The following is a 57,671-nucleotide window of genomic DNA, read 5'->3' on the forward strand; positions in this document are numbered from 1 at the left end:
TGCGTGGCCTGGTCCTGCGTGGCCTGGTCCTGCGTGGCCTGGTCCTGCGTGGCCTGGTCCTGCGTGGCCTGGTCCTGCGTGGCCTGGTCCTGCGTGGCCTGGTCCTGCGTGGCCTGGTCCTGCGTGGCCTGGTCCTGCGTGGCCTGATTCTGCGTGGCCTGATTCTGCGTGGCCTGATTCTGCGCGGCCTGATTCTGCGCGGCCCGCTCCTGCCGCCCCCACGACAACCGCCGCTCGAACTCGCGCCACGGGATCGGCGGGTTACTCCAGCCCACGCCGTCCGCCCCGCTCACTCGTACACGGCCTCCACATGCCAGCGCCCCCCTTCCACCGCCAGCAGGTAGGCGTGCCCCTCCGCCGTGACAACCTGGAACCGGGCCCGGCGCCGCGCGCGCTCGGGGTCCCACCAGTACTCGGCCACCGGCCAGGGCCCCGCCCACGCCGTCACCCGCTCGGCCCTGCCGCCCGCCACGGCGACGTGCGCGGGCGGCGCCGACACCGCACACCGCGCCGATACCCCCACCGTCTCCCCGGAGGCGTCCGTGACCGCCGCGGACCGCGGCGCCGGAGGAACCACCGCCGGAGCCGGGCCTTCGATCCGCCCCGGCCACGGACCGTCCGGAACCCCCGCCGGAGGCAGGTCGCCGACCGGCACCCGCGCCACCTGCTCGCCCGGACCCCGCCCGCCGGTCACCACCGGCCGGGTGACACCGCGGTGGCCGAGCAGCGCCTGGATCCGGTCCACCGCCCGCGCGATGCGCTCGGTCACCGTGGACCGGCCCCACAGCGCCTGCTGTCCGCCCTCGTCCGGGACGAGCTGGTCCGGAGCCAGCTCCAACCACGCCACGCCGCCCCACACGGCGTCTGCGGCCTCCTCGGGGGCCCGCCACGCCGACAGCTGCCAGCGGACCCGCTCGGCCACCGCCAGCGCCGACAGCGCCCCCTCGTGCCGCCACAGCCGGCGCAGAACACCGCCGTCGGCGAAACCGGCGGTCACCTCCAGCCGCACGCAGGTCAGCCCGCCCGCGGCCATCCCCTCGTGCAGCTCGGCGGCCAGCCGCTTGGCCGCGAACACCACCTGCTCGGCATGCGCGGCGGGCGGATCGAACTCCTCCCGCACCGACAGGTCGGCGGCCGCGGGAGCGGGCGCCACCGGCCGCGGCTCCTCGCCCCGCGCCAGCCGGTGCGCCAGCGCCCCGTCCGCCCCGAACCGCCCCGCCACGTGCCCGGACGGCAGCGCCGCGAACGCCCCCAGCGTCCGGATGCCCAGCCGCTGCAGCAGGTCGGCCAGCTCCGGCCGGTCCAGCACCGACAGCGGATACGGCGCCAGGAACGCCGCCGCCCCGCCTGCGGGCACCACGATCCCGCCCCCGCCGGAACGCGCGGCCAGCTCCGCGGCGAACAACCCGTCCGCTATGCCCGCCCCGCAGTCGAACCCCGCCTCCACCACGGCGTCCTGAACCAGCACCCGCAGCGACTCCTCACCGCCGTAGAAGCGGGCGGCGCCGCGCGCCGGGACGGCGCACAGCCCCGGGCGCACCACCTCCACCTTGGGCACGAGCGCGGCCACCGCCTCGACCACCCTCTCGAACCGCCGCCCTTCGGCGTCGCCGTCGCGGTCCCGCACCACGAGATCCGGGCAGCGCCGCTGCGCGTCCCGGACCCGCTGCCCCCGCCGCACGCCCGCGGCCCGCGCGGCGGAACTGCACGCCGCCACCCGGCCGTCCGCCACCACGGCGCCCGGCGTCGCGGCGTCGACGCCCACCGCGGTGACCGGCCAGTCCGGACACCACACCGCCAGCACCCGGCTCATCCCACGACCTCCAGGGCGGGCCGCGCGGCCGCCGCGGCGGTGACCGTCCCGTCCGGGCCGGGCAGCCACACCCAGGCGCTGCGCCCGCCCCCGCGCCCCTCGGCCACCACCCGGGCGAGACGCCCGCTCAGCAGGCCGTGCCCGTCACCCACGCCCGCCCATTCCGCCTCGGCCACGCGCAACCTCAACTGCACTCCCGGCCACTGGCGCCCGTACGGTCCCGACAGCGCCAGCACACACCCGTGCTTGCGGACCAGCGCCGACAGCCTCCGCACGGCCGCCCCCGCAGGAGCCGCCGGGGGACGCAGCAGCACCAGGTCAACGGACTCGACGAGCGCCGCCACCACATCCGGCCACCGCTCACCGGGCTCGTCCACCAGAAGCAGGCGTTCGGGCTCCGCGCCCATCCCCGCGGCCGCCAGCACACCGAAGTCAGGCATGCCGACCACGCCGCACCAACCGCCCTGCCTCTCGACGCCCCCGTGCCTGGACACCCCCGCGACCAGCGCGACACCCAGGGACGCGGATCCGTCCACCTCCACAACGGACCCTGCCCGCAGGGCACCGCCGGGAACGACATCGCGCAACCCGGGCAGCACAGGAACGGTCTCCGCTGACACCGCCGACCCGGGCCGCACCCCCGCGTGGGCCAGCGCCGCCCCCGGCCGCCCGAAGGCGCTCCGCAGGACCCCCACCGAGGAAGCCCCCGGATCCGCCCGGAGCCCGTCCCGCGACGGCGCGCCCCCCGCCGCCGGGGACCCGACGGCCCCGGACCGCACCGACGCCGACTCCGCCACGGTCCCTCCCGCCCACGATCACGCGCCCCCGGATCACGGCCACCAATGTCGAACACAGGTTCGATATGTGTCAAGTTATCGCAGGTCACACCGCATCCCCGCGCCGCCCGGCCCGCAACGCGCAACCCCTTGCGCCATAGGCCTTCCCGCGGTCGCACCCCCGCCTGAGAATTGCCGGACGCGTGCAAGACCACCGCGGCGCGCGGGCGCACGACCGGCTCGCCCAAGGGGTGCGGGAAGACGGCGATCGCATCCCCGCTCCCGGGGTTCGTATGCTGCGGTCATGGCGCATGACGTGCGGGCCGTCGAGTGGACGGGGCAGGGGCTGCGGCTGATCGACCAGACGGTGCTGCCCCACCGGCTGGAACACCTCGACGTCAGGGACGTCGACACCCTCGTCGCCGCGATCCGCAACCTGGCCGTGCGCGGCGCCCCGGCCCTGGGAGTGGCGGGCGCGTTCGGCGTCGCCATCGCCATCCGCCAGGCCGAACGGGAGCACTGGGACGACGCCACCCGCGACGCCGCCATCCAACGGATCCGGGACGCCCGCCCCACCGCCGTCAACCTCGCCGCCGGCGTGGACAGGGTCCGGCCCCTCGTGCCCAAGGGACTCGACGCCGTCGTGGCCGAAGCGCAGGCCCTGTTGGACGAGGACGTGCGCGGCAACCGCGCCATAGGGCGGCACGGCGCGGACTGGATTCTCGCCCGGACCCCCGACCGCCCCCTGCGCATCCTCACCCACTGCAACACGGGAGCCCTCGCCACGGCAGGCTGGGGCACGGCCCTGGGAGTCGTCCGCGAACTGCACACCCGCGCACGCGTCGAGGTCGTCTACGCCGACGAGACGCGCCCCCTGCTGCAGGGCTCGCGCCTCACCGCCTGGGAACTGGATCAGGCGGGCATCCCCTGCCTGATCCAGGCCGACGGCGCGGCGCCCGCCACCATCCTGCGCGGGCTGGTCGACGTCGCCGTCGTCGGCGCCGACCGGATCGCCGCCAACGGCGACACCGCCAACAAGGTCGGCACCGTGAGCGTGGCCCTGGCCTGCGCCGAGGCGGGCATACCGTTCGTCGTCGCCGCCCCCTGGAGCACCGTCGACCTGAACACGCCCTCGGGACGCGACATCCCCATCGAGGAACGCGCCCCCGAGGAGATTCTCGCCTGGAACGGCGCGCACGCCGCCCCCGAAGGCGCCCGCGCCCACAACCCGGCGTTCGACGTCACCCCGGCGAAGCTCGTCAGCGCCCTGGTGACCGAGACGGGCGTGCTGGAGGTCTCCTCGGGCGCGACGCCCCGACGCGCGTCCTCCCGCTGACGGCCGTCACACCCACGGCAACGCGGAACGCTCGGCCCAGTACCGCTCCGGCGGTACGGCCGAACCCAGGACCTGCGCCAGCTCCTCTTCCCCGAGCGACACCGTGACGGCCGCCAGGTTCGACTTCAACTGCGCCGGGCTCACCGCCCCCAGCAGCACGGTTCCGGCCCACTCCTGCGCCAGCACCGCCGCAAGGGCGACCGCGTCCGGCCCCACCCCGTGCCGGGCCGCCACCTCACGCACCGCCTCCGGGGGCCGGACGGCGAGCCTGCCGTTGGCCATGGCCTCCTTCACCAGCACGTGAGCCCCGGCCTCGTGGGCCTCCCGCAGCGCGTCGCCCACGGACGGCTCCAAAAGATTCCACGTCGACTGCACCGTGTCGAACAGCCGCCGCCCCGAAACCTGAAGCTCCATCGCCTTGCGCACGGTCTCGCCCTGGCGGGGCCCGGACGTGGAGAACCCGACCCTGACGCCCTCCTCCGCCGCCTCCGCCAGCGCGGCCTGCAGGGCCGCGTCGCCGAACAGCGGGCTGTCATGGGTCAGCGAGTGCACCTGGTAGACGCTCACCCTCGTGCCCAGAAGGCCGCGGGTCTCGGCGTACTGGGCCCGATAGCGGTCCAGGCTGTGCTCCTTGACCTCGTGGACGTCGGCGTCCATGCGCCACCCGCCGACGTAGGCGTACCCCCACTTGCTCGACACGACGACGTCGTCATGCCCCCGCGCGTCGAGCCACCCGCCGAGGAACTCCTCGGCCAGCCCGTACGACCGCGCGGCGTCCACCCACCGGATCCCGGCCTCGTACGCGGCGTCCAGCACATCCCACGTGGCCGCGCGCATCTCCTCGACGCCGCGCCCGTCCGGCAACTGGTCACCGCGCCCCACGTTGATGTACGCGGGCCGTCCCAACGCCGCCAGCCCCAGACCGAGCCTTCGCATCACGCCTCCACCCTCGCATCGATCACCACCGAAAACTTATCCACAGAACGGCGTTCTACTGTTTTCCGTGCTCTCCGCGTCCAACCATGTACTCACGGCAACGAAAGGAGCCCCGATGAGTCCCGAAGCCCCTCGCACCCACTACGCCTTCCGCCAGTTCGCCGCCCTGCTGGGCATCACCGCCTGGCAACTGCGCCTGGCCCGCGAGCACGGCCTGCTCCCCGAACCCGACGTCGACGGGCGCCGCTGGTCCGCCGAACTGGCCGAGCGCTGCACCGACCGCAGGCCGCAGATCCTGTCCGCCTTCGGCGAGCAGCCGCCGATCGGCGCCGCCAAGGCTGCGGCCCGGCTGGCCCCGCGGGTCGGCCTCGACGTCGACCGGGCCGACATCGAGATCCTCGTCGCCCGCGGCGACCTCTGTGTGATCAGCCGCTACCAGGGCAACCCGGTCTACCTGCTGCGCGACCTGGACGCCCTCGCCCCCGAGACGATCACCTCTGTCGTCGCCGCCCGCAAGGGCCCGCTCCTCGACACCGTCGACGCCCGCGGCGCCGCCGTGATCCTCGACTGGCCCAAGGACGTCTTCGCACGCATCGCCGCCGAGCGCCGCCTCGGCACCGACCAGCTGGGCCGCTACTCCATCGACGACGTCCGCGCCCTGTCCGCCGACCGCGACGTCGCCGAGCGCGTCCGCCACGAGCGGCGCCGCGCCGCCCAGCTGAGGGCCCGCCGCAACCAGGCCCGCTGCGAGAACACCCTCCGCGACTGGCTGCGGCACTGCACCGCCTACCTCGAAGGCGCGACCACCGCCCCGCCCAAGCTGGCCGAGGCCGGTCGCGCCCTGCGCGCCCTGGCCACCGCCAGAGCCACCACCCAACCCGAGAAATCCGCCGCCTAAGGCGGCGGACACGGCCCGGCTGTCCTGTCGTGACGGGCTGGCGACGCGGCCGGCGGTGGGGCCGCCGAGTCCGCTGTGGCCGCGGTGCTGGAAGCAGGCGTGCAGACAAGCGCGCAAGCGCGGCGCGGCGTTCGGTCGCTGGGGACGGGGGAAGCCCGTCGTCCAGCCGGAGGCGGTGGCGGCCCTCGTCCCTGCTGCCGGTCTGCGGCCGGAAGCGGCGTGAAGACACACGGAAGCCTCAAGTCGTGGTCTCGTGGTGTCGAATGGCAGTCGTTCGATCTGCGCTCTGTCGGCCTGACGGGGCGAGCTGACCGACCGCCCGTACGCCTGCGCCGTCCGAGCCGACCGAGGAACTGATCGGCTGGGGCGTTCTCGACCCGGAGGCCCGGCGCGCCGTGGCGGCGTTCCGACCACCTGACCGAAGCCCCCGACCTGGCGTCCGGATCCTGGTCTGCGGGACGGTCCCCCTCGACCGTCTGCGGAGTGTGCGGCCGCTTCATTGCAGCGGACGGCGGTGATCTGGGCGGTCGGCCCTTGCCGGTGCGGCCGTGTGATCAGGTGCGCTTCGAGTGGCGCGAGCCGCGTCGCCGCTTCTTTTGGGTCTCGCTCCGGACGACGGCGTACAGGCGGTCGCGGGCCTCGGTACGGGACATGGCGGGAAGGCGTTCGGGGAGCGCACCGGCCACGCCGGAGGGCGCGTCGATCCGCCCGTCGTCGTCCACCGCGACCCGGTCGCCGGGCCAGTCGCCCAGCAGCACGGCGGACACGTCGCCGGGATGGCGCGCGAGGAGCTGCGAGACCCGGTCGGCCTCCTTCTCGCAGTCGGCCACCAGCAGCAGACGGCGTGTGTGCGGGGAGGTCGTCTCCCTGCGCATGGCCAGTTCCGTCTCCAGGTAGGCCAGGGCGGCGTCGAGGTTGCCCGGGATGAACAGCCCGTCCGAGGAATCGTCGAGCAGGTCGTCCTCGGCCAGGCCGAACAGCATCGTGGCGTCGGAGCGGGGGATCACCACCAGGGCGCTGTCCCGGTACCCCTCCAGGGCGGCCAGCGCCATGACCCGCGCGCTCGCGGCGGCGCCCTCGCCCGTCAGGCAGAGCGCGGGGAGCGCGAACGGATCGATGGCCGGCCGATAGGTGAAGGAAACGGCGGGCTCCTGCTCGACAGGCGGGGCGCCCGCCGGCAGCGCCGCTGCGGCAGCCGCGAGAATGCGATGGCGCAGCGGATAGCCGATGGCCGCCATGGCGGGCAGGAGCAGCCCGAGCAGCAGCAGCGGTTGCAGGGATCGGGCGTCGCCCTGCTGCTCGTCGACCTGGGCGCGAGGAGACGGCCGCGCGGGGGTCGGCGTCGAGGTGGCGCTCGGCACCGTGGTCTTGGACACCGATGGTGAAGGACTGACGCGGGAAGGAGACGGCTTGGGCGGACGAGGGGACGCGGCCGTGGGACGGGGCCGCGCCTTGGGCGCCCGCTCCCGCCCCTCCGGGGTGGCCCGCCGAGAGGGAGTCCGGCGCGGACGAGGCCTTTCCGCCCATGCCCGCCGCCGCATCGCCTCCCACATGTCCTTGCAGAGCCGGGCGGTGTACCAGTCGAAGTACGGGGCCTGGCGGCACGGCACGGGCCGGGCGTAGCGCCCGTCGGGCTCGGGCCTGGCCGCGGCGTGCGCCGCCCCGGGCGTCGCGAGCGAGAGGACGCCCGCGATGGCCGCGCTGCCCAGCAGCCCGTACACGCACCGCACGGCCGCTTTCCGAACCCGGCCGACGCGCCTGAGATCTGGCAGAAGGTGCTTCATACTCCGCCCCGGGGGGATCGCCGCGGACATCTCCGGCTGACGATCGTAGTCAACTTGACTACACAGCGTTGAGGATTGCTCACACTCCAGGTTTCGCCCACGATGAACACCCGCCGCAAACGCCACTTACCGGAGCAGATCCACCCTGCGCTACGTGTCAAAGTCCACGGTGCGGTTCACCGTTGACGGTGGTGGATGGCCGTGATGTCTGCCGACATTGGTGGGGATGTCGGGGCTGCCGCGTTGGTTGGCATCGCCCTGCAGTGGTCGATTGCCGGGGCGGAGCCGCTCCGTGATGTGTGTCAGAGTCCGCGGTGCGAGCCACCGCTGATGATGGCGGGTCATGATGTCTGCCGACACCGGCAGGGGCGCCGAGGCCGCCGCATTCGTTGGCATCGCCCTGCACTGGCCGATTCCGGTAGGTGTGCTGGTGGTGTCCTGTCTGAGCGGCGCCGTCACCGGCGGCGGGGGCGGCAGGTGCGTGCGACATCGTCCACTTCATCGAGGCCCTTACGCGTGTTGACGTGTGGGGCTCCCGTGGGGCGGTCGGCACGCCGACGGACGCGGTGGGCGTGTGATCGGCTGCGGGTTACATCGACATGGGGTGTGCAGGGGAGTGGGGCGGTGTGAGCGTTTCGGCCTGCTGGTCGGGGTGGTCGCGGTCGGGTTGCGAAGCACAGTGCCACACCCAGCAGCCGTCGGGAGGATGGTCGCGGTCGGGGTGCGGAGGGGTTGTTGGAGCGCTGGTCGTCGGGGAGGGGCGGCAGGGGCGAAAAGTGTGCTCGCCGTCCGGCCGGGGGTCGGGGTGACCAGCGCGGCCGGACGGCGAGACGGGGGTGTGAGTGTCAGGTGTCGGGGTGGTCGGTGTGGGTGCGCAGGCGCAGGAGGGCGGCGACCAGGCCGCCCCACACGATGACGATGGCGATGATCATCATGATGATGGCGCCGGTGGACATCAGCGCGCTCCCTTCTCGACGGCGCCGGGCGCGGGCGCCGGGTCCGCCTCGTCGGTGGTGGCGCGGCGCCGCAGCAGCAGCGCCAGGACGACTCCGACGACGATCACGGCGCCCGCCACGCCCCAGCCGGCGGCGTTCAGGAACCAGGTCGGGTAGCCCTCGTAGTTCTCGGCGAACTCCCCGCGCAGGCTGTCCCACATCATCCAGCCCAGCATCAGCGGGGTGACCACCCCCAGGCAGATCCGCCACCACGTCCCCACCCGGACCGCCGAGGCCGTGTTGACGTGCTCCTGCATGGCGGGCAGGCGGCGCAGGGCCCAGGCCACCACGACCAGCACCACCAGGGCGGCCAGCACGATGCCGTACTGGTTGATGAAGTGGTCCACCACGTCCAGCAGGTACAGGCCCTGGTCGGTGGGGAACACTGCGATCGACACGACCGCCACCGCGCCGCCGACGCCGAGCACCGAGGTGAGGCGGCCCAGGCCGAAGCGGTCCTGCACGGCCGACACCACCACCTGGACGATGCTGATCAGCGAGGTCATTCCGGCGATCACCAGGGAGCCGAAGAACAGCACCCCGAACACGTCGCCGCCCGGCATGGACGAGATGATCTTCGGGAAGGCGATGAAGGCCAGCCCGATCCCGGACGCGGCGACCTCGCCGACCGGCACGCCGCTCGCGGACGCCATGAAGCCCAGCGCGGCGAACACGCCGATGCCCGCCAGCAGCTCGAACGAGCTGTTGGCGAACCCCGCCACCAGCGCCGACCCGCTGAGGTCGGACCGCCGGGGCAGATACGACGCATAGGTGATCATGATGCCGAAGCCGACGGACAGCGAGAAGAAGATCTGCCCGTAGGCCGCGACCCACACGCCGCCCTTGGTGATCTTCGACCAGTCGGGGGAGAACAGCGCGTCCAGGCCGGTGGCGGCGCCGTCCAGGAACAGGGCCCGCACCACCAGGATGCCGAACAGCACCACCAGCAGCGGGATGAAGATCTTGTTGGCCCGTTCGATGCCGCCCGCGATGCCGAGCGCCAGCACCCCCAGCGTGACGACCCACACCGCGATCAGGGGCCAGGCCACGCCCGCGACGTAGGTGGAGATGCCGCCGGGCGCGTCCGCCGCCTGCAGGAACTTGGCGCTCAGGAACTTCTCGGGGTCGTCCCCCCACTGCTGCCCGAAGGAGAAGCCGACGTACCGCACCGCCCACGCCATGATGACGGCGTAGTACACCGCCACCACGAAGCAGATCGCGACCTGCCACCACCCGATCGCCTCGGTGGGCCGCGACAGCCGCCGGAACGCCGCGGGCGGCGCCCCGCGGAACCGGTGCCCGATCGCGTACTCCAGGATGAGCAGCGGGATCCCGGCGGTGAGCAGCGCCACCAGGTAGGGGATGAGGAACGCCCCGCCGCCGTTGTCGTAGGCGACGTAGGGGAACCGCCAGATGTTCCCCAGGCCGATCGCCGATCCGATCGCCGCGAACAGGAAGCCTGCGCGGCTGGTCCACTGTTCGCGTCGCTGGTCAGGCACTACCCGACCCTCCCATCTCTCGCTCGTCCCCGCTCCCGGCAGCACGGCCGCCGACGCAGCCCCCCATTATCGGACGCCCGATTAGGGGCTTTTGTATCGCAGCCAAGAGTAACCCCTTCGTGACGCATTCAATCCATCGCCAGGTCCCCACGTCACCGCGACCGGCAAAGAACTCTCCCCCGACGCGGCCCATCGACGCGATCACGTCCACCCGCGCGCCGGCAACCGCAGCGCGTGCAGGTCGCAGCTTCTCGCCGCAACACGCACGGTGGTGCAGCCGGCGAACGCCGCGCATGGACCCCGCCGACTACGGTTCCTCTTCACCTCGTTGATCAGGAGGCGTGATCAAAGGTCAGTGCTCGCCAGAATCCGCGATCACCGCGTAGTGCGTCCAGCCCCAGGCGTTCTTGGGGTATGCGGCGCCGCCGGGCGAACAGATCGCGGACGGCGGACCTGTGCGGCTCGGGAATCCAGCGCAGGAGCTCGTCATGACGTGTGCCCGCACCTCGGTTGCTGGGGTCCGGCATCGCCCACTCCTCCCGCCTGGCGAGGAGGTAGGCGTAGCAGGGGACGGCCGGACGAAGCCGCGGCAGGCCGTGCTCGGCGGCCGCGGCCGCGGCGCCGACGGCCGTCTGGAGACCGAGGACGTCGATGTCTCCGAAGTAGTGCATCGTCCGCGGTTCGGGGTGGAGAAACGGCACGCTGAGAACGCTGCGGACGAAGCCGTTGCCGCTGCCCCAGCCGATGTGGAGATCGGGCCGGTCGGCTGCGGGCATCGAACGCAGGGCGGTGAGAAAGGAGGTGTACGTGGCGAGGTTCTCCAGCACCAGGAGTCCGGTCGGTCCTCTTCCTGGCACGTGCTGTGAGGCGAAGGGCAGCGGCGGTTGGTAGCAGGCGAGAAGGTCCAGGGACAGCGCACCCGAGGTGAACAGGCGGCCTTTCGCATAGGTGTCGATGGCCTTCTCGTCGCCGAAGAGTTCGGCCGAGCGTTCCTGCACGGGCACCATGCCCGGGTCGGGGTTGTCCCGCAGCCAGGCGGCGATCCGGTCCAGGATCTCGATTTCGTCGTCCCGGGTGGCGATGCGGCCGGCTTCCTCCAGGGCGTGCGGCCACACGCGCGGCGCCGTCCGCGGTGGCCGCGGGGCGGGCCGCTGCGTCTTCGCGACCCAGCGGGGCAGGGCCGGTGCGGCGCGGCGGTCCCAGCCCGTCGCGGAGCCCGCCGCCGGCAGGGTCACCTGCCCGGCCGCCGCCAGGTCCTGCAGAGCCGTCCGCATGACGGAACGCAGCTCCGGGGCGCCGACGAGTGCCGGGTGACGCGACAGCACCCCGTCCAGAAGATCGTCGACCGGTACTCTCCTCTTTTCCGATGCGGCGATCAGCCGGGACAGCTCCTCGGCGATGTCCGCCGTCATGAGGCCCCTTCCGCCTCGGGCTCGTTCCACGCCTCGTCGGTGTGGGCGACGCGGACGCCGTCGACCTCACCGCCCGGCTCCGCGTCGGGCGGGCCGGCGGAACCGGAAGGGGGAGCGTCCGGAACGATGTACCGGCGGTCCCGGCTGCGTCCCTCCCTGTTGTCCAGCCGGATGACGTTGGGGAACTGGATGACGGCCGCGGGATCTTTCACACCGGTCGTGTACACGAGCTGCACGCCGTGGGCGGCCGCCACGTCGCGTTGCAGCCGGACGAGCGGAGCGGACGAGGCACGCCCGATCGGATTGTCGAGCAGCAGAACCCCTCCGGAACGGCCCTTGCGTCCGGCTCCCATGGCGCGCAGCGCCGCCAGGGTGCAGTAGAGCGCCACGCAGACGGTGAGCTTCTCACCGCCGGACCATTTCGCCAGGCGGCTGATGTCCTCGGTGATGGCGCCCTGGTCCTCGGCCGGCTTGAGCACCTTGACGGTGAACCCGCGCGGCCCGACCGACTCGTGCACCGCCGCCTTGAGCAGCGGCATCCCCTCCAGGCTGAGGCCTTTGGCGATGGCCTGGTCGATGACCCGCTCGGCGTAGGCGATCAGGTCGCTGTCGCTCGGACGGTCGAAGGCGATCCGCAGCACCTTCCGTCCCGCCCAGGAACCGTGGGAGGTGGGCATGCGGGAGGCCCGTTCTGCTCTGCCGAGCGTGTCCAGGCTCTCCCGGACCAGGTGGGCGAGGGCCTCGCCGAGGATGACCTGGTCCTTGGCGATGGCCTCCAGTTCTCCGGTGAGGGTTTGGGCGCGCAGCCGCAGCCTGCCGGCCAGGTCGGCGGCGTGCGGGGCGAGCACCGCGGCCGGGTCGTTGGCCACCCGGTCCTTGATCGGCCCGTTGATGAGGGCGAAGCCCGAGGCCGTGCGGCGGACGGCGTCGACGGCGTCGGCCAGTTCCGCCTCCTCGTCCGCCCGGCGCTGGTCGGCTTCGTTGAGCGCCCGGTTGATCTCCCGCGCCCGGGCGCGGGCGGCGAGGTTGTCTCCGTCGAACGGGGCCGCCGGGGGCGCCTGCGTCGGCGGCAACAGCTCCAGGTAGGTCTCGAAGTCGGTCACGCGGCCGTCGGCGTGGTCGATCCGCCGTTGGAGCTTCTCCAGTTCGGCCTCGGCGTTGGTGGCGCGTTCGGACGCCTCCAGCGCGCGGGCCTCATGGTCGGCGGCGAGCGCGTCGGCTTCGGCCGAGTCGCCGGGGACGACGGGCAGTGCTCGTCTCGGCGGCTGGCGGTAGCGCCGTTCGACCTCACGCAGGTCCGCCTTGCACATGTCGACCCGACTGCTCGCCCGGCCCTGCTGGTCGACGGCCTCAATGTGGGCGGTGCGCGCCTTTTCGAGAGCGGCGTTCCGCAGGGCCGGCTCCTGGCCGTGGGGCGACGCGAGCAGCTGTTCGGCGGACGCCCTCAGATCGGGGTCGATGCCGCCCAGCTCGCCTTCGGCGTCCGCGACTCTCCTGGTCAGGGTGGCGACACGGTCGGCGAGGACCGATTGCGACGCGCGCTGTTCGACGGCGCGGTCGGCCCTGCGCCACTGCTCCCGCAGCGCGTCCAGCGGAGTGGACGGGTCGTCGTCGGCGTCGATGCCGGCGAGCGACGGGCCGGACAGCGCGGCGGCCTCGGCGCGGTAGCGCTCGGCCTCCCGCGCTGCGAGCTTCGCGTTGGCGTGGTGGTTTTCCGCGTTCTCGCGGGCGCGCAGTTCCGCGGCCGCATGCTGCCGCTGAAGCTCCTTCGCCGCCTCCACGCGGGCGGCGGCCGCCATGCGGCGTTCGAGCCAGGTGTCCCGCTCGGCGACGATGGGGATGACCTCGCCGAGCCAGTCGATCGAGGCGCTCAGACGGCGGCGCAGGCCCTCCAGCCGCTCGCGGGCGGTGTCGTCCAGCCGGTCGGCCTCGTCCAGGCCGTCGCTTTCGGCGCGCAGGTCGTTCTGCTCGCGTTCGATGTCCGCGAGCAGAGAGTCCAGACGCGCGACCTCGCTTTCCAGGACGTCCAGGTGACCGCGGGGGCAGTCCTGCAGAAAGTCCTCCAGGGAGCGACGCAGGTCGTCGTCTGCCGACCGTTGCGCGACCAGTTCCTTGTCGCGCAGCCGGTGGGCTTTGGCGCGCTCCTTGAGCTGGCGCACGGCGGCCTCGGCGAGGTCCGCGTCGACCAGTCCCGGCTCCAGACGGCCCCACGCGGGGGTGGCGCCGTCTCCGGGCGCCGTCGCGGCGCGCACCAGGTCGTCGGCGTCCTGCGCCGAGTAGACGTTCACCAGCGACGTAGTGACGATGCCGTGCGAGTCCAGCAGCCTGACCGCGTCCGCCACCGATGCGGCCGGTACGATGACGCCGCAGCCGAGCCGGGCGATCGCGGGGACGTCCAGGGCGGCGATCAGCCGGTCCGGCGGCAGCACGCGGCGCAGGTGGGCCCAGCCGGACTCGGCCGGGATCTCCTCGGTGACCAGTTCGTGCACGATCCTTTCGGCGTCCAGGCTGGTGGGCAGGACGCCGTCGCGCTCCTGAGCCGCGATCGTGCGCTCGTCGGCGTGCTGCTCGGCCATGCGCAGGACGCGTTCGTTGTCGGCCGCCAGGATGGCGTCGCCGAGCCGGCGCAGGAGCGTCGACGCCTCCGCCCACAGGTCGAGGGGCTCGTCGGCGGTGGCCTCGGCGAGCTCGCGCAGCCGGGGCGACGCGGTCAGCTCCGACAACCGCTCCGACAGCTCGGTGTGCCGGTCGGCGGCCTTCGTGCGGTCGTGGGCGGCCTCTGCGCGTGCCTGGGCGAGTTCGTTCTCCCGCTGGGCGATCTGTGATCGCCGCAGGCGGCGCTGCTCGTACCGCTCCCGCAGCGCGGCCAGTTCGTCCTCGCAGTCGGCCAGCTCGTGCGTCAGTGCTTCGCGGTGTTCGGCCGGATCGGCGTCCGCCGCGGGCAGATGGCCGCGCTCCGCCCCGGTGCGCAGCCTTTGCGTGATCAGCGAGAGCTCGGCCTCGGCCTGGGCGGCGTCGGAGCCTGCGGCGGCCTTCTGCTCGTCGGCCGAGGCGGCCTGGGACCGGTGCTCCTCGGCCGTCTTCAGTTCGGCCTGCCGCGCCGTCTCGGCTTCCTCGGCGTCGGCGGCCGCGCGTTCGGCCAGGTGCACCAGCCGCCGGTGAAGCAGCGCGGCGTATCGGTCCCGCTCGGCCCTGAGCGGCGCGATCTCCTCTTCTTCGGCGGCGGCGTCCAGTTCGGCCTGTTCCAGTTCGGCGCGCACTTTGGACAGGGCGGCCAGCTGCTGTGCCACCTCCCATGCCCGGACCTGCCGGTGCGCCTCGGCGGCGCGCTTCTCTGCCGCCGTCTTGGCTTCTTCGGCCTCGCCGACCCGCATCCGCGCCGCTTCACGCCTGTAGAGATAGGCCAGGTCGCCGGCCTGGGAGCGGTTGTTGTTGGCACGGGTGAGCTCCTGCCGTACCACTCCCTGTTGCTGGGCCAGCTCGGACGCGGTGGCGCGTGCCTGCTCGATCGCGCCGCGGAAGGACGCCGCGAGCGCCTCCGCCTCCCGGACGTGCGCCGCGTGGTCCGCACGCGCCTTCTCCAGCCGTTCGTACCGGGCGGCGACGGTGTCGAGGTCGCCGGCGGTCGCCACGCAGAAGTCGCGTTCGGCGAGCTTCTTCGGCTTGGCCGCCAGCAGCGCCGCGACGTCCTGCAGGCGCTGGGCGACGCCGGCCGGCTCCTCCGGCGGCGTGGTGAGGTCCAGGAGGAAGTCGACGAACTCCTTGGCGGAGGCGAACTTGAACAGGTCTTCCACGCCGCCCTCGACGTGGTTCATCTGCTTCTGCGTCCGGTAGATGTCGGGGTCGATAAGGCGGTCGCGCAACGCCTTGTCCCACTGGTACTGCTTGTTGGTGACGACCAGGTCGGTGCGGCCGGCATGCGGCCGGGCCATCTGCCGGAGGGCGTCCAGGTACGCCGACAGTCGCCGCGGACGCCCGTCGCCGTCGGTGAACGGCAACGTGCCGAGCTCGATCACGCCGGGCACCACGTAGCAGGCGTAGAAGTGGCTGTGGAGCCGGTCGCGGGAGCGGGCCGCCTCCGCGGGGCGACGCAGCCCGTCCCATTCGTGCACGACCCCGGTGATGAGAGCCTCCTCGGGGTCGCCCGTAAGGGTCCGGGCCCCGTCCCTCGGCTCCCACACGGCGACGACGTGCGAAGTGTCGCCGGAGTCGACGTAGTCGGTGATGCTGCGTTTGACGGACCGGCCCATGAAGTCGTTGGCGGCGGGCAGCAGCATCGCGTACAGCAGCGACAGGATGCTGGACTTGCCGCCGCCGTTGCGGAGCCAGACCACCGAGTCCTGAGGGGTGGCGGTCCCGTCCTGGCCGGGCGCGGTCAGGTCGAGGGTGAGGTCGGTGAACCGGGCGGAGCGTTCGCCGATGGAGCGGAACCGCAGCGCGCTGAGCTGGTAGGTCATCAGGCGGTACCCCTTTCGGACGCGGCGTCGGCACGGACCGCGCTCGGTCCGCGGTCGGGACGCCGCTGGATTTCGGCGATGAAGCGGTAGGCGTTCTCCAACGCGACCTCGCGCGCGTGGATTCGGAAGCGTTCGGTCAAGGTCCAGGCGCCGTCGGCCGTCTGGTCGTGACGGGCCATTCCCTGAGCGGCGAGCCAGCCGAGCATGGCGCGGACCCAGTACCGGGTGCACGACCTGAGCAGCTGTCCGGCTCCCCGGCCTCGCTCGCCGTGGACGACCGAGGGCATGTCGAGGTACACGCGCCATGCGTCGTCGAGCCCCTGTTCGGGAATGACCTCTCCGGCCGCGTCGTGGGACCGCAGCCGTTCGCACAGTTCCCGCAGCCAGAGGTCGAAGTCGCGTTCGGACACGTGCCGCACGCGGTCGTCCGCCAGCTCCTCGGCGCCGGGGTAGGCGTAGGCGACCAGGCCGGTCAGCACCAGCCCGGCCAGCAGCCTGCCGCGCTCGTCGGAGACACCGGTCAGGTCGGACAGGCGGAAGGCCAGCGGCGACTCGGGTTCCACGCCGAGGACGAGCCCGTGGTCGCCGTCGGACAGCACGCGGCCCCCCAGGCCGTGGAGGAAGGCGTCGGCGGCGGATCTGATCTCCTGCTCGGTGCGGTACCGCGCCAGGACGCGCCGGTACTCGGGGTTGCGGCCGGGGCGTTGCGTGGGGCGCAGCGCGTACGCCACGAGCGTTCCGATGTCGGTGTAGTCCTGCTGGGTGAGGCTCATGCGGCGTCCTCAGGGACTCGGGTGAACGCGGTGGTGGGGACGGGGTCGGCGGTCGCGAGCGCGGCGTCGTCCGGCGCGACGATCAGGTCGTCGCCGTCCCAGCCGGTCAGCGCCAGGCGGGTGCCGTCGGTGCCGACGGCGACGCGGGGGCCCAGGACGCGCACCATGAGGTCGTCGCCGATGAGCTCGTCCGCGTCCAGGGCTTCCGGGGCGTAGGCCCACAGCACGGCCAGGACGAGCACCTGCGCGGCGCGCCGCCGCAGGGCGGGGGAGGGGGCCGCCGCGGTGTCGCGGTGGCAGGCGTCGATGAGCGTCGACAGCCGCGCGGGCAGTGCCGTGGACTCGACCGCCCGGGCGGCGACCTCGATGACGTCCGGCCCGATGAGCGGTGGCCGCGGCGCGGCGAACTCGATCTCCTGGGCGTCGTCGCGGTCGGCGTCGTGGTGTCCGGGGCGGTCCCACAGGTCGTTGATCAGCCGGTAGAGCCTGGGCAGTCGGGGAGCGTGCGGCCCCCACATGTCGACCAGGAACCGCTCCGTCAACGCCAGCGTGTCGGCGCGACCCAGTTCGAGCAGGGGTTCCAGCACCTGCCGTTGCGGGTCCGGCAGGGTGATCGCGACGGGCGGGCGGAACGACTGGCGTTCCTGTTCTTCGAGGAACACCCCGCGGGTCGTGATGACACGGCGGTGCAGATCCTCATGTCGACGTCGGCATTCGCGCAGCAGCCGGTCGATACGGACGGCCGCGGCCAGGATTTTCGGCTCTGTGCTTTCCAGGGCGTCGCGCACTTTCCCCAGTAGTCGCCGTTCGGCGTTCAGCCGCTCGCGGATATGCTCGCGGGCCGATTCCAACCGTTGCGGGATCGAGGAGTCCCATTCGGTCTCCACCGAGCGCAGATCGCGCCGCGTCTGCTTGATGACGCGGTCGAGATCGTCGGCCAGCCGCACGGAAAGGAGCCGGGCGCGTTCGGCGGACTTGCGCGCCGATTCGAAGGCGTTGCGGGCCAGCTGGCGTTCCAGCATCAGCTCGGTGGCCACCTGCTCGTCCTCGACGTCGAAGTCCAGCCCGCCGATCAGCGCGTTGACCGCGTCGGGGGTGGCGCGCAGCACGTTCTCGTCCCGCCGCGGGTCGTCGTGCTCGACCAGCAGGGAGAACGTCACCGCGCGCCGCCGGTGCCCGTCTCCGCCGGCGTAGTCGCTGGTCGCGTACCGGAAGTGGCCGTGGCGGGCGCCGCGGTTGAGCAGGGAGTCCAGGACGAACGCCGCGACCTGGCCGTGCTCTTCGGCGGGCCGGCCGGGGGCGGCGCGGCCGGCCAGTTCGCGCAGGGTGTCCAGGACGTCCGGCCGGGTCGCCTCCAGTTCCAGCCCCTGCCGCGACACCACCATGTCGATCGCGGTCAGCGCCAGGGTGACGATGTCGTAGGTGTCGGCGGGCCAGTCCCTCCGCCGTGCGCTCTCGGTCATCTCCACGATGGGCGCGAACCGCAGGAACGCGGCCACGCGCGCGGAGAACGAAGGGTCGTAAACGCTCAACTCCGCCGAGCCGTCCCAAGGAAGGGGCTCGCCTTCGGAGTCGGGGGGATCTTCGAACAGGGGGTCCATGCGCCTACTTTCACCAGGTGCGCGGATGCCGGAATCGTAGGGGACGCTCCGGGCGGCGGGCGGGGGAAACGCGGGCCGGGCGGTGCGCCCGGCCGTTTTCGGTCGCCGCCGGTCTGTCCGGTCCGTCCGGTCAGTCGCCGCCGAGGGGGACGGTGACACCGCCGGAGAACATCGAGTCGTGCAGTTCGATGGCCTTGATCTTGACGTTGCGCGGCACGTCGAAGACCAGGATGCCGTTCACGCCGTTGCCCGGGTTGATCTCCTCCAGGAAGGACTTGGACTCCTCGCCCATGGCGATGCCCGCCTCGCTGTCGGCCTGGAACTCGCGGCCCGAGGTGTCGATCAGCTTCTGGTTGCCGGCGTCGAACGTGCGGGCCCGGTCGCCGGTGTTGCGCACGGTAACGTGCACCAGCACGAACTGCCCCTGGGCGGTCTGGCCGAGATACTCGTTGCCGACCCGCCGCACGCCCTTCTTCACCTTGGTGACCGTGAAGGAGAACTTGCCGTCGCGGTAGGTCTTGCCGATTCCGTTCGCCGGCTTGCCGGTGTCCCGCTGCTTGCCGGACTTCCCGGTGTCCCGCTGCTTGTCGGCCGTCGCGGTGGCCCGGCTGCCGGAGTCGGAGGGGCCCGCCTCGGTGGTCTCCGGAAGGGGAGCGCAGGCGGTCACCGCCGCCAGTCCGGCGCCGGCCAGGAAGGCGTAGGCGCCGGCCTTGAGCGCGTGCGTCCGGTGCGAAGCGTTGGTCTGCATGGCGATGTCCTTGCTCGGAGTTCGTAAAGGGGGTTTGGAAGCGGGGTGGTGTCAGGCCGCCTCGGCCTCGGGGCGGTCGGCGTCATGCCAGGCCCGGACGAAGGCGTCGACGAGGTCGTGGGCGCGGTCGATGGAGTCGAGAGGGTCGGTGAGGCGTCGGCGAGCGATGGACGCCGGCGAGTCGGCGGCCCGGGCCCGCTGCGGAGCGGGCGGGAGGTGGGGGAAGCCGGCCGCGTGGGGACCGTCCGCCGTCAGCCGCTCGGCCTCGCCGATCAGTTCCTCCGCCCGGGCGGCGGCGCCGTCGCGGACGGCGGCGAAGCCGAGCCGCAGCGCCTCCCGGGCCGCCTTGCAGCAGTCGCAGCCGTAGGCGCGGGTCGCGCAGGCGCGCAGCCGCTGGACGCGGGCCGCCAGGGCGGGAGGCAGCAGCGCGACCTCGGCGTCGAACTGCCGGAGGGGCATGGTGGTGACCAACATGGACGGCTCCGTTCACAGGGGGGCGTGACGGCTGGCGTGTGCACAGTCAACCAAAGAAATCGTGTGAACGCAATCGACCAACGACCTGTCGGTGGGGGTGTCTGCGTATCTCCGCAGGTCTGGGAGCAATGTGAACGGAATCAACCGATCTTCCGTGTGTTGAGTCGTTCCCATCGCTGGGCTAGCGTGTGAACGTCCGCGCCGCCGCCCGGCGGCGCCCGAGCCGGGGAGACCCAGTGGCAGACGATGCGACGGTGACTCCTGCCGACATCGCGCGCCTGGCCGGTGTCGGGCGGGCCGCCGTGAGCAACTGGCGCCGACGGCACGACGACTTCCCACAGCCGGTGGCCGGGACCGCCGCCAGCCCGGCCTTCTCGTTGGCCGAGGTGGAGGCGTGGCTCAGGGAGCAGGGCAAGCTCGCCGGGGCTCCCGGCAGGGAACGGGTCTGGCATTCGTTGCGTCAGGCCGCCGCACAGGATGCCCACCTGCCGGACATGCTGGCCTTCGCGGGAGCCTTCCTGCTGTTTGTGAAACGGGAGCGGAAGGCGTGGTCGTCCATTGCCGCCGAAAATGACGACAAGGTCGCTGCCCGGCTGCCGGAGGCCGTCCGCCGGGCGCTGGGGGAGGCGGCCTGGTTCGCCGCTTTCCCGGCGCGGATGGACGCCCGCCGCGTCCCCCTGGTCCGCGCGCTCGCGCGGCTGGCCGACGACGAGGGCGTCGCCGAGGCGTTCGAGTTCCTGCGTACCCGCTACCTCGAACAGCACAGCCGCCGGATGCATCCCACGCCGGGCGCGGTGGTCGGGCTGATGCTGCGCCTGGCCCCGGGCGAGGTCCGCACCGTGCTGGATCCCGCGTGCGGTTCCGGTGCGTTCCTCATCGCCGCCGCCGAGCGGTTCGCGGGCGCCGACCTGCTGGGGCAGGAGAGCGACGAGGCCGCCGCGCGGCTGACGGCCATCAGGCTGGCCCTGCGCACCGACCGCGCCGACATCCGCAGCGGTGACTCCCTCCGCGGGGACGCCTTCCCGGACCGCACAGCCGATCTGGTCGTGTGCGCTCCTCCGTTCAACGACCGGGCCTGGGGCCATGACGAGCTTCTGGGCGATCCGCGGTGGGAGTACGGGCTCCCGCCGCGGACGGAATCGGAGCTGGCGTGGGTTCAGCACGCCCTGGCCCACACCGCCCCCGGGGGGCTGGCCGCGCTGCTGATGCCGCCCGCGGCGGCGAATCGGCGCTCCGGCCGTCGGATCCGCATGGAACTGCTGCGTCGCGGCGCCCTTCGCGCGGTGATCGGGCTGCCGCCCGGCGCCGTGCCGAACATGGCCGTGGCGCTGACCGTCTGGGTGCTGCGGCGCCCCACGCCGGAGGAACGTCCCTCCGACGAGGTCCTGATGGTCGACACCACCCCGGCGGACGATTTCGCGGCCGCGGCGGTGCGGAGCTGGCGGCGCTTCGCCGGCCTGCCGGGTTCAGACGGCGGCGACGACAGGGCGGTGAGCGCGGCCGTCCGCATCGTCGACCTGCTGGACGACGAGGTGGACCTCACGCCCGCACGCCATCTCCCGCAAGGGGCCCGGGCCGAGACGAAGCAGGCTTTCGCGGCCGCGCGCGCCCGCCTGCTGTCCCGACTCGACGAGCTGCCCCGATCCGTCCCCGCCATGACGGCGCTGACCGGCAACGACGCCGAACCCGCCGCCCCGCCGACGACCACGGTCGGTGATCTCGTCCGGACGAGACGGTGCGAGCTGCTGCAGGCGCCGCCGAAGATGGAGGTCGATCAAGGCACGTCACCCGTGCTGACGCTGGACGATGTCGCGCTCGGCCGACCCCCCTCGGGCCGGGCCGATCCGTCGCCGGATCGGCCCGTCCTCCGCGAGGGCGACGTCGTGGCCTCCCTGCTGACCCGTCATGCGACGACCACGGTCATCGGCGAGGGCGGCGCCATGCTCGGCCCCGGGCTCGTCCTGCTGAGACCCGACCCGCAGCACTGCGATCCGTGGTTCCTGGCGGGCTGGTTGCGCGTCGCGGCGGCCGAGGCGCGCACGCGCGGGTCCACCGGGTCGGTCCGCCTGGACGTGCGCAGGGTGCGGCTGCCCCGGCTGCCGGTCGAGGAGCAGCGGCGGCTCGGCCGGGCGTTCCGCGGCCTGGTCGAGCTGCAGGCGACGATGCGCGACACCCAGCACCTGTTCGAGGAGGTTCTGCGGCTGGGGATGGCCGGTCTGAGCACCGGGACGCTGCGCCCCGCCACCTGAACGGCCCGGTCACGCGCCGCCGTTGTCGTCCTCGTTGCGCCACCAGGGGTGCGTCTCGTCGGCGATCCGCGCCAGGTGCAGGGGCACCGGCCAGCGCGTGCGGCGGTCCCACGAGACCGGCTGGGCGCACAGGCGGGCGCTCAGCGCGGCGACCGTCCCGGCCTCCAGACGGCCTTCCCTGGCGACCACGAACTCGGTGCCGGTGAACGAGTGCCACGGCTTGCCCTGCAGCCTGCGCTTGTCGTCCGGCAGCGTGAACCGGGTGTAGTCGGCGCCGCACCGCCCCGGCGCGCCCGAGTCGTAGGTCCTGGACGTGCGGCCGAGCAGCCAGCTCGGCGTGCCGTCATCCCCGCGGTGCAGGTACAGCTGCACCCCGGGCTGGGCGGGCGCATCCGGGTCTTCGGGGCGCGAGCCGCCTTCGGCGCGGTGGACCGGACGCGGAATCTCCCCGTCCATGGCCGACACCCGCACCACGCTGACCCGTGCGGGGTCGGCGAGGGAGTCGCCGGGCAGCGGGCCGCCGCCGAGCCTGCGGTCGCCCAGGCCGGGCCAGACGCGCCGCGTGGCGTCGGCGTCGGCCATCACCACGATCGGTTCCCGTCCGTCGCCCGGGAGGGTGTGCAGGGCGGCGTCCACGAGGTCGCGGACCGCGGCGAACGCGTCCTGCTCGCGGCCCACCTCGGGGCCGATCGGCCGGGTATGGAAGTCGGCGACGCCCACCGGGTGCGGCAGCCAGCCCCGCCCCGGCGCGTAGAGGTGCATCGTCCACGGGCGCCCGGGCTCGGGCGAGGCGTGCACGGCCACCAGGACCGTCACGAGCCTGGGCCGTCCCTTCTTCGTGCTCGAGTTCTGGCGGCGGACGTGCACGCCGACCAGCCACAGCGGCCTGTCCAGCGGATACGGCCGGAGGGTGGTGGCCCTGGCGAGCCGACCGTCCACCAGGCCCCCGACCCGCATGAGGTCCTTGACCGCCGCGGCCGCAGGGTGGTCGTCGTCTTCCGGGTCTTCCGGGCGGGGCCGTGTGGCGAGGAACTGCGAGGCGACTCCCGCCTTGGCCAACGCTTCTCGAAGTCGGGGCTTGGCGTCGTCCTCCGGAACGTTCGTGCCGTCGTACTCGGTCTCCACCAGGGCGAGCACCAGCGTGCCGTTCTCGGCCTTGAGCATCGGGGCGCGGGCCGCAAGGTCCGAACGGTCGATCCGGCCGTGGGCGAGGAGGTCGGCGACGTCGTAGCCGACGACCTCGGCGCGTTCGGTGAGCGGCTGCACCACGCCGAGGTCGGGGGTGAGGCCGTCGAACCGGTCGGCCTGGTAGTGGAGCAGTTCCGCCCGGATCCGGTCGCGGACGTCGGGGGTCGCGGTCAGGTGCACGACCCTGAGCCGTTCGTGGCCGCTCGCGGCGATGGCCGCGTCCAAGGCTTCCGGTGCCAATGGGGCCTTTTCGATCTTTCCGAGGACCCTGACGGCCGGTCCGGTCCGTCCGCTCTTGCCCGGGGCCCTGAACGGCTCGTACGACACCGGCTCCACGCCGAGCACTTCGGCCGCGTGGCGGACGACCCACCGGTAGGTGCGGGGGCCGACCCCCGTGCCGATGGGGTGCTCGGCGTTGGTGGTGCGTCCCGCGCGCACCGTCTCGGGGTGCTCCCGTAGGACGTCCGGGCCCCACGGCAGGGGCGACAGTCCGCACGCCGCGACGATGTCGGCGCTGAAATCGCCCAGCACCCTGTTGCGGCCGACGGTGAGCCGCAGCAGGGCGCTGCCGCCGTGTTCGCGGCCGTGGTCGATCCACACGTACCGGACGTCGTGGAGCCTGTCGCGAAGCCGCGTCAGGCTCACCTCCAGGATGCAGACGAGCGATTCCACGCCCGGCATCGTCTTGATGTGCGGGGTGATCCGTATCAGGGCCCGCGCGGGTTCACCGCTGCGCATGGGTCTGATCACCGGGTCGTCCCAGGCGACCAGCGAACCGGAGCTGTCGAGCCGGAACGGCACGGCCCGGCCGTCGAAGACGATCGGGCGCGAGGCCAGCCGCCGCGCGATGTTCCAGCCGAGCACCTTGTAGAGCCACGGTTCGGCGGCGACGCGCCCCGGTTCGGGGACGGTCACCGCCGCGTCGAGCGGTTCGAACACCGGGGTAAGGCCGTCCAGCAGCGGCGCGAGCACGCCGCGGTCGGCTCGGTCGCCTCCGCCGCCGCGCGGACCCTTCCGGCACAGCCCCTCCCACGTGCTGACGGCCAGGTCGAGCACGGGTGGGGCGATCGGCCGGTGCGTGGCCATCAGCAGGTCGCCGTTGTTCAGCCGCGTGCGGGGCAGGATGCGCACCGGCTGCCTGGTGACCGCCGACAGCGCGTTCGCCAGCGACGCGTACGGGGCGCGCGCCCGGTCGTCGCGGATCCGCCAGCGGCGGTCCAGTTCGGCGAGCTCTTCCTGGAAGCGGGCGGGCAGCGGGTAGACCCACAGCCCGTCGAGCATGTCGGCGGGCAGGCGGAACGCCGAGGTCTCCAGCATGGTGATCACTCCTCGTACGGGAAAGGGGAGGTTGCCGACCGGCGGTCGGCGAAGTCGAAGAAGGCGCGCAGCGTGTGCCCGTACAGGCGCAGCAGCCGGTCCAGTTCGCCCGCGGCCTCCCAGTCGCGGCGCAGCTCGCGGATCAGCCGCGGTAGGTCGGCCTTGCCGCGCTCGTCGAAGAACGCGTCGTCCACCAGGTGGATCTCGCCCGGGGTGCCGCCGCGGCGGGCCCGTCCCACCAGCTGGATCAGCGAGACGATGATCTCCGCGACGACGCCCCGCTGCACCCAGTCGGGCTGGGACTGGAAGAACTGCGCCGACCGGACCACCTGCGCGAAATGCCCGCCGGCGCTGCTGACCCTGTCCTTCAGCCGGGCCACGAAATCGGGGTCGGTGTGCGCGGCCGCGTCCGACCACAGGCGGTGGTTGATGTGGGCGAGCAGCTCGGCGGGCTCGTCCAGCACCGGGATCGGCCGGACGACCAGGTAGATGGCGCCCAGGGCGGAGACCGTCCCGTCGAGGATGTTGACGCCGCGTTCCACCGTGGCCAGCGGCGCGACCAGCACCCGCGCCCCCGTCTCGGGGAAGCGTTCGACGCGGTCGGCGGTGAGGGTGCGCCACCGCGAGTCCGCCGCGGCGGGTTCGTCGTCGGGCCGCGCGACCAGGCACAGCGACTCGGGCGGCGCGCCCGCCCGGGCCATGCCGGCGGCCAGGTCCAGGCAGCCGGCGTAGGACGTGGTGGCGACCAGGATCAGGTCGCGGCCGGGCTCGCCCGAACGCTGCTTGCGGGCGCTCAGCCGGTCCAGCTCGGGGCGGAGCGTCGCCCGGTACAGCGATTCGCCGAGTTCTCGCAGGTTCGCTTCGCGCTGCCGGCCCTGCACGCCGGAGATGCGGATGGGGGTGCCCTCGCTGGTGAACGCGCGGCACGCGTGCACCGTGACACCGGTCGGGTCGGTGTCGGGCACGCTCCACGCGGGCCTGACGTGCACGTGGTGGTGCGGCGCGCCGGGGAAGTAGGACGTCGCCGACAGCCCCAGCACCGCGCGCGGCACTCCGGCATGCGCGCGGGCCGTCAGCTCGCCCAGGTACAGGACGTAGCCGTGCGGGTCGCCGCCGAACGCCGCCACCGACAGTTTCGACTGCTGCGGCTGCTCGGGCTCGTGCCGCTCCTTGAACGCCAGAAACAGCCGTCCCAGCGGGCTGCCGGGCATCGCCGTCCAGCTCGTCAGGCCGCCGAGGGCGTCCGCGACGGCCTCGGCCGAATCGGCGCCGACCGCCCGCAGGTGCGGTGTGTGCGGCAGCAGTTCGGTCAGCCGCTGCCGCAGCGGTTCCAGGTAGGCCCGCCGGATCATCCGCTGCACCAGCTCGCCGCGCTCCTTCTCGTCGGCGACGACGGGTTCGAGCAGCGCGGCCAGGCGCGCCAGGTGCACCGGCAGGACCGCGTCCCGGCACCCGTCGGCCACGGAGCGCAGGATCGCCGTGATCTGCGACCGCACTGCCTCCTGGTCGGCGTCGGCGACGCCCGCCAGGCGCAGCGGGGCGGCTCGCGGCCCGGCCGACCCCCCGTACAGCCGGTGCAGGGCGGCCATCTCCTGCTCGGTGACCTGCCGGCCGGGCGGGAGGGGGGCCAGTCCCAGCAGCCGTGCGGCGATCCAGGCGTCCGTGCCGCGGGGGACGATCCAGTAGTCGTTGCGCCACCCGCGCCGCCGCCCCCGCACCGGCCGCAGCCAGCCATGGGCCAGGCTCGCCACGTACCCCATCGCCAGCAGGTGCAGGTCGGACAGGATGGGCCGCACCTCGCCGTCCACCTCGGGCGGCACCTGCCAGAAGGCCGTGCGGAACTCCTCCTCCAGCCTGTGCAGCGTCGTGGGGTTGGGCCCGTCGGCCAGCACCAGGTCCCGGGCGCTCCGGCCGATGACCCCGGCCTGGAACTGGTCGAGCTCGTCGATCGCCACCAGGCGGCAGCGCCGCAGCACGAACTCCTCCACGCTCAGCCGGTCCGAACGCCCGTGCGCGGGGCCGCCCGCCGTCTCCAACGGGATGTGCATGCGCCCGGAGAAGAACGTCTGGTGCGCCGTGACGATCACGTCGGCGTCCACCGCCTCGCGCATCAGCCGGAACTTCCCGCACGTCGTCCGCCACGGGCACGCGTGGGCGGGGCCGGGGTCGTCCCGGCCGGGGCGGACCTCGAACAGCTCCCGGCAGCGCTCGTGTCCGGGCCGCCAGGCGTCGACCTCGTCGTCGGTCTCGGCGGACGCCGCCAGCGCGCACCCGTAGGCGAGCCGGTCGTACGCCCACGCGCCGAAACCGTCCGGGTCGTCCGCGGCGGCCTTGCACGCGTCGTCCATCAGCCGGGACGGAGACAGCAGCGGCACGCACGCGGCGCCGATCGACAGCAGCTGCAGGTTCCGCTCGATGCGGTGGGCCAGCCGCAGGGCCGCGGCCCGCGTGGGGACGACCAGCGCGGCCGTGACGCCCTGCTCGGCGGCCAGCGTGCCCATCACCTCCAGCAGCACCGACTTGCCGAACCCGGTCGGCGCCTGCAGCACCTGCACCGTGCCGCCCGCCCGGACCGTCAGGGCGCCGTCGACCGCGTTGCCCGCGTCGTCGACGAGGGCGGCGAACAGTTCGTCGATGCGGCGCCGCCGATGGTCCTCGCCCCGGGCGGTGTCGATGCGGTCGGCCATCTTGCGCAGGTCGTCGACCTGGAATTCCACGGTGTCGTCGCGGGGCGCGTCGGCGACCGTCGGCGTGCCGTCCGGGACGGCGCGCTGGTCGGTCAGGTTGTAGACGGCGCGGGTGGCGGCCGACGTGTCGCCGTGCCGCACGACCCGCAGCGTCGTCCGGTAGCGGCCGGCCTGGGCCGTGGGGGTGACCCGGTTGTGCCGGCGGTGCCACCGCCCCAGCAGGTCGAGCAGCCGGTCGGCGTGCTCCTTCGGCGCCAGGCCGTGCGTCGGACGAATCCCGCCGTCGGGGTCGCCGGTGTAGCCGGGCAGCCGCCCGGCCGTGCACAGCCCGCGCAGCGCGACGGTGAAGAAGTCCTCGTTGGCCAGTTCGTCGGGCCGCAGCCGCAGCAGCGCGCTGATCCGCCCCTTGTCGGTCTCCGGCAGGTCCCAGTAGCCGGGCCAGGCGTCGATCCGCCCGGTCAGCAGGGCGTGCGCGTGCCCGTGCGCCACCGCGCCGTCCCGCCGCGGGAACAGCGCCTCGGCGAGCGCGAGCGCGCAGGCGATGGCGAGCGGCTCCCGGGTGCGCCGCCGCGCAAAGTCCCTACCGGTCATTGCGCACCTCCGGCGCGGTCGGCGGCCCGGCGGATCCGCTGGTATATCCCGTCCTCGGTGGTCACCGGCACGTCGGGCAGCAGGCGGCGCAGTTCCGCGACCTGGCCGCGGCGGTAGCGGGGGAGCACCAGCCACTCCGCCGCGATGGGTCTGTCCTCCAGCTTGCGGGCCAGGGCGCGGGCCGAGGCGTAGTCCTTGACGTCGAGCGTGAACTCACAGCGGCCCGCCCCGTCCCGCCAGACGGCCACATCGCACACGTCCTTCTGGGGGTAGAGCGAGGTGTGCACCCCGGGGAGCCGGGCGATCCGGTCGTGCAACCGCACTTCCACCACGCCGGGGACGACGAAGTAACGCCACACCGACTCGTCCACGCACACCGCGCCGTCCACCGTCTGCGCGCGCGGCGCCCGGCGCACCCCGCCCAGGGGGTGGAGCGCGCCCGCGCCGGTCAGGGCGAAGACGGCGTCGTGGCGCGGGAAGTCGCACCGCACCTGGGACGCCCGGACGCGCATCGGCCAGCGGCACACCGGGCAGGGCCACCACCGGCCGCGCCAACGCCGTTCCACCGGGATCTCCTCGTACGCCACCAGGGGCGGCAGGCCCAGCCGGTTGCGCGCCAGCGTCAACTCGGCCTGGTCTCCGGCCGGGTGCTCGACGATGAACCGCCGCCCCCGGGTGTAGTGCTCGTCGCCGCCCGACAGCAGCGCCTGGAAGGCGGCCTTCTCGATCTGCTCGGCGCGGTGCACGCTCCACCCGGGCAGCCAGCGCGCGCCCGGGTCCTCCAGGCCGGTCAGCAGCTCGACGGTGTAGTCGCAGCCGATGTCGTAGGTCTCCTCGGTCAGTTCCCCGTCCGCGTCGAGCACCACCAGGTCGGCGACCGCCTCGTCGCAGCCGGACAGCCACTCCCGCAGCGGCCGGCGCAGCGCCGCGACCAGCTCCGCGGGCGTTGCGGGCCCGCGGCCGGGACCGCACGCCCGCATGATCACGCCGGTCATGCGGGCGACCTCCAGCCACGCCTCGGGCCGCCGTCTGCGCACGCTCCACGCGTGCCCGGCCCGGATCGCCGCGGTCACCGATCGCTCCAGCGCCGCGGGCGGCCGCCGCACTGTGCCCGCCGCCGTTCCCGTCATGGCCCGTCCCCTCTCAGTACGCGATGTCCTCGTCGGCGACCGGCTCGCTGATCACAGCGGACACGGCGGCGGCGCGCCCGCTCACCGGGCCGTCCAGCACCTCACCGGTCCGCGGATCGATCCGCGCCCCGTCCACCTCGATCGGCGCGTCCGGGTCGGCCCCCTCGGACCGGTCCGGGCACCATCGCGCCACCGGGCAGCGGGCGCACCAGTGGCCGGGCCGGGCCCGGAACGCCACGTCCCGATGCCAGCCGGTGACCATCCGCGCGACCTCTTCGCGGGCCGCGCCGACGACGGCCGGGTCGGCGACGCCGAACGCGTGCACCGCGGCACCGGCCGGCGTCATGACCTCCAGCTCGACGACGCCGTCGCCGTCCCGGCCGAACACGCCCTGCCTGATCAGCAGCACGGCCAGCGCCAGCTGCGGCACCCGCGAGAAGACCTCCCGGGGCCCGCCGGCCGGGACGGCGCCCGCCGTGGTCTTCTGCTCCCGGTACACCACCCGGCCGTCGACCCTCCGCACCAGGTCCGGGTCGGCGATCACCACCACGTCGGCCACCGGGTCGTAGGCCGCCACCGACGGCTCGACCATGAGGTCGGTCACCCGCCCGGGGCCCGCCAGCGGGCACACCGCCAGATGCGCCAGCAGGTACGGCCGCGCCTCCCGGTACTCCTCGGCGGTCATGACCTGGGCGGCGATGCCGATGTCGGCGGCGTCCGGCTCGGGCAGGTCCACCAAGCCGCACGCGCGCCCCCGGCGGTGCGCGAGCTCCAACCACTGGTGGACGACGACGCCCCTGCGCGCCGCGGGACCGCCGTCGAACCGGTCGGCGGGAAGCCGCAGCTCCCGCATCTGCGCCTGGGCCGGGCAGACCAGGTACTGCCGCCCCGTGGTGACCGACCACGTCCGGCGGTGGGTGCCCGCATCGCCCAGGCCTAGCAGACCCGGCACATACGGCAGCTCGTCGCAGGACGCCCGCAGCTTGCATTCGACGCACTCGGCGCCGGGCCGCCTGTCGCCGCCCGCCACGATCCGCTGGGCGACCTGCATGCCCCCGTTGCGGTACCGCCGCCGCACCTCCTCGGGGGTGGCGTCCACCAGCACGCGCGGCACCACGTCGTCGTCGAGCATCACCTCCACGACGCGGATGCGGGTCGGCGCCCGCTCGTCGTCGATGACCTGGACGGGTGCGTCCCGGTAGACGTTCCCGACGGCCCGGCGCCCGGCCGCCGCCACAAAGGAGATCGCGGCGACCGACGGCGCCTCCGCCTCGCCGATGCGGCTCATCCGCAGCCGCCGGAACTCCCGCACCGAGCCGTCCGGCGACTCGTACCAGCGCCCCCACGCGGTGAGCATCCGCAACTCGGCCGCCGACCCCGACTGCACCACGCGGGGATGCCGCTGGGGCACCACGGCGACATCGCCCAGTTCGTCGGCGATCCACTTGCCGGCCGCCATGTAGGCGTGGCAGGCATGCCGGACCCAGACGGCGGCCCCCGGGTGCACAGGCGAACGGTTCGTCTCCAGCACCCGGGAGACCGCCTCGTCCACGTCCGCGCCGTCGAACTCCGCCGCGTCCAGCGCCCGCATCACCAGGCCCAGGGGGAACTCCTCCCAGGGCGCGAACCGCCGCCGCTCGCCGGGCGGCGGCCACAGGCCCGGCCGCGCCTTCACCGCCGCGAAGTCGGCGCAGTGCCGGTCCGTCCGATCCAGCAGGCTGGCCGACAACCGCACGATCCCCGCCGTTCCCTGCAACCCGGCCGAAGCCCAACCCATCAAGATCACCTCCGTAACGACGACCGTGCTCACAGTAAAGCAGCTGTGAACGTCATCAACCATCGATTTGATTGACAGACATGTCTGAAGTGCTCGGAGGTAAGGGAGCTGTCACCAGTAGGCGGCATGCGGCTCTTGCCACGGCCGTCGCGGACCGTCCGGCGCCACCGGCACGCGCACGGCCGGGGCGAGCGGACGAGCGCCGACGAGCGGTGACGCGGCAGCGGGTGACCAGGGGGCGGCGCCTGTACGGCCCACGGGTCGTGACCGAGCATGACGGGATGGCCACTTGCGGTCGCGCCCCACGGGTTGCCCGTGCCGGGAAAGGCATCAAACCTGATGAAGATGGCCCTCCCCGCCTTGTGAGGTGATGCGTTGGCGTCAATGGGGAAGCCGATCACGAACGGGCGCCGGGCCAGGCGGCGGGCACGGCACTCGGACTGGCTGTCGATCATTGATGTCTCGGGGCCGTTTCTGACACCGCCCATCGTCGAGCGCGTCTGGCCCACCGGCCTGGACGCGCTGGACCGGGAACTGCGTACCAGGCTCCGCGAGGAACACGCCCACTGGATGCGGGACCCGGCCGCCGGGCATTCCCGGTGGATCGATTTCGTGATCCACGAATTCCTCGACTGGGGGGACCGCTGCCGACGCACCTTTGACGGGTGGCGGCCGCCCGCCCTCGACATCCCCGAGCATGGCGAGCGGATCCGAGCCGACTTCGGTCTCGTTGACACCGACGGAACGCTCCATCTCCTCGGCATGATCTGCGCTGCCGATGTCGATCCGCTCAAGCGCCCGAAGGACTCCCTGTGGGCCGCGACGGTCGTCGACCGCATGGCCCACCTGCTGCGGCACACGAAGGTCCCGCTGGGCCTGGTCTCGACCGGACGGTGGTGGGTCCTTGTTCACGCGCCCGCCAACGGGACGACGGCCCGCGCGGCCTTCGACGCCAGGCTGCTGGCCGACTACGACCTGGATCTCGCCCGCGCCCTGTACTCGCTGCTGGGCCGCTCTCGGTTCTTCGCAGTCTCTGCCGACGAAACCCTCGCCGCGCTGCTGGACGGTTGCAAGGACCAGCCCGAGCAGCTCACCGACACCCTCGGTTTCCAGGCGCGGCGCGCGGTGGAGCTACTGGTGCATGCCTTCGGGCGCGCCAACAGCGAGGCGGGGGAGAGGCTCATAGAGTCGGCCGAAGACGCCTATGACGGCGCGGTCCGGATGGTGCTGCGCGTCATCTTCTGCCTCTTCGCCGAAGACCGCGCCCTACTGCCGCGCGAGCACCCGCTGTACGCCGCTTCCTACTCCGTTCACAATCTCGCGGAGGAACTGCGCCGACGCGCGGTCGAGGAGGGGGAGGACGCGCTTGAGCAGAGCACGGCGGGCTGGTGCCGGCTGCTCGCGCTGGCGAAGGCCCTGCATTGGGGAGTCGACGCGGGGGACCTCAGAATTCCGGGTTACGACGGTGGATTGTTCGACCCGGAGAGCCTCCCCTGGCTGGAGGGTAGGACGGACGAGGACGATCCCGAGGAGTTCCGGGTGCTCAATGTGGACGACCGCACGGTCCTCCACGTTCTGGAAGCCCTCAGATACGTCGACACGGAAGGCATCCGGCGTACCGTCACCTATTCGACACTCGAAGTCGAGCAGATAGGTTACGTTTACGAGCGAATTCTCGGCAGTACCGCGCAGCGGGCGACCTCGGTCACCGTCGGGCTCATCGGCAAGTTCGGCCGGGAGATCTGCGTGCCGCTCGACGAGCTTGAGGAGCACGCGGCGCAGGCCGACGACGTGGCGGCCCTGGCGCGACGCCTGAGCGATTCCTACGGGAAGTCGGGCATCGGCAGCGCGACCAAACTCGCCAAACTCCTCGCCCCGCTGCCGGAGCGGAAACGGGATGACGCGTGGCGGAGACTGCTGGCCGTGGTCGACGGCGACGCGGACCTGGCCGAGCGCCTGCTGCCGTTCTACCAGATCATCCGCACCGATCTACGGGAGCTGCCGCTCGTCGTGCTGCCCGGCGGCATGTTCGTCACGTCGGGCGGCTTCAGCGTCGGGGCGCTGTACACGCCGAAGGACCTGGCGGCGGAGATCGTCGAAGAGACCTTGAAGCCGCTGCTCTATTCTCCCGGACCGCTGGAGTTCGAGGACGAGACCAAATGGATCCCCAAGTCATCGGCCGAGATCCTTGATCTGAGAGTGGCCGATATCGCGGTCGGGTCGGGTGCGTTCCTGGTCGCGGCCTGCCGGTATTTGGCCGAGAAGTTGGTGGAGGCCTGGCAGCGGGAGGGTATCGAGCGCCCGCCGCAGTCCACCCCGGAGATAGCGGGGCGCGACAGTGACGCCCTGCTCGCGCAGGCGCGTTATCTCGTCATCACCAGATGCCTGTACGGTGTGGACATCGATCCGCATGCGGTTCAGGCGGCCCGGCTCAGTCTCTGGCTGCTTGAGCCGACCATGCCGTTCGCCTTTCTCGACGACCGCATCTGCGTAGGCGACAGCCTGCTCGGAATTTCGTCCTTCGAGCAGATCGCCTACATGCATGTCGCGCCCGAGAAAGGGAGGGCGCTGCACGGCGACCGGCCATGGGCACTGACCGATGGACTCCGCGAGCTTGCGGAGAAGGCGGCCGGCATCCGCCGCGAGATCCGCGAGTTCCGGTCGGTGGACCTGGCGGACATGAAGCAGAAGCGGGAGCTCTACCGGGACGCCCAGGAAACCGTCCGGCTCGCTTCTCGATGCGCCGACCTGGTGGTGGGCGCCTCCCTGGCGTCGGCGAAGAAGGGGCGCAAGAAGGCCGCCGACCTGAGCATGCACGCGGCGGACCTTGCCCGACTCCTGGTGAAGGCGCCCGCGCGGCACGGCGCGGCCGCAGAAGAGGCGGCGGCCGGATGGCTCGGCATCGAGGCCCCGGACCACCGACCGCGCCGCGCCTTCCACTGGATCTTCCAGTTCCCCGAGGTCTTCCTTGACGGGGGAGGTTTCGACGCGGTCTTCGGCAACTGGCCTTACCTCGGTGGGAAGAAGCTGACCGGAACGCTCAAGGAGGCATATCGCGAGTACCTCGTTGAGGCGCTCGGCCGCGACCACCGAGGCAGTGCCGATCTCGTTGGGTACTTCCTGCTGCGCGCATTTGAGCTGGTGAATCCGAAAGGGCAGATAGGGGTCATTGCAACCAACACCTTGGCGCAAGGGGATACCCGTGAGGTGGGGCTGGATGCCGTCACTTCCGATGGTGCCGTCATCCGCAAGGCGGTCAACCATGTCCAGTGGCCGTCGAAGTCCGCTTCGCTGCACTGCTGCAAGGTCTGGATCAGTCGGCGGCCGCTTGCGGAAGGTTCGCGTCCTGAACTTGATGGCGAGAGGGTATGGAAAATTGCGTCGACATTGTCATCGGAATCGCGCACGGGGTGGACCCCTCGTAGGCTGTCGTGCAATGCTTCTCTGTCATTCATAGGTTCCTACGTCTTGGGGGCCGGATTCGTCGTCTCTTCGCAGTGGGCGGAGCGGGTGAAGGAGGAGCATCCCGAATATCAACCGATCCTGTTCCCGTATCTTAACGGTCAGGATCTGAACAGCAGCCCCGACTGCGCAGCGAGCCGCTGGGTCATCAACTTCCATGACTGGCCGCTGGAGAAAGCGCAGAGATATCCGTTGTGCTACGACTTGGTCCGACGGCTCGTAAGACCGGAACGCCAGCGAATCAAGCGTGATCATTGTAGCAGGTACTGGTGGCTGTACGCTAGGCGGCGCCCGGAGATGCTCAGGGCGATTGAAGGGCTGCGGCAGGTAGTTGTGATCGCCCTTGTCAGTAAGACCGCGATGCCGGTGATGGTGCCCACCGGGCAGGTTTTCTCTCATATGTTGGGTGTATTCGCATCGGATGACACTGCGATGCTGGCGCTGCTGTCGAGTGCGCCGCATTACTGGTGGGCTCGTTCGCGGGCGTCGTCCCTGAAGGGGGATCTGCGCTACACGCCGTCCGATGTCTTTGAGACGTTCCCTCTGCCGGAGGCTACGCAGGAGATGCGGGAGGTCGGGCATGAGCTGGACGTCTACCGGCGAGAGATGATGCGGGACCGGAGCCTGGGGCTCACCAAGACGTACAACCTTGTGTTCGATGAACGCTGTCATGACGCGGACATCGTCGAGCTGCGGCGCATCCACCGAGCGATTGACGAGGCCGTGGTGCGAGCTTATGGATGGACTGACCTGATTGGTCAGCTGAAGCACGACTTTTACCTGGTGAATGAGCGGGAGTCTCGCTATACGGTCGGGCCGGTGGTGCGCCAGGAGATATTGGACCGGCTTCTGGAACTCAATCACAAGCGGCATGACGAGGAGGTTCGGGAGCGAGAGCGGAAAGAGCGGCAACTGCGGCTGTCGGCGGAGGCGTGATGACGGGGAATCTGGTGGTTGTTCGAGAGGGCTATCGGGTCGTCAGCGATGTTGTGGCGGGGGAGTGGAGGCTCGGCCACGGGTTCTATCTGATCAACGATCGGGAGCCGAGGTACACCGTCGCTCCTGCCGCACGCCGCCGGATCCTCGACCGGCTGTTGATCCTCAACCATGAGCAGCACGCGGAGGAGATGCGGGCACGCGCCGAAGACGATCTCAGGCTTGATCTGCCGGTGGGCGGCGGTGAGACGCGGCCATGACGGCGACGGTGCCGAAGTCGGGGGATCTGGTTCTTGGTCGTGGGAAGCATTGGGGCGTCAGTGACGTCGTGTCGGGGGAGTGGGTGCTCGGTCATAAGGTTCATCTGATGAATGATTGGGAGTGGAGGTCGCCCCTTACTTCTGCCGTGCACCGTCGGAATCTCGATCGGTTGTCGGCTCTCAAGGCGGGTTGTGTGCGGAGGAGGCGCAGGCGTGCGCAGCCGAAGTTCTCGTGCTTGATTTGTCGCAGAGTGGCGGTGAGGTGCGGCCATGACGGCGGCAGTGCCGAAGTCGGGGGATTTGATGGTGATGCGCGGGGGCATTGGGGTGTCAGTGGCGTCGTGTCAGGGGAAAGGATGCTCGGACATGGCCATGCGCGGACGGAAGTCGAGGAGTACACCGTTGCTTCTGCTATGCGCTGTCGGATGGTCGATCGGTCGTTGATCCTCAGCCGCGAGCTATATGGGGCGGAGAAGTGGGCGCGTGCCGAAGATGACCCTGAGTTCGATCTGCCGGCCCGTGGTGGCGGGGGCGTTCATGAAAGCGGCAGTGCAGTGGTTGGGGGATCTGGTTGTCGTTCGCGAGAAGCTCGGGGGTGTCGGTGGTGTTGCGCCGGGGGTGCGGATGCCCGGCCACGTGCTTTATCTGATGAATGATCAGGAGTGGAGGTGCGCCTTTGCTTCCACTCCGCGTCGTCGGATCTTCCGGTCTCAGGTCTGATTTTCCGGAGGTGAGGTGAGGGCATGATGGCGGTGGTGTTGGGGTCGGGGGATTTGGCGGGTGCCTGTGGTGCGGTTCGTGCCTGGACCGGCCATGCGGCGAGCGAGGCGGCGTGGCACGGTTCGGAGGCGCAGGCCAATGGGGGGCATGGGGTGGTGGCGCCGTGGTTTCAGCCCTCTTGGCCGTGGGCGTGGGAGTCTGCTTTGGGACAGGCGTCTGCCGGGCCGGTGGGGATGTTGCCGGGGGTGCGGCGGTCTGATCGGCCTGCTCGGGAATTGAGGTGCGGCGCTGCCCGTGTTGTGGGGCGTCGGATTGTCGCTGGGGTGTCGGTTTTCAAGCACGAGTTGTATGGGGTGGGGTGGGGGTTGCGGGCGCGCGCCGAGGAGGATTTCAGGCTTGGTTCGTCGGTGGGGGGTGGTGGGACGTGGGCATGACGGCGGTGGTGCCGGAGTTGGGGGATCTGGTCGTTGTCCGTGGCGAGCATTGGGTCGTCAGTGATGTCGCGCCGGGGGAGTGGACGCTCGTCCGGCTGACGAGCGTCGCGGACGGCGGGTACGGCCGCGAGCTGTCCGTCGTGTGGGAGGTCGAACCCGGGCGGCGGGTGCTGGAGCGGGAGACCCTGCCGAAGGTCGATGCGGACCGGTTCGATGATCCGGGGAGGCTGGCGGCGTTCATCGACGCGGTGCGGTGGAGTGCCGTCACCTCGGCGGACACCGACATGTTGCAGGCGCCGTTCCGGTCCGGGGTGAAGGTGGAGACCTACCAGTTGGAGCCGGTGGCGCGTGCGCTGAAGGCGCCGACGGCCAACCTGCTGATCGCGGACGACGTCGGGCTCGGCAAGACGATCGAGGCCGGGCTGGTCGCACTGGAACTCAAGCTGAGGCACCGGATCAACAGCGTCGTGGTCGTCTGCCCGGCGGCGCTGACCTTCAAGTGGCGCGACGAGATGGCCGACAAGTTCGGCCTCGACTTCAAGATCGTGAACTCCGAGCTGCTGAAGGAGATGCTGCGGACGCACGGGCCGGCGGCCAATCCCTTCCGGGTGTATCCGCAGGTCATCGTCAGCCTGTCATGGCTGCGCGGGGCGCGGGCGCAAAGCCTGGTGGAAGAGGTCATCGCCGATCGCGCCCTCGGGGCGCGGCCGCCGTTCGATCTGCTCATTGTCGACGAGGCGCACCACATCGCTCCGGCCGCACCCAAGGGCATCCGGACGGTCGATTCGCAGCAGACCAGGATGATGCGCCGGTTCGCCCGGCACTTTCGGCATCGGGTGTTCCTGTCCGCCACCCCGCACAACGGGTATCCGGAGTCTTTCACCGCGCTGCTGGAGATGATCGACCCGCAGCGGTTCGTCCGCGGCGTCCAGCCTCCGAAGAAGGTGCAGGACGAGGCGGTGATCCGGCGGACGAAGAGCGACATCCGCAACCTCGACGGCTCCCCCAGGTATCCGGGGAGGGAGACCCGCTCGCTCGTCGTGGAGTATCCGGAGGCGGAACGTCGGGTTCACGGGTGGCTGAACGAGTACACCCGGCGTCGGCGGGTGCGGATGCGGCGTTCTAAGGCCGCCGCGCAGGCCGCCGACCTTTCGGCGCTGGTGTTGAAGAAGCGGTTCTTCTCCTCCCCGGCGGCCTTCGCCGCGACCATCGCCGTCCATCGGGAGTCGCTCGAACGGCTCGGGACGAAGGCGCCCGCGCACGAGGTCCCCGAGTGGCTCCAGGAGTTCATGACCGATGACGAGGACGTGTTCGCCGAGGCCGAGGACGAGGCGCTGACGCGTTCGGCCCGGCTGCAACCGTCCCTCACCCCGGAGGAGCAAGAACTCCTGGAACAGATGGAGCAGTGGGCGCTCACGCACGAGGCCGCCGCCGACGCCAAGGCGAAGGCCCTGATCGAGCATGTGGCGGGCATCTGCCGGCCCGGCGGAGCGTGGAATGACGAACGCGTCGTCATCTTCACCGAATACCGGGAGACGCAGCGTTGGCTTGCGACGCTGCTGCAGCAGGCCGGGCTCGGCCGGGAACGGCTCGCCCTGCTGCACGGGGGCATGTCGATCCCCGATCGGGAACGTCTGCGGCACGCTTTCCAGGCCGACCCCGCACAGCACCCGGCCCGCATCCTGGTGGCCACCGACGCCGCCGGAGAGGGCATCGACCTCCAGCGGTACTGCCATCGCGTCATCAACTACGACATCCCGTTCAACCCCAACAAGCTGGAGCAGCGGATAGGCCGCATCGACCGCTACGGGCAGCGGCACGTGGTGCAGGTGTGGCACTTCGTGGGGTCGGGATGGCGGCAGGCCGCCCCGGGCTCCTACGAGGCCGACCTTGAGTTCCTGTCACGGGTGGCCAGGAAGGTCGCCCGCATGGAGCAGGATCTGGGCGCCGTCAACGCGGTGCTCGCGGCGGCCGTGCAGGACCGGATGCTCGGCCGGGCGCGGAATGTCGATATCGAACGCCGGACGTCGGCCGAGGCGATGCGTGAGGACGGCAGAGTCGACACCGCGCAGGCCCTGGCGCCGGAGGAGGGCGTCAGCGCGCAGGTCGCCCGGCTGCGCGCCCAGCTCGACCGGTCCGTCGACGAGCTGAGGATCACCCCGGCCAACATTCACCGCGTTGTGTCGACGGCCCTCGGTCTGGCGCGGCAGCAGCCCTTGGAAGCGCTTTCCGGCAGCGGTGACGGGGATGGGGGCTTGTACCGGGTGCCGACGCTGACCAAGTCGTGGGCGAAGGTGACCGAGGGTCTGCCGCACAAGGTCACCGGGGAGATTCGGCCCGTCACTTTCGATCCCGAACTGGTGGACGGCAGCGATGACGTAGTCCTGGCCCACCTGGGGCATCCGCTCACCGCGATGTCGGTCGGGTTGCTGCGCGCGGCCATGTGGGGACGCACCGCGGGGCTCCACCGCGTCGCCGCGGTCGTCAGCGACGACGATCGGCTGGAGGCGGTCGCGGCAGCCGTGTACGGCAGGCTCGTCCTCGTCGGCGCGGACGGAAGCCGCCTGCACGAGGAGATCATCAGCGGCGGGGTCTGGCTCAGGCCCCGGTTCGGCCGCATCGAGGGCGTCGGGTTCCTCGACGACGTGCTGTCACGGGCGCTGAACCGGCCGCGGATCACCGCGGCGTCCCCGCCCATCCGCGCCCGGTTGGCGCAGCAGTGGCCGCGGCTGCGCGAACCGTTGCTGCAGTCTCTCCAGGCCAGGGCCGAGGCGCGACGGTCGTCGCTGGAGCGGCGTCTGACCAGGCGGCGGGACGACGAGATCAAGCGGGTCAATGCCAATCTCGACCAGTTGGCGGCGAGCCTGCGCACCATGCTGGCGACCGAGACCGACGAGGGCCAGCAGATGCTCGCCGTCGAAAGCGGAGCCGAACGGCGCGAGTGGCAACGCCGACTCGACGGCATCGACGCCGACCGGGAATGCGAAACACGGCTGATCCGGGAGCGCTACGAGGTGGTGCGGCATCATGTCTTCCCCGCGGCCGTGCTTTTCGTCGTCCCGGAATGGGAGGCCACCAGGTAGGACGCGGCGTGCCCGCCGTCCAGTTGATGGGGACGGCGGTTCGGCGGACTTCACGAAAACGCGATGCCGGACGGTAGGGCTCTGGTCATCGCTCTGTCGGCTGGTGGACGATGCGCTGGATGAAGGCGGCCCATTCGGTGGGGGTGAACTCCAGGACGGGGCCGGTGCCGTGTTGCTTGGAGTCGCGTACGCCGATGGTGCCGTCGTCGGCTCGACCGACCTCGACGCAGGTGCTGTTAAGCCCGCTGTGGCTGGACTTGCGCCAGCCTACATAGTCGGTGGCCATCGGTCTTTCTCCTAGTGGATGAACTGCTGTGGCACAGGATTGGCCGGTGCTGTGCTGTTCAGCGTCCCATATGCCGATGGCACCGTCAGTGTACCCCGCGGCTTTAATGCACTTGCCTTTGGTTGTGCTGTGGTTGGACTGGCGCAGTGGGTGTGCCTGTTCCGCCCCGTTGCCGTTGGTGGGCTGGCCGCTTTACCGGGGCTTCTCGCCTCGGGGGAGTGTCAGATGGGGCCGGTGCTGTCGGTGGCTTGCGCGGCTTGGGGGCGCCACTCCCGTCGTGCCTGGACTTGCGTCAACCCGTGTAGTGCCTGGTCACCCGCTGGTTTCGGGGGCGACGAGCTGACGGATGAAGGCGGCCCATTCGGCAGGCGTGAACTCCAGGACGGGGCCGGTGCCGTGTTGCTTGGAGTCGCGTACGCCGATGGTGCCGTCGTCAGCACGTCCGACCTCGACGCAGTCAGCTCCGGGCTCGCTTCGGCTCGACTTGCGCCAGCCTACATAGTCGGTGGCCATCGGTCTTTCTCCCGGTGGATGAACTGCTGTGGCACAGGATCTGCCGGTGCTGTGCTGTTCAGCGTCCCATATGCCGATGACACCGTCAGCGCACTCCGTGGCTTCAACGCACTTGCCTTTGGATGTGCTCCGACTGGCCTCCGCCATCGTATGTAGCGCTTGGCTATTGCCCTGCTGAGTGGCGGTTGATCGTTCGAGCGGAGGCCGCTCAATCGTGGGAGCTTTAGGGGGGCCGGTGCCGTGTGCTTGAAGTCGTGTGCGCTGACGGTGTCGTCGGTGGCTTGGGAGTTCCACGCGGGTGCGTGGGGCTGGTGCGGGGCGACTTGTGCCAGTGGAGGTGCCTGTTCCGCCCTGTTGCCGTTGGTGGGCTGGCCGCTTAACCGGGTTTCTAGCGCCGGGGGGAGTGTCAGATGGGGCCGGTGCTGTCGGTGGCTTGTGCGGCTCGGGGCGCGGCTTCCGTCGTGCGTGGACTTGCGTCAACCCGTGTGGTGCCTGGTGACCGCTGGTTACTGGTGCTTGATCACTCGTATGAGAGCTGCCCATTCGGTGGGGGTGCACTCCAGGATGGGGCCGGTGCCGTGTTGCTTGGAGTCGCGTACGCCGATGGTGCCGTCGTCAGCACGTCCAACTTCGATGCACTCAGCTCCGGCCGCGCTCCTGCTGGACTTACGCCAGTGAGTGTACTTCCGCGTCATTGACGGGCTCCGTTGGTTTCGTTTAGTCGGTCAGCTGCCTCTCGGAGCAGCATAAGGCTGTCGTCCTGGGAGAGGGTAGCTCGGCTGAGATGATCGTAGATCTGTGTGTACCTCTCCACCTCGTCCCGCTCGGCGTGTACGAGGTCAGCGTTGATCGTTTCGACCAGAGCCATTGGCGGGTCTGCGGGATCGGAGAAGGTGTAGAGGAAGAACGAGACTGTGGGCACTAGGGCGCCCTCGATGGACGCGTCCACCGGCAGGATCCGGAGGGAGAGGCGTGGTTCCGCGGTCACCACTCGGATGATGTGCTTGAGCTGGGCAGCCATCGTCTTCGCGGGGATGGTGAGACGGCGTACAACCACCTCGTCCAGGATGAACTCGCAGACCGGGCCGCCTTCGCCCAGAACGATGCGCTGGCGTTCCAGCCGGGCTTCCTTCATCGGCTCGGGTATGAAGTTCAGCTTGCCCTGGCCTTCCGCTCGTTTGATCATCGCTGCGATTGTCTCGGGGGTCTGCAGCAGTCCGGGGATCGTGCTGGGGCTGTAGCTGCGGATGGTGGCGGCGCCGAATTCGATGTCGGCGTAGAGGCGCTGGCGGGCGCCCATGGAGTCGCCGTAGTCGTCCCACCAGCCGCGCTCGGAGGCGTCGCAGGCGATGCGCAGGACCTCCTGTCGCTTCTCCTCGCTGGCGTTCAGCGCCTTGAGGATCTTGATGATCGCGGGGATGTCGGGACGGCAGCTCGCGTTCTCCAGGCGGCTGACCTTCATCCGCGAGTAGTGGACGAGGTCGGCCAGGCGTCCGGCGGTCAGGCCGGCCTCCTGGCGCAGCGCGCGCAGCTCGGTTCCGAGCCGGTGGCGCCGGACGAAGGGGCTGGTCATCGGTTGACCTCCCTATGGACTGAGTGCTGTAGCGCCGATCACGGCGCGTGTCGGGTGACAACGTTCCGCAACCGTAATCGAAAAACAAGCCGCTGTCCTAATCAGGTCAGAAAGTGGTCCGGAAGTGACCAATTTGCTCGTCTATGCGTTCTCGCTGAACGTTCATCTCGCGAGCGTTTCCGGCGCGTGAATCACGCGGCGCGTGCAAACACGCGGTGACCGCTCAACCAGGGTGAGCGTGCGTATTCGCTTTTCTTAACGGCGCGGCCGTCGCGCGCGTATCCACGCCTGTAGAAGTGGTGACGAGAGACACACCGCAAACGGCGGCGACAGCAACCGGCCGTCGTGAATCCCCGTGAGGTGACCCATGTGCCTGGTGACGTTCCTGGCGGCAGATGACGGCGCGCAGCGCTGGCGGCGGTCGTTCCCCGGTGAGCCGGGCGAGGCCTCTAACGCCCGGCGGTTCGTCGCCACTCTGCTCGACGACTGCCCATGCCTGGACGAGGTGCTGATGGCGACCGGCGAGCTGGTCGTCAACGCGCTGCGGCACACCAAGTCCGGCGGGCCGGGCGGGCGGTTCACCGTCGAGGTGGGGCGGTCCGGCCGGCTGGTCGGGGTGGCGGTGACCGACCAGGGCGGCCCCTCCGAGCCGTCCGTCGTGGTCGCGGGGGAGATGGATGAGACGGGCCGGGGGCTGCGGATGGTGTCCACCATGGCCACCGGCTGGGGCTGGTTCGGCAACGAGCACGCCCGCACGGTCGCGGCCGTGTTCGCCGCGCCCGGCGTCTCCTGGGTGGCCGCCGCATGACCCCCGCAACGCTGTACGCGCAGACCACCGAGCGGATCCGGTCGGCCATGAGCGCCGCGATGCGCGCCGACCCCCAGGTGATTTCGGCCGTGCTGGGGGCCGCACCGCGCGGAGCCGACCGTGCAAGCCTCGCCTTCCTGCGGGACGCGCGTGGGATGACGTTGGGGCTGTCGGCGGCGCTCACGACGGTGCTCGGTCGGCACCGCTACGGCCGCAGCAACTACGAGCAGGTCGTGTGCCTGTCCTGCGGCACGGTGCAGTGCCGGACGCTTCGCTGTGTCGCCGAGGCGCTCGCCGCATACGGGTTCCAGTTCACCGGCGTCGACCGCGCGGAGGCGTGGCGCCGTGCCGAAAGCTGGTTCGCGCATCAGGCGGGGACGCTCGTGGCGGTGGCGGTGGAGCAGTTCCCCGAGGGGTTCATCGCGCGCTGCGCGTCCATGGAACCCGTGCTCATCGTCGACCGCCGTACCGGGGAGCTCACCCAGTGGCCGCAGCTGCCCAGCGCCGCGCTCGTCGAGCACTACCGCCGCTACCGGCAGGCCCAGCAGTAAGAGGCCTTCGGACGGGGCGTTTCTCGCTCCGTTGACTTCCTCCCCCGCCTGAAGGCGGGGGTTCCAACCGTCGCCGGTCGGTCTTCCTGCTTCACCGCCGGTCGCCTCGCCCGAGAGGACTCTCGCCCTGAGGTCTTACACCAGCTCCACAGGCGTTTCAGCTCTCCGCCAGCCCGGCGGCGAGCAGGTTCTTGGCCGCGTTCACGCAGCGGTCGTGGACCGCGCCGCAGGCGCACTGCCACGTCCGGACGTCCAGCGGCATCGTGTCCTGCGCGGTGCCGCATGCCGAGCACAGCTTGGAGGACGGGTACCAGCGGTCTGCGACCAGCAGTTGGCGCCCGTATCAGGCGCACTTGTACTCCAGTATCGACCGCAGCTGGCGCCACGATGCGTCGGAGATGGCGCGGGCGAGCGAGTGGTTGCGGACCAGGTTGCGGACGGCCAGGTTCTCGATCACGACCGTTTGGTTCTCACGGACGAGCCGAGTCGACAGCTTGTGCAGAAAGTCGCGGCGCCGGTCGGCGATGCGGGCGTGGATGCGGGCGACGCGCCGCCGGGCCTTCTCCCGGTTCGCGCTGCCCTTGGCCTTGCGGGACAGGGCACGCTGCGCCCTGGCGAGCCTGCGCCGATCGCGGCGTTCGTGCCGGGGGTTGGTGATCTTCTCCCCGGTGGACAGCGTCACCAGCGCCGTGATCCCGGCATCCACCCCCACAGCCGACTCGACCGGGGCCGGCGGACAGATCTTCTCCTCGACGAGGATGGACACGAACCAGCGCCCGGCCGCGTCCCGGCTCACGGTCACGGTGGACGGCTCGGCCCCCTCCGGGAGGGGACGAGACCACACGATGTCCAGCGGGCGGTTCATCTTCGCCAGGTGCAAACGCCCGTCCCGCCGGCGGAACGCCGAACGGGTGTACTCGGCCGACGCCCGCGACTTCTTCTTGCTCTTGAACGTGGGGTATTCGGCCCGCTTGGCGAAGAGGTTCGCAAACGCCGCCTGCAGGTGCCGCAGCGCCTGCTGCAACGGCACGCTGGACACCTCACCCAAAAACGCAAGCTCCCGGGTGCGCTTCCATTCGGTGAGCATCGCGGAGGTCTCGGCGTAGGAGACCTTTCGGCCTTCCAGGGTGTAGGTGCGGGTCCGCTCCTCCAGCGCCTTGTTGTAGACCGGGCGGACGCAACCGAACGTTTTGAGCAGTTCTTCGGCCTGCCCGACAGTCGGGTGGAAGCGGTACTTGTACGCCCGCTTCACGATCTGCGCCACAATCTCACACGGTACCGCGAGATCACTGAAGTTTCGATCGCTTGTTCGATACGGTGATTCACCTGGCGGTGAATCGCCTGCCCCTGTCCTGCTCCGCAGGGGTCTGATTCCTCCCCCGCCTGAAGGCGGGGGTCTCCTCGGAGGTCTCCGATGACCTCCGATCGCCCGTCAGCGGCGTCAGTAAGGTGAGTCAGGCCGATTTGAGGTGCACGGCGTCACGCTGTGTCCGTGAATATGACTCTCTGTGCGGTTTTTCTTGGGGATGGATGGCCACACCCGGCCACTTCGGCGGTGTTCAGGTGGCGGCTGTCGCCGCCGTGCGCTATGTGTATGGCGTTCACAGGTTGATTGCCGGTGAGCGATGCTCAGAGACGAGGGGGTCGGGTGGCGACAGCGGCGACGGGGGACGCACCCACGATCGGGTCGTTGGTGGCCGTGCGCGGACAGCGCTGGGTGGTCAGCGAGATCGAGCCCGCCAAGGCCAGCACGCTGGTGACCCTGCAGAGCGTGGAGGACGGCCGCTACGGCGAGACGATCTCGGTCATCTGGGAGGTCGAGCCGGGCCGCCGCACCCTGCCCAGCGGTTCACTGCCCGAGGTGGAGACGGGCGGCTTCGACCCGCCCGAGCGGCTGGCCGCCTTCCTCGACGCGATCCGCTGGTCCGCCGTCACCTCGGCCGACGTCAAGACCCTGCAGGCGCCGTTCCGGTCCGGTGTGGCGATCGAGAACTACCAGCTCGAACCGGTGGCCCGCGCCGTGGACGCGCCCCGCGTCAACCTGCTGCTCGCCGACGACGTCGGGCTCGGTAAGACCATCGAGGCCGGCCTGGTCGCCCAAGAACTGCTGCTGCGGCACCGGGCCCGCCGCGTCATGATCGTCTGCCCGGCGGGGCTCACCCTCAAGTGGCGCGACGAGATGGCCGAGAAGTTCGGCCTGGACTTCACCATCATCGACTCCGAGCGCTGCGCCATCGTCCGCCGCACGCACGGCTCGGCCGCCAACCCGTTCGAGGTCTACCCGCTGACGATCGTCAGCCTGCCGTGGCTGCGCGGCGCCAAGGCGCAGCGGCTGCTGAACGAGGTGCTGCCCGCGGACGGCCCGACCTACCCGCGCACCTTCGACCTGCTGATCCTGGACGAGGCGCACCACGTGGCCCCCGCCGCGCCCAAGCAGGTGTACGCGGTCGACTCCCAGCAGACCAAGCTCATCCGGCGGCTCGCACCCCACTTCACCCACCGGCTGTTCCTGTCGGCCACCCCGCACAACGGCTACGAGGCGTCCTACACGGCCCTCCTGGAGATCCTCGACGACCAGCGGTTCGCGCGGGGCGTCTCGCCCGACCGCAACGCGGCCAACGAAACCGTCGTGCGGCGGCTCAAGCAGCACATCGTCAACAACGACGGCAGCCCGCGTTTCGCGCAGCGTAAGGCGACCGCCATCCCCGTGCGATACCCCGAGAGCGAACGCGAGGTCCACGGGCTGCTCAAGGAGTTCGGCGAGCTGCGGCGCAGGCGGCTCACCCAGGGGCGCCGGGGACGCAAGGCCGCCGACCTGGTGACGCTGCTGCTGAAGAAGCGCCTGTTCTCCAGCCCGGCCGCGTTCGCCCACACCGTCGGCGTCTACATCGAGACGCTGCAGAACCGGCGCGGGTCCGCGGCCGCCCTCGTCGCCGCCGACGACGACGTGCCGGAATGGCTGGAAGACTTCGTCGACGAGGTCGCCACCTACGACGACGAGCAGCTCGCCGAGGCCGAAGACGACGCGCTGCACCGCGTCCGGCCGATGCAGCCGGACGCCGACGAACGCGAGCTTCAACTGCTCAAGCAGATGGAGGAGTGGGCGCTCGCGCACGAGGCCCGCCCCGACGCCAAGGCCCGCGAGCTCATCGAGCATCTGAAAAAGGAGTGCCGTCCGGACGGCACGTGGACCGACGAACGCGTCGTCATCTTCACCGAGTACCGCGACACCCAGCGGTGGCTGGCCGAGCTGCTGAGGCAGGAGGGCCTGGCCGGGGACCGCCTCGCGCAGATCTACGGCGGGATGTCGGCCGACGAGCGGGAGCAGGTGCGGCTGGCCTTCCAGGCCGACCCGGCCGAACAGCCGGTGCGGATCCTGCTCGCCACCGACGCCGCCGGCGAGGGCATCGACCTGCAGAAGCACTGCCACCGCCTGATCAACTACGACATCCCGTTCAACCCCAACAAGCTGGAGCAGCGCATCGGCCGGGTCGACCGGTACGGGCAGACCCGCACCCCCGACATCCGGCACTTCGTCGGCACGGGCTGGGACGGCGCCGTCGACACCTACGAGGCCGACCTTGAGTTCCTGGCGCGGGTCGCCGAAAAGGTCGCCCAGATGGAAAAGGACCTCGGCCCCGTCAACGCCGTCATCTCCGACCGGGTGCAGCGGCGCATGCTCGGCGAGGACGTCGCCATCGACGACGTGGAGAACGCCGCGCCCAAGCAGGACGTGCCCACCGAGACCAACGTCCGCGCCCAGGTGCGCAAACTGCGGGAGACGCTCGACGCCACGGTCGAAGAACTCGACATCACCCCCGCCAGGGTGCACCGCGTGGTCTCGACCGCCCTGGAGCTGGCCCGGCAGCAGCCCCTCGTCGAGGTCACCGACGACGTGCAGGGCGCCGGGGGCTTGTACGACGTGCCGCCGCTCACCGGCCCCTGGGAGCGCGCCACCGCCGGACTGCTCGAAAAACTCAAGCGCGACGACGGGGAACCGCCCCGGCAACGGCCCGTCACCTTCGACGCCGAGGTCGCCCGGGGCCGCGACGACGTGGTGCTCGCCCACCTCGGGCACCCGCTGGTCGCCATGTCCACCCGGCTGCTGCGCGCCGCCGTCACCAACCCCGACGTCGGCCTGCACCGGGTGACCGCCGTGGTCAGCGACGATCCCGCGCTGGAAGACGTGCTCGTCGGCGCCTACTCGCGCTTCCTGCTCGTCGGCGCCGACGGCGTCCGCCTCCACGAAGAGGTGCTGCACGCCGGAGGCTGGGCACCGGAGAACGGCCGCTTCCGCCGCCTGGAGAACCTCACCCGGCTCAAGGAGATGCTCGACAGGGGTTTGGCCTCGGGCATCGCGGCGTCGCCGCACCTCCGGCAGCGCATGATCGACCGCTGGCGGGACGCCCGGGTCCGCGACGGCCTGCTGTCGGCGATCGAATGGCGCGTCAGCACCCGGCGTGAACAGTTGGAACGCAAGCTCGCCCAGCGCCGGGAGGCCGAGCAGAAGCGCATCGTCGCCAACCTGGACCAGTTCGCCGCCACGCTGCGTGCCAAGCTGGCCGACGACGAGGAAGACGACGCGCTGTTCAGCCGCATTGAGGCCAGCAAGAACGAAGAGGAGCTGCGGCAGTACCGCAGGGACCGCCAATCCTGGGAGGAGCGCTTGGGCCGCCTGGAGATCGAACGCGACCGCGAACTGGAGGCCATCGCGGCCCGCTACCGCGATCCCCGGTCGCACACGTTCCCCGTCGCCGTGATCTTCGTCGTTCCCCGCAGGGAGGCCGTCCGATGAGCCGCCGCACGATCCGCCGCACCCCCGACAGCGTCCAGCAGCACCGCGACTGGCTGTCCCTGGTGGAGATCACCGGGCCGTTCCTCAGCCTGCCCGTCCTTCGTGAGACGTGGCCGTCGCTCGACCCGCTGGACAAGTCCGCCCGCGAACGGCTGCGCACCCAGCACGGCATCTGGCAGGACGCCCCCGAGACCGGCCAGCGCGACTGGATCTCCTACATCCTCGGCGACCTGCTGAGCTGGGGAGACGCCCTGCACTTCGACGGCGCCGACGCCTTTGCCATCGAGGTGGCCGAGCACGACACCACTATCACCCCGTCGTTCGCGCTGGTCGAGCCGGGCGAGAAGCTCAAGCCGGAGACCGTGCGGCTGCTGGGCATGGTGTGCGAGCCGGGGCAGCAGCCCACCGCCCGCATCAAGGGCGACGCCTGGGCGGCCACCCCCGCCGACCGGATGGCCCACCTGTGCCGCTACCACAACATCGAACTCGGCCTGGTCACCGACGGCCGCTGGTGGGCGCTGGTGTGGGCGCCGCGCGGCGGCGTCACCACGACGGCCGTCTTCGACGCCGTGGACTGGGCGGCGGCCGCCGAGCGCGACGTCGTCCGGGCCTTCGTGTCGATCCTGTGCCGCCGCCGGTTCTTCGGCGTGCGGGACGAGGAGAAGCTGGTCGCCCTCCTTGAACGCTCCCTGGACACTCAGGAGGAGATCACCGAGGCGCTGGGCGTCCAGGTCCGCCAGGCCGTTGAACTGCTCGTCGCCGCCTTCGGCCGGGCCGATGCCCTCGGCAGCGCCGACCTGAAGGACGTTTCCGCGCACGAGGTGTACCGGGGCGCGGTCGCCGTCATGATGCGGATCGTCTTCCTGCTGTTCGCCGAGGAGCGGGGTCTGCTGCCCGCCGACAACGAGCTGTACGCGCGGGCCTACTCGGCCGGGCGGCTCTACGCCGACCTTGAGCAGCGCGTCCGCGAGGGCTCGGAAGAGGAGCTGGAGCACACCACCGCCGCATGGCACCGGCTGCTCGCCCTGTTCGACGCCGTGTACCGCGGCGTCGACCACCCGCGGTTGAAGATGCACGCCCACGACGGCTCGATCTTCAACCCGGACGCCTACCCGTGGCTGCCGCTCAACATCGACGACCGCACCGTCCTGCACATGCTCAAGGCGGTGCAGTACGTCCAGACCGGCAAAGGCAAGAACCGCGAGCTGCGCCAGCTCAGCTTCAAGACCTTGGACGTCGAGCAGATCGGCTACGTTTACGAGGGCCTGCTGTCGTTCGAGGGCTTCCGCGCCGAGGACACCGTCGTCGGCCTGATCGGCAAGGAGGGCCTCGAAGAAGAGGTCCACCTCACCGAGTTGGAGGCCCACGCGGCCGCCGTCACCGACATCCCCGGACTCGCGACGCGCCTCGCCACCGCCTACAAGGACTCCAAGATCGGCACGGCCAAGGGGCTTGAGAAAAGGCTCGCCCCTCTGGGCGACACCGACCGTCCCGAGGCGATGCGCAAGCTCCTCGCCGTCACCGCCGGCGACCGGGACCTCGCCGAGCGCCTGCTGCCGTTCTACGGCATCATCCGTACCGACCTGCGGGGCCTGCCGGTGGTCATCCTGCCGGGCGCGCTCTACGTCACCGAGTCGAAGCTGAGGAAGAACACCGGCACCCACTACACGCCACGCTTCCTCGCCGAGGAGGTGGTGCAGCACGCGCTCGAACCGCTCGTCTACGAGCCGGGCCCGCTCCAGACCGCCGACAAGAACGAGTGGCGGCTCAAGAGTTCGAAGGACATCCTTGCCCTCAAGGTCGCCGACATCGCGATGGGCTCTGGCGCGTTCCTCGTCGCCGCCTGCCGCTACCTCGCCGACCGCCTCGTGCAGGCGTGGGCGAACGAGGGCCTTGACCGGGCCCCCGAGGTGAAGGAACAGCTCGACAGCGGCCTCATGACCGTCGACGACGACCCGCTCATCATCGACGCCCGCCGCGCGGTCATCGAGCACTGCCTGTACGGCGTGGACATCAACCCCATGGCCGTCGAGATGGCCAAGCTCTCGCTCTGGCTCGTCTCCATGGACCCCGAGCGCCCCTTCACCTTCCTGGACGACCGCCTTGTGCACGGCGACTCCCTGCTCGGCATCACCTCGCTCGAACAGCTCGAAGTGATGCACATGGACCCCAAGCAGGGCCGAAAGCTGTACGAGGACGCCCAGCGCGACCTGTTCGACTGGACCAAGGATATCCGCAGCGTCGCCCGCAGCATCGCCGAAGACCGCCTCCGCCTCTCCGAGATCGACGGCTCCACGATCAGGGGCTTGGCGGCCAAGCGCGCGATCCTCGCCGAGACCGAACAGAAGGTCGAGAACGTCTGGCTCGCCGCCGACCTGGCCGTGGCGTCCGTGCTCGCCCACTCCGGCAAGAACCTCGACAGCGCTTCTCTCGCCGCCGCCAAGTACGCGGCCGAGGTCTTCTCCGGCTCTCCGGAGGCTGCCCTCACCGCCCGCGACCAGCGCAACGTCTGGCTCAAGACAGACCTGGTTGACGGCGCCTTCCCCCGCGAGCCCCTCCACTGGCCCCTCGTCTTCCCCGAGGTCTTCGACGAAAAGCGCCCTCACGGCCCCGGCTTCGACGCCATCATCGGTAATCCTCCGTTCCTGGGGGGAAAGAAGATCAGTGGTTCTGCAGGGTCCGCTTATCGAGAGACCCTTGTTGAAGTGCCCGCAAAGGGGGCTAAGGGTAACGCCGACCTGGTCGCCTATTTCGTCCTGCGTGCTCATGAACTGCTGAACTCGTCCGGACAAGTTGGGGTTATCGCCACCAATACCCTGACGCAAGGTGATACCCGTGAAGTCGGCCTGGATCGCCTATTGGAAAGCGGGGTGACAATCCGGCGATCAATCAAAAGTGAGCCGTGGCCCTCTAAGGGGGCAGTTCTGGAGTACTGTGCAATCTGGACAACCTGTAGCCCTGTCAACAAGAACGCAGTGTTGGTGGCAGATGGCGTGCCGGTTGCGGGTATCACCCCCACCCTTGATCCGCTAACTCGTGTCACGGGAAAGCCGTATAGGCTTGTGGCGAGCGCGAACATTGCCTTCATTGGAAATAATGTTAACGGAATCGGATTTGTGCTGTCTGATGTCGAGGCTCGCGAATTGATTGACGGCAATCCGGTTAACAAGGAAGTCATTTTTCGATACCTTAATGGCGAGGATCTAAACTCTCGTCCAGATCAGTCTGCCAGTCGTTGGATTATCGACTTTAGGGACTGGTCACTCGAGAGGGCGGAAGCTTATCCGGAATCTCTGGAGCGGGTTCGGCGTCTGGTGAAACCACGAAGAGATGAGCTCCCGGACTCGAAGCGAGCGACTAGAGAAGCGTGGTGGCGCTACGAAAAGCTTGCGCCAGGTCTTCGCGCTGCTATCTCCGGGCTGGATCGCGTAGCGGTCATAGCGCTCGTTAGTAAGACGGCAATGCCGGTCATGGTGCCGACAGGCCAAGTATTTTCGCATGCGCTTGGGGTGTTTGCGACGGACGACACAGCGATGCTGGCGTTGCTGTCGAGTGCGCCGCACTACTGGTGGGCGCTTACACGGGCTTCGTCAATGAAGGCCGATCTGCGTTACACGCCGTCCGATGTGTTCGAGACGTTCCCCTTGCCAGAGCTTACGCAGGAGATGCGGGAATTGGGGGAGCGGCTCGACTCGTATCGGCGGGATGTGATGCTCGCGCGGCAGACCGGGCTTACCAAGACGTACAACCTCGTGTTCGACGAGAAGTGCAAGGACGAGGACATCGTCGAGCTGCGGCGGATTCACAAGGCCATCGACGAGGCCGTGGTGCGGGCGTACGGGTGGGATGACCTGCTCGATCAGCTTGACCACGGGTTCCATCTGGTGAACCGGCGGGAGCCTCGCTACACCATCGGGCCGGCGGCGCAGCGGGAGATCTTGGACCGACTGCTGGAGCTCAACCACGAGCGCTACGCCGAAGAGGTCCGCCTCGGGCTGCACGACAAGAAGTCCAAGAAGGGCCCCCGAGGCAGGGGCGGGGTCAAAGACAACCAAGGAACCTTCTTCTGACGTCTCGACCGCAGCGGTCGGGAGGCAAGATTACGGCAGGATGGAAGAGGAGGTGATCTGAATGGACAAGAGGATTCTCGAGCTGGAAGTGGAGAATTTTCGCAGTTTGCGGAAGATCTCCCTGCCGCTGCGACCGTTGAACGTGCTGGTCGGTCCGAATGGCGCAGGTAAGACGAATGTGCTGGAGGTGTTTCGTTTTCTCGCCGACGTCATTCGTACGGACCTGCAGCCGGCGCTCGACCTTCGCGGGGGCTTCGACGACGTTGTGTTTCGGGGAGGAGACAAGCCACCCGCCTCGATCAAAATAAAGCTCAAAGCAACCTGGACGACACACAGCAGTGTTAGTGCACCCGACGAATACGAGCTTCGAGTCACGCGGAGGACTCAAAAGGCAGGTGCAGACTCACTCTCCCGCAAGGAGACGTTCCAATTTAAGCGGACCCGGGGGCGGGGAAGGCGCATCACCATCACCGGTCAAAAGATCAGTGTGTTCGGCGCTGGTCCAGACGCTGAACGTCAGATCGGCATCCAAAAAATGAGCAGCGGTCTTTCCACGCTGCCTCGCCTCGCCGATGAGGAAGGTGGTGGCGAGGTTGCCACCGTTGCGGAACGGCTGGAATCGTTCCGAGTCTTCGATGTGGATGTCTCGGCTGCGCGTCTGCCTGCGAAATTTCCGCATCGTGAAGCGTTTCTTTATGAGGATGCGCGTAACCTGAGCTCCTTCCTGTTGACTCTTCGAAGCAGAGATGAGGAGGCATGGCAGAACCTGGTGGAGGATGCCATCAGAGTTCTACCGCATCTGGAGGACATCGCTTTCGAATACCCGTCCGGTGCGGCCCGGGAGGTCATAGTCGTCCTGCGCGAGCACGGACTCAGGCAGCCTACCCAACTGGCGGATGCGTCGTACGGAACAATAAGGCTGCTCGGCTTGCTGGCGTTGTTGTATGACCCAGAGCCTCCTGCGTTGACCTGCGTGGAAGAGATCGACCACGGGTTGCATCCGCAGGCGTTGGAATTGCTAGTGGAAAGACTTCGCGATGCCAGTGAGCGGACGCAATTTCTGATTGCGACGCATTCACCGGCCTTGGTGGACCGTCTGCGCCCTGAGGAAATCGTGATCTGCGAGCGGCTGGACGATGGATCTTCGGCGATCCCGGCATTGTCCACTGCTGAGATCGAAAAAATTGTAACCAAGAGTGAAGGGCTTCCGCTCGGTGAGCTCTGGTTCTCTGGGACGCTCGGGGGCGGTCTGTGAGGAGAAGCGGCACCCGCGTCCGTGCGACCAGGAAGCCGGTGATCGTGCTCGCGGGGGAGGACGCGAACGACCGCCAGTGCATGCGGCTGCTGCTCGAAGAGCTCTGTCCCGACATGCGGGGCCGCCTTGTGGAGATCAACTGGGTGGTGCGGCTGCGGCAGGCGTCCGACAGTAACCTGGCACAACGGATCAAGCACCTTGGTGGGCTGGCCCGTGCGAAGGCTGCACAGCAGAAAGCGGAGCTTGCCTGTGTCTTTGTACATGAGGACTTCGACGCGGCGGACAGCGATGAATACCCAAAGACGCGCGACCGAGTCCAGAAGGCTTTGGAAAGCGAGTTCGGCAATGCGCACTACGTGCTGGCGGTCGCCGAGATCGAAGCGTGGCTCCTGCTCTTTCCGGATGCGCTTGCGGCATTCTCCTCTTCGTGGAAGCTGCCCACTAAGTATCGGGGCAAGGACACCGGGAAGATCGTCGACCCGAAGAAGGTCATGAGTGAGGTGAGCCGGGGCAGGAGCCGCTACCGGGAGTCCGACGCGCCAAAAGTGCTCGCCAAGGCCATTGAGCTGGGCTGCTATAAGCGACCCGTGGGATCGAACCGCTCCTGGCGCGAGTTCGGTGACGACGTGACCCGCTGCTGCACGGGACATCTCCGTTCGAACAAGGGATGAGCATGGTCGAGCAGGAAGAACTCTTCAGTACGGGCAACAAGCAGGAGAAGCTGAAGCTGATCGCCGATGGAGGCGGGGCGTCTCAGCGGTCGGAGCTCGTGCCCGTGCTGGACCTGCCGCAGAACTTCGCGGAGGCGTCCTCGTACCAGGTGCGGAGCGAGTTCGAAGAGCTCGTCCGGCGGGATCTGCTCGGGCCGTGGGGCGGTAAGGAGGAGGTCTTCCCGTTCAAGGCGATGGGCCCCAGAGAGCGCTACCTGGTGGGGATGCTGGGGCCCAAGCACCTGCCGAAGGGGCTCGTCCAGTCCGCCGACAAGCTGCCCGACACCGAGACCGGCGTCGAAGGCGACGGGGCGCCGGAGCTGCCCGAGGTGCAGACCCCGCAGAACGCCGGGCGCCTATGGGCTTCGTCCATGGGGCTGTCGTTCCACGTCGGCCCCGACATCGACGCGGTGAACGTGCGCGCGTCCTGGGGGCGGTACGCCAAGACCGAGGCCGAGGACGAAAACGGCGTCAAGCGCCTCCGGTGGAGCCGGGAGCCCGTCGAATACGACCAGGAAGTGCGGCTCGACGGGGAACCCTCGTACCGGATTCCGCTCACCACCAAGACCCCCGACGAGCCGGGCGTGCACCTGGCGGTGACCGTGCGGCCGTCGGACGCGGGGCGGGTCGTGGAGCTGACGCTCATCAACGCCCAGCTCGAACCGGTCAGCAATCCCGACACCGCCTGGCTGTTCCAGTCCGAACTCGTCGTCACCGCGCTGGACGGCGCCAAGGCGATCTTCCTGCCGGTCGACGACCCCGCCGACGACCTGACCGCGGTGGGCGACGACCAGGAGGAAATGCACCTGCGGCTCCTCTACCGCAACGAGCGCAGGTACGCATCGGGCCGCAACGTCGCCGTCCACGCCGACGTCCGCGACGGAGAACGGGCCGCGCACCGCCTCACCACCACCTGGATCCCCGCCTACGACGTGCCCGCGACCGTGGCGCCCACCGACTCGCCCTACCTGCGGGGCGCCGAGCTGTCGATGGACGCCCTCGCCGCGGCCGACGCCGAAACGCTCAAGGCCGGGCTCGCCCCGCTGGCGGACGGCTACTCCACCTGGCTCGACGAGCGCGCCGCGCAGATCGGCGACCTGCCGGAGACGCTGCGGCCCGCCGCCGAGACCGCGGTGGCCAAGGCCCGGCAGGCGGCCGAGCGCATCGCCGCCGGGGTCCGGCTGCTCACCGACCCGCAGAGCCCGCGGCACGAGCAGGCGCTGCGGGCGTTCCGGTTCGCCAACGAGGCGATGGCGCTGCAGCGGCGGCACACCGCCATCGGCCGGCTCCGCGGCACCGAGGGCCTGACCTTCGCGCAGGCCGAACGGCAGGTCCGGGAGCAGGGCGCCAAGGCGGCGTCGTGGCGGCCGTTCCAGCTGGCGTTCGTGCTGCTCAACCTGCCGTCCCTCACCGATCCCGCCCACCCGGAGCGGGCCGCCGACCACACCGGCGTGGTCGATCTGCTGTTCTTCCCCACCGGCGGCGGCAAGACCGAGGCGTACCTGGGCCTGACCGCCTACACGTTCGCGATCCGGCGGCTGCAGAAGACGATCGGGACGGGTGCCGACGCGCGCAACGGCCTGGACGGCGTGGCCGTCCTCATGCGGTACACGCTGCGGCTGCTGACCGCGCAGCAGTTCCAGCGGGCGGCGGCCCTGGTGTGCGCGGCGGAGATCCTGCGGCAGCGCGACCCGGCCACATGGGGAAGCGAACCGTTCCGCATCGGCCTGTGGGTCGGCGGCGGCGTCTCCCCCAACTGGTTCGACGATGCTGAAGAGCAGATCGCCGCGGCGCGGCAGGCGGGGGACGGCAAGCGCACCAACGTGCTGCAGACCCTCAGCTGCCCCTGGTGCGGCGAGCGGCTGCACGCCCACCACGACCTGAAGGTCAGGGAGGAGCTGCGGCGGGTCTTGCTGTTCTGCCCCAACGGGGAGGGCGACGGCGCCTGCCCGTTCTCCGAGCGCAAGAGCGCCACCGGCGAGGGGCTGCCGATCCTCACCATCGACGAAGAGATCTACCGGTACACGCCCAGCCTGGTCATCGCCACGGTCGACAAGCTGGCGCAGCTGCCCTGGCGCGGCTTCGCCGGGATGCTGTTCGGCCGGGTCGCGCAGCGCTGCCCGCGGCACGGCTACCGGCACGACGACCTGACCCCACGCACCAAGTGCGGCGGGCGCCACACCAAGAAGGGGGTGACGGTCGAGAGCGTCCCGGTCACCCGGCTGCGGCCGCCGGACCTCATCATCCAGGACGAGCTGCACCTGATCTCCGGCGCGCTGGGCACCACGGTCGGGCTGTTCGAGGCCGCCGTGGCCGAGCTGTGCACGTGGCGGGTGCCGGACGGGTCCGGCGGGAGCACCCTCACCGGGCCGAAGATCGTCGCGTCCACCGCCACCACCAAGCGCGCCGACAAGCAGGTGAGCGGGGTATTCGGCCGCGGCCTGGCCGTCTTCCCGCCCCAGGTGATCGACGTGGCGGACACCTTCTTCTCCCGGCAGATGCCCGTCACCGAGGACGCCCCGGGGCGGCGCTACCTGGGCATCTGCGCGCACGGCGTCCGGCTGAAGTCGGCGGAGATCCGGCTCGCGGAGATCCTGCTCCTCGCCGGGCAGACCCTGTTCGACAAGTACGGCGAGCCCGCCGACCCGTACATGACGGTCGTCGGCTACTTCAACGCCACCCGGGAACTCGCCGGCATGCGCCGCTACCTCGACGACGACGTCGCCACCCGGGTCCGCTCCCACGGCACGCTCAAGGACCTGTCCAACCGGCTCGTGCACCGCGCCGACATGCTCACCATCCAGGAGCTCACCTCCCGGATCTCCTCCGCCGACATCAGCGACGTGCTCAAACGGCTGGAATACGGATTCGACCCCGAGCTGGACACCACCGCCAGGCGGCAGCAGATCGGCCAGGAATGGGCCGACATCCTCAAGGAGAGGAAACGCGACAAGCGCCGAGCCGCCCACCCGATCGCGGAACGGTGGAACAGGCGGCGCGGCGACGACGTGGTGCCGGTCGACGTCGTGCTGGCCACCTCCATGCTCCAAGTGGGCGTGGACGTGTCCCGGTTCGGGCTGATGGTGGTGACCGGGCAGCCCAAGAACACCGCCGAGTACATCCAGGCGTCCTCCCGCGTCGGCCGCGACGCCGAGCGCCCGGGGCTGGTGCTGACGCTCTACAACTGGTCGCGTCCCCGCGACCTGGCCCACTACGAGGACTTCGAGCACTACCACGCCACCTTCTACCGGCAGGTGGAGGCGCTGTCGGTCACCCCGTACACGCGGCGGGCGCTCGACCGGGGGACGGCGGCGACGTTCATCGCGGCCGTACGCCACTCCGCCGAACGGTTCTCCCGCGAGGTCGACGCCCACGACGTGCCGCTCGACGACCCCGTCGTCGAGGGGATCGTGCAGCGGTGGCTGGACCGGGCCGAGGCGATCTGGGGGCGGCGCGGCCGCGACTACCTCGACGAGCGCATCAAGGTCGTCAAGGACGCGTGGAACAAGCGCAAGACCGGCAGCACCCGGCTCGGCTACCAGAAAGGCAGCTACAACAAGCAGCAGCTCACCGGGCTGATCGAACCGGCGGACGGCGACCGGTGGGGCACGCTGACCGTCGGCCGGTCGATGCGGGAGACCGAGAACGAGATCAACCTGCTGCTGCCCGGGGGCGGCGAGATCTTCAACCCCGCCTACGGGGCGCCGGAATGGACGTTCGGCGAGCCCTCCGACGAGCCCGACCCCGACGAGCCGGTGGGCGACGAGCTGGGCG

At 70.6% G+C, this 57,671-nt stretch carries 35 protein-coding genes and 2 pseudogenes (1 of these 37 cut by a window edge); 15 read left to right on the forward strand and 22 right to left on the reverse strand.

The annotated features are described in order from the left end of the window. The 3 genes from QSK22_RS23235 to imuA' all read right to left on the reverse strand — a co-directional run. Positions 1-293 (reverse strand): hypothetical protein (locus tag QSK22_RS23235; protein WP_285496438.1); only part of this gene is annotated, 293 nt, incomplete at its 3' end. Further along, positions 290-1,813 (reverse strand): DNA polymerase Y family protein, encoded by a 1,524-nt coding sequence (locus QSK22_RS23240; RefSeq protein WP_285496439.1) that lies wholly within the window; start codon positions 1,811-1,813, stop codon positions 290-292. The genes QSK22_RS23240 and QSK22_RS23235, both read right to left, overlap by 4 nt. Next, positions 1,810-2,610, reverse strand: coding sequence for a DnaE2-dependent mutagenesis accessory factor ImuA' (imuA', locus tag QSK22_RS34050; protein ID WP_502872355.1), 801 nt, complete (start codon positions 2,608-2,610; stop codon positions 1,810-1,812). The genes QSK22_RS23240 and imuA' overlap by 4 nt, the downstream gene beginning before the upstream one ends. Positions 2,611-2,893: 283 nt before the next feature. On the opposite strand from imuA', the gene mtnA reads away from it, so the two are divergent. Further along, the gene (mtnA, locus tag QSK22_RS23250) at positions 2,894-3,925 is read left to right on the forward strand and encodes an S-methyl-5-thioribose-1-phosphate isomerase (protein ID WP_285496441.1); all 1,032 of its coding nucleotides are present in this window, start codon (positions 2,894-2,896) and stop codon (positions 3,923-3,925) included. 6 nt (positions 3,926-3,931) lie between these two features. On the opposite strand, the gene QSK22_RS23255 is transcribed toward mtnA, so the two are convergent. After that, the gene (locus QSK22_RS23255) at positions 3,932-4,861 is read right to left on the reverse strand and encodes an aldo/keto reductase (protein ID WP_285496442.1); all 930 of its coding nucleotides are present in this window, start codon (positions 4,859-4,861) and stop codon (positions 3,932-3,934) included. Between the two features lie 115 nt (positions 4,862-4,976). Here QSK22_RS23255 and QSK22_RS23260 point away from each other — a divergent pair, with 115 nt between their 5' ends. Both QSK22_RS23260 and QSK22_RS23265 read left to right on the forward strand, forming a co-directional pair. Continuing rightward, complete coding sequence (locus QSK22_RS23260; RefSeq protein ID WP_285496443.1) at positions 4,977-5,759, forward strand: hypothetical protein; 783 nt, start codon at positions 4,977-4,979, stop codon at positions 5,757-5,759. A gap of 329 nt (positions 5,760-6,088) precedes the next feature. Beyond that, positions 6,089-6,166, forward strand: a pseudogene (locus QSK22_RS23265) (transcriptional regulator); the annotation flags it as partial. 147 nt (positions 6,167-6,313) lie between these two features. Here the strand turns inward: QSK22_RS23265 and QSK22_RS23270 are convergent. From QSK22_RS23270 to QSK22_RS23310, 9 genes are all read right to left on the reverse strand, one after another. Next, entirely contained in the window at positions 6,314-7,489 is a 1,176-nt protein-coding gene (locus QSK22_RS23270; protein ID WP_285496444.1) for a hypothetical protein, read from the reverse strand. A gap of 899 nt (positions 7,490-8,388) precedes the next feature. Then, positions 8,389-8,499 (reverse strand): methionine/alanine import family NSS transporter small subunit, encoded by a 111-nt coding sequence (locus QSK22_RS23275; RefSeq protein ID WP_285496445.1) that lies wholly within the window; start codon positions 8,497-8,499, stop codon positions 8,389-8,391. After that, positions 8,499-10,037 carry a sodium-dependent transporter gene (locus QSK22_RS23280; protein WP_285496446.1) on the reverse strand — a complete coding sequence of 513 codons (1,539 nt, stop codon included), beginning with the start codon at positions 10,035-10,037 and terminating at the stop codon, positions 8,499-8,501. Before QSK22_RS23280 ends, QSK22_RS23275 begins: the two co-directional genes overlap by 1 nt. 332 nt (positions 10,038-10,369) lie before the next feature. Beyond that, positions 10,370-11,449, reverse strand: coding sequence for a hypothetical protein (locus tag QSK22_RS23285; protein ID WP_285496447.1), 1,080 nt, complete (start codon positions 11,447-11,449; stop codon positions 10,370-10,372). Continuing rightward, a complete protein-coding gene (locus QSK22_RS23290) occupies positions 11,446-15,906 on the reverse strand; it encodes a hypothetical protein (RefSeq protein WP_285496448.1) in 4,461 nt (1,486 codons plus the stop codon). Before QSK22_RS23290 ends, QSK22_RS23285 begins: the two co-directional genes overlap by 4 nt. After that, on the reverse strand, positions 15,906-16,679 hold the full coding sequence (locus QSK22_RS23295) for a hypothetical protein (RefSeq protein ID WP_285496449.1): 774 nt from the start codon (positions 16,677-16,679) through the stop codon (positions 15,906-15,908). Before QSK22_RS23295 ends, QSK22_RS23290 begins: the two co-directional genes overlap by 1 nt. Then, positions 16,676-18,280, reverse strand: coding sequence for a hypothetical protein (locus QSK22_RS23300; protein WP_285496450.1), 1,605 nt, complete (start codon positions 18,278-18,280; stop codon positions 16,676-16,678). Before QSK22_RS23300 ends, QSK22_RS23295 begins: the two co-directional genes overlap by 4 nt. 130 nt (positions 18,281-18,410) lie before the next feature. Continuing rightward, positions 18,411-19,028, reverse strand: coding sequence for a DUF4352 domain-containing protein (locus QSK22_RS23305; protein WP_285496451.1), 618 nt, complete (start codon positions 19,026-19,028; stop codon positions 18,411-18,413). A gap of 51 nt (positions 19,029-19,079) precedes the next feature. Next, entirely contained in the window at positions 19,080-19,502 is a 423-nt protein-coding gene (locus QSK22_RS23310) for a hypothetical protein (protein ID WP_285496452.1), read from the reverse strand. A 254-nt stretch (positions 19,503-19,756) separates the two neighbouring features. Between QSK22_RS23310 and QSK22_RS23315 the strand changes: the two genes are divergently transcribed. Beyond that, complete coding sequence (locus QSK22_RS23315; RefSeq protein WP_285496453.1) at positions 19,757-21,751, forward strand: N-6 DNA methylase; 1,995 nt, start codon at positions 19,757-19,759, stop codon at positions 21,749-21,751. A gap of 9 nt (positions 21,752-21,760) precedes the next feature. Here the strand turns inward: QSK22_RS23315 and QSK22_RS23320 are convergent, their stop codons facing one another. The 4 genes from QSK22_RS23320 to QSK22_RS23335 all read right to left on the reverse strand — a co-directional run bounded on the left by QSK22_RS23320 (position 21,761) and on the right by QSK22_RS23335 (position 30,441). Further along, positions 21,761-24,256 (reverse strand): RNaseH domain-containing protein, encoded by a 2,496-nt coding sequence (locus QSK22_RS23320; protein ID WP_285496454.1) that lies wholly within the window; start codon positions 24,254-24,256, stop codon positions 21,761-21,763. A 5-nt stretch (positions 24,257-24,261) separates the two neighbouring features. After that, entirely contained in the window at positions 24,262-27,534 is a 3,273-nt protein-coding gene (locus tag QSK22_RS23325) for a DEAD/DEAH box helicase family protein (protein ID WP_285496455.1), read from the reverse strand. After that, the gene (locus tag QSK22_RS23330; RefSeq protein ID WP_285496456.1) at positions 27,531-28,607 is read right to left on the reverse strand and encodes a restriction endonuclease-related protein; all 1,077 of its coding nucleotides are present in this window, start codon (positions 28,605-28,607) and stop codon (positions 27,531-27,533) included. Before QSK22_RS23330 ends, QSK22_RS23325 begins: the two co-directional genes overlap by 4 nt. Before the next feature lie 70 nt (positions 28,608-28,677). Beyond that, positions 28,678-30,441 (reverse strand): PD-(D/E)XK nuclease family protein, encoded by a 1,764-nt coding sequence (locus tag QSK22_RS23335; RefSeq protein WP_285496457.1) that lies wholly within the window; start codon positions 30,439-30,441, stop codon positions 28,678-28,680. Positions 30,442-30,825: 384 nt separating this feature from the next. Between QSK22_RS23335 and QSK22_RS23340 the strand changes: the two genes are divergently transcribed. The 4 genes from QSK22_RS23340 (at position 30,826) to drmD (QSK22_RS23355) (ending at position 39,336) form a co-directional block, all read left to right on the forward strand. After that, on the forward strand, positions 30,826-34,839 hold the full coding sequence (locus QSK22_RS23340; protein ID WP_285496458.1) for an Eco57I restriction-modification methylase domain-containing protein: 4,014 nt from the start codon (positions 30,826-30,828) through the stop codon (positions 34,837-34,839). Beyond that, entirely contained in the window at positions 34,839-35,099 is a 261-nt protein-coding gene (locus tag QSK22_RS23345; protein WP_285496459.1) for a hypothetical protein, read from the forward strand. Before QSK22_RS23340 ends, QSK22_RS23345 begins: the two co-directional genes overlap by 1 nt. A 483-nt stretch (positions 35,100-35,582) precedes the next feature. Then, positions 35,583-35,819, forward strand: a complete 237-nt coding sequence (locus QSK22_RS23350) for a hypothetical protein (RefSeq protein ID WP_285496460.1) — start codon at positions 35,583-35,585, stop codon at positions 35,817-35,819. A 280-nt stretch (positions 35,820-36,099) separates the two neighbouring features. Then, a complete protein-coding gene (drmD, locus tag QSK22_RS23355; RefSeq protein ID WP_285496461.1) occupies positions 36,100-39,336 on the forward strand; it encodes a DISARM system SNF2-like helicase DrmD in 3,237 nt (1,078 codons plus the stop codon). Positions 39,337-39,421: 85 nt separating this feature from the next. On the opposite strand, the gene QSK22_RS23360 is transcribed toward drmD (QSK22_RS23355), so the two are convergent. The 4 genes from QSK22_RS23360 to QSK22_RS23375 all read right to left on the reverse strand — a co-directional run bounded on the left by QSK22_RS23360 (position 39,422) and on the right by QSK22_RS23375 (position 41,708). Then, a complete protein-coding gene (locus tag QSK22_RS23360; protein WP_285496462.1) occupies positions 39,422-39,622 on the reverse strand; it encodes a DUF397 domain-containing protein in 201 nt (66 codons plus the stop codon). Positions 39,623-39,934: 312 nt separating this feature from the next. After that, positions 39,935-40,135, reverse strand: a complete 201-nt coding sequence (locus QSK22_RS23365; protein WP_285496463.1) for a DUF397 domain-containing protein — start codon at positions 40,133-40,135, stop codon at positions 39,935-39,937. A gap of 506 nt (positions 40,136-40,641) precedes the next feature. After that, the gene (locus QSK22_RS23370; protein ID WP_285496464.1) at positions 40,642-40,830 is read right to left on the reverse strand and encodes a DUF397 domain-containing protein; all 189 of its coding nucleotides are present in this window, start codon (positions 40,828-40,830) and stop codon (positions 40,642-40,644) included. Next, positions 40,827-41,708: a helix-turn-helix domain-containing protein gene (locus QSK22_RS23375; protein ID WP_285496465.1), complete on the reverse strand. Its 882-nt coding sequence runs from the start codon at positions 41,706-41,708 to the stop codon at positions 40,827-40,829. The genes QSK22_RS23370 and QSK22_RS23375 overlap by 4 nt, the downstream gene beginning before the upstream one ends. A gap of 367 nt (positions 41,709-42,075) precedes the next feature. Here QSK22_RS23375 and QSK22_RS23380 point away from each other — a divergent pair, with 367 nt between their 5' ends. Further along, positions 42,076-42,516 carry an ATP-binding protein gene (locus QSK22_RS23380; RefSeq protein WP_285496466.1) on the forward strand — a complete coding sequence of 147 codons (441 nt, stop codon included), beginning with the start codon at positions 42,076-42,078 and terminating at the stop codon, positions 42,514-42,516. After that, a complete protein-coding gene (locus tag QSK22_RS23385) occupies positions 42,513-43,067 on the forward strand; it encodes an SUKH-4 family immunity protein (protein WP_285496467.1) in 555 nt (184 codons plus the stop codon). Before QSK22_RS23380 ends, QSK22_RS23385 begins: the two co-directional genes overlap by 4 nt. Before the next feature lie 68 nt (positions 43,068-43,135). On the opposite strand, the pseudogene QSK22_RS23390 reads toward QSK22_RS23385, so the two are convergent. Further along, positions 43,136-44,331, reverse strand: a pseudogene (locus tag QSK22_RS23390) (RNA-guided endonuclease InsQ/TnpB family protein); the annotation flags it as partial. A gap of 429 nt (positions 44,332-44,760) precedes the next feature. On the opposite strand from QSK22_RS23390, the gene drmD (QSK22_RS23395) reads away from it, so the two are divergent. The 5 genes from drmD (QSK22_RS23395) to drmA all read left to right on the forward strand — a co-directional run. Next, the gene (gene drmD / locus QSK22_RS23395) at positions 44,761-47,862 is read left to right on the forward strand and encodes a DISARM system SNF2-like helicase DrmD (RefSeq protein WP_502872356.1); all 3,102 of its coding nucleotides are present in this window, start codon (positions 44,761-44,763) and stop codon (positions 47,860-47,862) included. Next, positions 47,859-51,932, forward strand: coding sequence for an Eco57I restriction-modification methylase domain-containing protein (locus tag QSK22_RS23400; protein WP_285496469.1), 4,074 nt, complete (start codon positions 47,859-47,861; stop codon positions 51,930-51,932). Before drmD (QSK22_RS23395) ends, QSK22_RS23400 begins: the two co-directional genes overlap by 4 nt. 61 nt (positions 51,933-51,993) lie before the next feature. Next, entirely contained in the window at positions 51,994-53,187 is a 1,194-nt protein-coding gene (locus QSK22_RS23405) for an AAA family ATPase (RefSeq protein WP_285496470.1), read from the forward strand. A gap of 38 nt (positions 53,188-53,225) precedes the next feature. Beyond that, a complete protein-coding gene (locus QSK22_RS23410) occupies positions 53,226-53,858 on the forward strand; it encodes a hypothetical protein (RefSeq protein ID WP_285496471.1) in 633 nt (210 codons plus the stop codon). 2 nt (positions 53,859-53,860) lie between these two features. Then, positions 53,861-57,671, forward strand: the 5' portion of a protein-coding gene (gene drmA / locus QSK22_RS23415; protein WP_285496472.1) for a DISARM system helicase DrmA. 29 nt of this gene lie beyond the right edge of the window; the window shows 3,811 of its 3,840 coding nt (coding positions 1-3,811); the start codon lies at positions 53,861-53,863; the stop codon falls past the right edge of the window.

The sequence above is a fragment of the Actinomadura sp. NBRC 104425 genome (assembly GCF_030269545.1).
In the GTDB taxonomy this organism is placed as follows: domain Bacteria; phylum Actinomycetota; class Actinomycetes; order Streptosporangiales; family Streptosporangiaceae; genus Spirillospora; species Spirillospora keratinilytica.

Coding starts and splice junctions, on each gene's coding strand:
- QSK22_RS23405 (WP_285496470.1), top strand. CDS start 51,994: ATGGACAAGAGGATTCTCGAGCTGGAAGTGGAGAATTTTCGCAGTTTG.
- QSK22_RS23380 (WP_285496466.1), top strand. CDS start 42,076: ATGTGCCTGGTGACGTTCCTGGCGGCAGATGACGGCGCGCAGCGCTGG.
- QSK22_RS23260 (WP_285496443.1), top strand. CDS start 4,977: ATGAGTCCCGAAGCCCCTCGCACCCACTACGCCTTCCGCCAGTTCGCC.
- QSK22_RS23240 (WP_285496439.1), bottom strand. CDS start 1,813: ATGAGCCGGGTGCTGGCGGTGTGGTGTCCGGACTGGCCGGTCACCGCG.
- QSK22_RS23340 (WP_285496458.1), top strand. CDS start 30,826: ATGGGGAAGCCGATCACGAACGGGCGCCGGGCCAGGCGGCGGGCACGG.
- QSK22_RS23385 (WP_285496467.1), top strand. CDS start 42,513: ATGACCCCCGCAACGCTGTACGCGCAGACCACCGAGCGGATCCGGTCG.
- QSK22_RS23290 (WP_285496448.1), bottom strand. CDS start 15,906: ATGACCTACCAGCTCAGCGCGCTGCGGTTCCGCTCCATCGGCGAACGC.
- QSK22_RS23310 (WP_285496452.1), bottom strand. CDS start 19,502: ATGTTGGTCACCACCATGCCCCTCCGGCAGTTCGACGCCGAGGTCGCG.
- QSK22_RS23345 (WP_285496459.1), top strand. CDS start 34,839: ATGACGGGGAATCTGGTGGTTGTTCGAGAGGGCTATCGGGTCGTCAGC.
- QSK22_RS23255 (WP_285496442.1), bottom strand. CDS start 4,861: ATGCGAAGGCTCGGTCTGGGGCTGGCGGCGTTGGGACGGCCCGCGTAC.
- QSK22_RS23325 (WP_285496455.1), bottom strand. CDS start 27,534: ATGACCGGTAGGGACTTTGCGCGGCGGCGCACCCGGGAGCCGCTCGCC.
- mtnA (WP_285496441.1), top strand. CDS start 2,894: ATGGCGCATGACGTGCGGGCCGTCGAGTGGACGGGGCAGGGGCTGCGG.
- QSK22_RS23335 (WP_285496457.1), bottom strand. CDS start 30,441: ATGGGTTGGGCTTCGGCCGGGTTGCAGGGAACGGCGGGGATCGTGCGG.
- QSK22_RS23365 (WP_285496463.1), bottom strand. CDS start 40,135: ATGGCCACCGACTATGTAGGCTGGCGCAAGTCGAGCCGAAGCGAGCCC.
- QSK22_RS23370 (WP_285496464.1), bottom strand. CDS start 40,830: ATGACGCGGAAGTACACTCACTGGCGTAAGTCCAGCAGGAGCGCGGCC.
- QSK22_RS23375 (WP_285496465.1), bottom strand. CDS start 41,708: ATGACCAGCCCCTTCGTCCGGCGCCACCGGCTCGGAACCGAGCTGCGC.
- QSK22_RS23295 (WP_285496449.1), bottom strand. CDS start 16,679: ATGAGCCTCACCCAGCAGGACTACACCGACATCGGAACGCTCGTGGCG.
- QSK22_RS23275 (WP_285496445.1), bottom strand. CDS start 8,499: ATGTCCACCGGCGCCATCATCATGATGATCATCGCCATCGTCATCGTG.
- QSK22_RS23285 (WP_285496447.1), bottom strand. CDS start 11,449: ATGACGGCGGACATCGCCGAGGAGCTGTCCCGGCTGATCGCCGCATCG.
- QSK22_RS23305 (WP_285496451.1), bottom strand. CDS start 19,028: ATGCAGACCAACGCTTCGCACCGGACGCACGCGCTCAAGGCCGGCGCC.
- QSK22_RS23360 (WP_285496462.1), bottom strand. CDS start 39,622: ATGGCCACCGACTATGTAGGCTGGCGCAAGTCCAGCCACAGCGGGCTT.
- QSK22_RS23400 (WP_285496469.1), top strand. CDS start 47,859: ATGAGCCGCCGCACGATCCGCCGCACCCCCGACAGCGTCCAGCAGCAC.
- QSK22_RS23300 (WP_285496450.1), bottom strand. CDS start 18,280: ATGGACCCCCTGTTCGAAGATCCCCCCGACTCCGAAGGCGAGCCCCTT.
- QSK22_RS23320 (WP_285496454.1), bottom strand. CDS start 24,256: ATGCTGGAGACCTCGGCGTTCCGCCTGCCCGCCGACATGCTCGACGGG.